Genomic DNA, 55,771 nt, shown 5'->3' with positions numbered 1-55,771 from the left:
TGGGCGCCGCAGGCCTGGCGGTCGGCCTGGCATTGCAGGGTTCGCTGTCCAATTTTGCCAGCGGCGTGCTGATCATCCTGTTCCGGCCCTTCAAGGTCGGCGACTTCGTCGAGGCGGGCGGGGTGGGCGGCACGGTCGACGAGATCGGCATCCTGGCCACCCTCATGCGCACGCCCGACAACAAGGGCCTGACCGTGCCCAATTCGCAGATCATGGGCGGGCACATCGTGAACTTCAATGCCTTCGACACCCGTCGCTGCGACATGACTTTCGGCATCGGCTACCAGGACGACATCGACCGGGCGAAGGTCATCATCGCCGACATCGTGGCCAAGGATCCGCGTTGCCTGGACGATCCGGCGCCGACGCTGGTGGTGGGCGCGCTCGGCGAGAGCAGCGTCGACATCCTGTGCCGGCCCTGGGTGAAGGCAGGCGACTACTGGGGCGTGTACTGGGACATGCAGGAGATGGTGAAGAAGCGCTTCGACGCCGAGGGCATCTCGATCCCGTTCCCGCAGCGCGACGTGCACCTGCACCAGGTGGCCCGGGCGGCCTGAGGGCCCGGACGTCGCCGAGCGGCGCCGGCATCCGTGTCCCGGTGCTGGTCAGCGCGGCAAGGCGATGCGAGGATATGGCAGCCGGCTGATGCGGTGGCGGCTCGTGGCCGCGCCGGCGCCCGCAAGACGCTTGCACGATCCAGGAGGCCGACCATGCACATGCCCATCGACGGCGACAGCCGCGCGAGCGAGGAGCTCTCCGCGCTGATGGAGTCCCTGCTCGCCGATCCGGACATCGAGGAGACGGTCACCCTGGGTTTCGTGCGCGACCGCCTGAGGCGTTCACTGGTGCACCGAGGCCTGAAGCCGGACCGCTCGCAGTTCGGCACCGAGCAGTCGCTGTACGCCGAGATCGAGGCCCTGGTCGAGGAGTTCGGCGAGGAGGCGCCCGCCGGCGACTTCACCGCGGTGAAGGCGAGCGAGGAGCTCTCGGCGGTCATCGAGGCGGCGCTCGACGAGCGCGAGGCCGACCTGTCGCTCACGCTGGGCGAGGTGCGCGACGCGATGGCCGACGGGCTCACCGCACGCCTGGTCGGAGAGGGCGTGATCGAGGACGACCAGGACGGCAGCCTGCTGGCCGAGGTCGACATGCTGATCGAGCGCTATGGCCAGGACGCGCTGGCCGAGGAACTGATGCGCTTCGAGTAGCGTCCGGAAGCCCGCATCGGGGGAGGCCGCATCCGGAGATTGCGCGGCCATCGGCGATCGCATACATTGCACGTGCCGTCGGTGAGGGCATCGGTGGCATGGGCCGTGCAAGGTCCTCGCAAGGGCGAGTCGCGGCCGACACAACGACATCGGGGAGACACGCAGATGGGGAAACGGACACCGTTCGCCTTGGCGGCGGCATGCATAGGCTCGGCCGTCCTTGCGCTCGCGGCAGCGCCCGCGGCGGCGCAGGACAAGACCGTCAGGTTCCAGATGGCGGCGGGTTTCGGCAGCACGCAGCCCCTGGCCGGCGAAGCGGGCCTCGATGTCACCAAGCGGATCGAACGCGCTTCCGGCGGCACCATCCGGATCAAGCACAACGAGCCGAATGCGCTCGTGCCGGTGCTGCAATCCTTCGATGCGGTTTCCCAGGGATCGGTCGACATGGTCTGGTCCACGGCCGGTTTCTGGTCGGGCAAGGACAGCGCCTTCAACTTCTTCGCCAGCCTCCCCTACGGGCCGAGCGCCGGCGAATACCTGGCCTGGCTCGACTACGGCGGCGGCAAGGAGCTGATGGCCGAGCTGTACGGAAAGTACGGCGTGCACGCGCTCACCTGCGGCATGGCCCCGCCCGAAGGCGCGGGCTGGTTCCGCAAGGAGATCAAGACGCTGGACGACCTGAAGGGCCTGAAGATGCGTTTCTTCGGCCTGGGCGCCAAGGCCATGGCCAAGCTGGGGGTCGCCACGCAGCTGATCGCGCCTGGCGAGATCTACCAGGCGCTGCAGCTGGGCACGATCGACGCGACCGAGTTCTCCACGCCGGTGCAGGACCTCAAGCTGGGCTTCCACCAGGTGGCCAAGTACTACTACCTGCCGGGTTGGCACCAGCAATCGACCGCGCTGGAGCTCCTCATCAACAAGAAGAAGTGGGACACGCTCAGCGACCAGCAGAAGGCGGTCATCGAGCTGGCCTGCGGCGAGACGATCCGGCAGTCGCTCGCCTACGGCGAAGCGGCACAGTTCGGCGCGCTCAAGGAGATCCAGGCCAAGGGGGTCACCCTGAAGACCTGGGGCCCCGAGTTCCTGGCGGCTTTCAAGGGCGCCTGGGAAGAGGTCGCCAAGGAAGAGGCGGCGTCGAACCCGATGTTCAAGAAGATCTGGGACTCCTACAGCGCCTTCCGCGCCAACTACGCGATCTGGCGCGACAGCGGCTACCTGAAGAACTGACCTGACGGCTCGGGCCCGGGCACCGCGCGCGGCGCCCGGGCCGACGGTTCCTATACCCGGATCTCCCTCCATGCAATCGCTCCTCGCGTACGCGCGTGGCGTCGAGGCGGCACTCGGCCGCATCGGCTACCTCGCGGGCTGGCTCTTCATCGCCGACGTGATCGTCATCTGCGTCGACGTCGTCACCCGGAAATTCGGTTTCCAGATCCCCGGACTCGGCTCGACCCGGCTGCAGGAACTGGAGTGGCACTTCCACGCGGTGCTCTTCTCGATGTGGCTCGGCCTGGGCTACCTGCGCAACGGCCATGTCCGGATCGACCTGGCCGTCGCGCGGATGAAGCCGCGCACCCGGGCCTGGATCGAACTGGTCTGCCTGTTCGTGTTCGCGATCCCGTACTGCCTGGTGCTGATCAACTACGGCGCCGATTTCGCCTGGAAGGCCTGGGTCGGCGGCGAAGGCTCCGAGTCCTCGACCGGCCTGCCTTGGCGGTGGATCCCCAAGGCCCTGCTCGAGATCGGCCTGATCCTGCTGCTGGCCGCGGTCACCGCGATGATCGCCCGGCTGGTGGTCTACCTGTTCGGGCCGTTGGAACTGAGCGAGCAGGCCCGGCCCTCGCACCTGGGGGGCTGAGCGATGGACTGGCTCATCGATCACCTCGGCCTGGTGATGTTCGTCGTGCTGGCCCTGCTGATGTTCACCGGTTTCCCGGTGGCCTTCGTGCTGGGCGGCGTGTCGCTCGTGTTCGGCGCGATCGGCTGGTACTTCGAGGTCTTCAACCCGCTGCAGTTCTACAACCTGCTCGTCCGGATCTGGGGCGGCGTGGCGGCCAGCCAGGTGCTGGTCGCGATTCCCATGTTCATCTTCATGGGCACGGTGCTCGAGCGCAGCGGCGTGGCCACCGAGTTGCTGAAGTGCCTGCAGGTCCTCACGCGGCGGATTCCCGGCGGCCTGGCGATGTCGGTCACGCTGATGGGCACGATCATGGCGGCCACCACCGGCATCGTGGGCGCCTCGGTGGTCATGCTCACGCTGATCGCGCTGCCGGCCATGCTGTCGCGCGGCTACCAGCCCGAGCTGGCGGTCGGCACGATCGCGTCCTCGGGCACGCTGGGCATCCTGATCCCGCCCTCGATCATGCTGGTGATCATGGGCGACCTGATGTCCGTGCCGGTGGGGTCGCTGTTCGCCGGCGCCTTGTTCCCCGGCCTGCTGCTTTCGGTGCTGTACCTCATCTGGATCGGCGTCATCTCCTTCCTGAAGCCCGAGATCGCACCGCCCATGCCCGCCGACGAAGGGCCGAGCGGCGCCGGCGCACTGGCGGCGATGATCGTGCGCAGCTTCTTCCCGCCGGTGCTGCTGGTTTCGCTGGTGCTCGGCTCGATCTTCCTCGGGTGGGCCACGCCGACCGAAGCGGCCGGCGTCGGCTGCGCCGGCGCCCTGGTGCTGGCCGCCTGGAACGGCGCGCTCTCGCGCAAATCGCTTCGGGACATCATCGAATCGTCGGCGCTCACGAACTCGATGGTCTTCTTCATCACGATGGGCGCCTCGGTCTTCGCCTACATGTTCCGCGCGCTGGGCGGCGACGACGTGGTGGCGGACGTGCTGGCCGCGATGGGCATCCAGACCGCGTGGGAGATCCTCATCTTCGTGATGGTGCTGGTCTTCCTGCTCGGCTTCTTCTTCGACTGGCTGGAGATCTGCCTGATCGTGCTGCCGGTGTTCGGCCCGATCCTGGCCAAGCTCGACTTCTCCGGTCATCTCGAGGGCGGCGCCAATGTCTTCCTGCCCTGGCTGCTGGTGGTCATCGCGGTCAACCTGCAGACTTCCTTCCTGACGCCACCCTTTGGCTTTGCACTCTTCTACATGAAAGGAACGGTGCCGCCTTCGGTCACCATGGGGCACATCTACCGCGGGATCGTCCCGTTCGTGCTGTTGCAGCTGGTCGCGCTGGCGCTTTGCATCGCGTTCCCGGAGCTGGTGCTCTGGCTGCCGCGGCAGGCGGGGCTGCTCGACTGACCGAAGGCGCCGGCACGTGGTCTGCGCGTGCCGGCTCGCTAGAAGTTGCGTCCGAACATCAGACTGCGAATTCGCTCGATCGCATGCGACGGCGCCAGCCCCTTCGGGCAGACCTCGGTGCAGTTCATGATCGTGCGGCAACGATAGAGCCGGAAGGGGCCTTCGAGGAAGTCGAGCCGCTCTTCACGCGCCTGGTCGCGGCTGTCCAGGATGAAGCGGCAGGCCTGCAGCAGGCCCGCCGGGCCGACGAACTTGTCCGGGTTCCACCAGTACGACGGGCAGGCGGTCGAGCAGCATGCGCACAGGATGCATTCGTAGAGACCGTCCAGCTCTGCGCGTTGTTCGGGCGACTGCAGGCGCTCTCGTTCGGGCATCGGCCGGTCGTCGATCACCCAGGGCCGGATCGACTGGTAGTGCGCGAAGAACTGCGTCAGGTCGACGATCAGGTCGCGGATCACCGGCTGGCCCGGCAGCGGCCGCAAGACCACCGGCTCTTTCAGTGCCCGCAGCTCGGTGATGCAGGCGAGCCGGTTGCGCCCGTTGATGTTCATGCCGTCGGAACCGCAGACACCCTCCCGGCAGGAACGGCGGAACGAGATCGAGTCGTCGATATCCTTGAGCCGGATCAACGCGTCGAGGACCATGTGGTCGGTGGGCCGAAGCTCGAGCTCGTAGTCCTGCATGCGCGGCCGCTCGTCGCGATCCGGGTCGTAGCGATAGATCGAGAAACGCATGGACAGCTCCGTTCGTGCGACAGCCCGGGGCGGGCCGCGCCTCAGGTCGCGATGGCGAGCAGGGCCCCCGCAAGGCGCAGCCCGGTGAGCAGCAGGACCGCTGCCACCAGCCCCAGCGCGATCGGGCGGGCGCCGGCCGGGCGGACGTAGTCGAGGATCACGTCCCGGGCCCCGACCCACGCGTGCAGGCACACGCTCGCGAAGGCCAGCAGGGCGCCGGCGGCCATCGGGGGTTCTCCCCAGAGGGCGACCCACGCGGCGTGGTTTCCGGGTGGCGCAGCCGCCATGCGCAGCGTGAGCACGATGCCGAAGACCAGCAGGTAGAGGGCCGAGACCCGCTGCAGGGTCCAGGCGCGCAGGCCGTCGAGCAGCGCGTGTGTCATCGGTTGCGCGCCTGTCACGCCGCCGCGATCGCCGCGAAGGCGACGATCGCAAGGCTCCCGGCCACGACCGCCCAGGCGCTGCGCCGAGCGTCGGCCAGCCGCCAGCCCAGGCCGGCATCCATCAGCATGTGCCGGATGCCCGCAAGGACGTGGTGAGCCAGCGCCCAGCCGAGCAGCACCATGCCCAGCCTGGCGGGGACGGAGCCGAGTCCGTTCCGCAGCGACTCGAAGCCTCCCGGCGTGGCGAGCGAGCGCTCGAACAGGATTGCGACGGCAGGCAGCGCGACGAGCAGGAGCACGCCGGATATCCGGTGCAGGAAGGACGAGATCGCGCCGATCGGCAGCGCGATCCGGAACAGGTTGAGGAAGACCGGCCGCCGGGTCATGACGCCTTGCCGCCAGGCCGATTCGGCCCGGGATGGCCCGCCGATGCGCACCACCCGGCGAGGCAATCCTCGCCGCAGAAGTGCCTGATGTAGTCGGCCCCTTCGGAGCTCAGGGCGCTGCTTGCCGGGATCGGGCTGTCGCAGTGGCTGCAACGCAGCGGCGTGTCGAGCGCATCTTCCGAAGGAGTCGGCCCGTGGCCGAGCTTGCAGTCCTTCATCGACCGCTCCCAACGTAGACCTAACAAGATGCACTATAGATACATCAATTGCACCGGGCAAGCCGGGCCGTCGACGCGTTCCCGATCGGCGCCGGCCGTGCCTCCGGTCGTCGGCGGGGCGCGCGAACCGTCATGCGGCACCGACGCGCCGCTCTCGCCACGCTCTCGCCACAGCAGGTACGGCCCGCTTGCGATCACGATCGCCGCGCCGATGACGACCACCTTGCCCGGCACGTCGCCGAACACCAGGAAGCCAGGCAGCGTCATGTAGAGGATCTGCTGGTACAGGAAGGGCGCCAGCGTGGAGGCCGGCGCGAAGCGGTGCGCGTGCGCGAGGCACAGGTGACCGGTGCCGCCGGCCAGCCCGGTCAGCGCAATCAGCAGCCATTGCTGCCAGTGCGCGGCCGGTGCCCAGGCGATCGCCCGGGCTCAGGTACCTGGCCGCGCGATCAGCGCCACGCCGACGCCGATCAGCGCGATGCCCAGCCAGCCGTTCAGCCCCAGCGTCTCGCCGAGCCAGAAGCGGGCGATCAGCGCGTTGATCACATAGCCGATCGACAGCATCGGATAGGCGATCGTGACCGGCACCCGGGTCAGCGCGGCGATCCACACGACCAGGCTCACGCCGTAGCAGGCGAAGCCGACCAGGAAGGGCCACTCGCTCATCACCCGCAGCGCGACCGGCCAGGCCTGGCCGAGCGAGAACTCGACCGGGCCGAGCCGGTTGGTGCCCGCCTTGAGCAGCGATTGGGCCAGCGCGTTCAGGACGACGCCGGTCAGGACCAGGGCGAAGCTCAGGGCATTCATGCGGGAGGCGCGGCCGGCGGCGGGTTGCAATGCCGGCGATGATAGCCGCCATCGCCCGACCGGCGCCGGTGTAGACTTCCGCCTCCATGAGCAAGCCCGCCCGCTCCGGCCTGCCGGCGATCGCCCTTGCGGCGCTCGGCGTCGTGTTCGCCGACATCGGCACCAGCCCGCTATACGCGTTCCGCGAGGCCTTCCGGTCCGGCTGGGGCATCCCGCTGACGCCCGGCAACGTCTATGCGGTGCTGTCGATGATCTTCTGGTCGGTGATGCTGATCGTCTCTTTCAAGTACGTGACGATCATGCTGCGCTTCGACAACCGCGGAGAGGGCGGCGTGCTGGCGCTGCTCTCCTGGTGCATGCACCGGCTGCGCTCGCGACCGCGCATGCTCTGGCTGGGGACCATCCTGGGCATCCTGGCCGTCTCGCTGTTCTACGGCGACGCGGTCATCACGCCGGCGATCTCGGTGCTGTCGGCGGTCGAGGGGCTCGCGGTGGCGCGGCCCGAACTGGCGCCCTTCGTGCTGCCGGTGGCGCTGGCGATCGTGGTGGGAGTCTTCCTGATCCAGCGCGGCGGCACCGACGCGATCGGCGCGCTGTTCGGGCCCCTGATGCTCGCCTGGTTCGCCACGCTGGCGGTCACCGGCGGCCTGAGCGTCGCAAAGACGCCCGAGGTGCTGTGGGCGCTCGACCCGCGCTACGCGCTCGGCTTCGTGTACGCCTACCCCGGCCTGGCCTTCGTGGCCGCCGGCGCGGTCTTCCTGTGCGTGACCGGCGTCGAGGCGCTGTATGCCGACATGGGCCGCTTTGGCCCGGCACCGGTGCGCCTGACATGGTTCGCCATCGTGCTGCCGGCGCTCACGCTCAACTACTTCGGGCAGGGTGCGCTGGTGCTGCGCAATCCCGGCGCGGTCCACAACCCCTTCTTCCTGCTGGTTCCGGAAGAGTTCGTGCTGCCGCTGACCGGCATCGCGATCGCTGCGGCGGTGATCGCATCGCTGGCAGTGATCTCCGGCGCCTTCTCGGCCACCCAGCAGGCCTCGCGGATGAACTTCCTGCCGAGGCTGCGGGTGTTCCAGAAGTCCCGTACCCAGAAGGGCCGGATCTACATCCCGGTGGTCAACTGGCTGATGCTGCTGCTGGTCGTGTTCCTGATGCTGGAGTTCGGCGACTCCGGCTCGCTGGCGGCGGCCTATGGCATCGCGGTGGCCGGCGACCTCCTGCTGGCCAGCGTGCTCATGCTGATCACGCTGCGGCGCGTGAAGGGATCGAAGGCCCTGCGCTGGCTGTGGCTGCCTTTCGCGGTCTTTGCGATCGTCGAGGCCGCCTTCTTTGCGGCCAACGCCACGAAGGTCGGCGGCGGCGGCTGGTTTCCGCTGGCGCTGGCGCTGGCTGCCTTCACCGTGCTCACCACCTGGCGGCGCGGCACCGAGATCGTGCGCGCCAAGAAGAGCGCCGGACCCCGCAACGCGGTCGACGGCCTCGCGATGGACCTGTCGGGGATCCAGCGCGTGCCGGGCGTGGCGGTCTTCTTCTCGTCGTCGTCCACGCGCTGCCCGAGCTCCTTCCTGCACAACCTGAAGCACAACAACGTGGTCCACGAGACCACGATCTTCCTGACGGTGGAGTTCGAGGACGTGCCTTCGGTTCCCGAGGCGGAGCGGGTGCAGATCATGCGGGGCCCCAACGGCATCATCCGCTTGAGCGCGCACCTGGGTTACCGCGAGGACCCGGACATCCAGGGCATCATGAGGCTCGCCGCCCGCAAGGGCCTGGTGTTCAAGGTCGACGAGACCTCGTTCTTCACCAGCAAGCCCACCGTGGTGTCGGTCAGCCAGCGCGGCCCGTTCGGCTGGCGACGCTCGCTGTTCGGCTGGATGCTCCAGAACAGCACCAGCGTCGCCAACTACTTCCGGCTGCCCGCCGACCGCGTGATCGAGCTCGGGACCCAGGTGGCCATCTGAGCGCCCGGGCGGGACAGGTTCAGGCGCTGGTGGCGTCCAGCGCCTGGCGAAGGTCCGCGATCAGGTCGTCCGGCGCCTCGATGCCGCAGGCCAGCCTGACCAGGTTGGGCTCCACGCCCGCCGCGCGCATCTGCGCGTCGTCCAGCGTGCCCGCCCACATCGCGGCCGCGTGAACCGCCAGCGACTCGACGCCGCCCAGGCTCACCGCATTGGTGAACAGCCGCAAGGCGGCCACGAAGCGCGCGGCGGGTTCGTAGCCGCCGCGGATCCTCACCGCCAGCACCCCGCCGAAGCCGCTCATCTGGCGACGGGCGAGCGCGTGCTGCGGGTGCGACTCGAGGCCGGGGTAGTGCACCGCCTCGACCGCCGGATGCGCCTCGAGGAAGCGCGCCGCCGCCATCGCGTTGTCGTTGGCGCGCGCCACTCTCAGGGGCAGCGTGCGCAGGCCGCGCAGCAGCAGCCAGGCGTCGAAGGCGCCCAGCGTGGCGCCGAGCACGATCGCGCTGTCCCAGATCTTCTCGACCAGCGCCGTCGGTCCGGCCACCGCGCCCGCGATCAGGTCGTGGTGGCCGCCCAGGTACTTGGTGGCGCTGTGCACCACCAGGTCGATGCCGTGCGCCAGCGGGCGCTGGTTGATCGGGCTGGCGAAGGTATTGTCGGCCACGCTGATCGCGCCCGCCGCCCGGGCCGCCTGCGCGACCGCGGCCAGGTCGGTGACGGCCATCGTGGGGTTCACCGGGGTCTCCACCATCACCAGCCGCGCGCCCTCGCCGATCGCGGCGAGCAGGCCGGCGGTGTCGGTCTGGTCGACCAGCCGGGTGCGAACCCCGAAGCGCGGCAACATCTCGGTGAAGAGCTTGGTGGTGCCCATGTAATGGCTGGTCTGGCCCACCGCGAGGTCGCCAGCCTTCAGCAGGCCCAGCGCCACCGCGCTGATCGCGCCCATGCCGCTGGCGGTCATCAGGCCGGCCTCGGCGCCCTCGAGCCCGGTGATCAGCCGCGCTGCGCGCTCGTGGGTCGGGTTGCCGTAACGGGTGTAGAAGCGCGGGTGCCGCGGGGTGCTCGCCATCTCGGCGAACTCGACGGCGTCGGCGGCGCTGTGCGTGACCGAGGGCAGGATCGGCGGCGCCAGCGAACTGTCGTCGCGAAGATCCCGGTCGCCGTGGATCAGAAGGGTGTCGGGGGCGGGGCGCATCGGGTCCATTTTCGGTCGGCTCGGGCGGCAGGGGCGGGCGGCAAGTAGAATCGGGGCTCATGAAACCGATCCATTGCACGATTCTAGCCGCCCGGCGGAGGCCGTCGTGAACGCGCCGCGCCTGCTGCGCGCGGCGGGCTGGACCGCGCTGGCCGCGGTGCTCGGTTTCGCCGTCGTCTGGGCCTTCATGGCCTACCTGAGTCCCGATCGCGTCCTCGATTTCGCGAGCATGCTGCAGATGTGCGGCATCCCGATCTCGCGCTGAGCGCGCTTCCCTTTTCCCTACATGGCAACACGCAGCAGCGATTACAGCGAAGCCTCCATTCGCGTCCTGAAGGGCCTGGAGCCGGTCCGCCAGCGCCCGGGCATGTACACCCGGACCGAGAACCCGCTGCACATCGTGCAGGAGGTGATCGACAACGCGGCCGACGAGGCGCTGGCAGGTTCGTGCCGGGAGATCGTGCTCACGCTGCACGCCGACGGCAGCATCTCCGTCGACGACGACGGCCGCGGCATTCCGGTCGGCGCGCATCCGGAAGAGAAGGTGCCGGTCGTGGAGATCGTCTTCACCCGGCTGCACGCCGGCGGCAAGTTCGACAAGGCCGGCGGCGGCGCCTACAGCTTCTCCGGCGGCCTGCACGGGGTCGGCGTCTCGGTCACCAATGCGCTGTCGAAGCGCCTGGAGGTCACCGTCTGGCGCGACGGCGGGGTGCACGAGATCGCCTTCGCGGGCGGCGAGGTGGCGCAGCCCCTGGCATCGCGGCAGGCGGTGCGCGGCGACAGGCGCAGCGGCACCCGGGTGCGCTGCTGGCCCGACCCGAAGTACTTCGACTCGGCGGCGATTCCGCAGGCCGAGCTGGTCCAGCTGCTGCGCTCCAAGGCGGTGCTGTTGCCCGGGGTCAAGGTCACGCTGGTCGAGGAGAAGGCCGGCCGCCAGCAGACCTGGCAGTACGCCGAGGGCCTGCGCGGCTATCTCGTCGAAGCCTTGCAGGCCGGCGTGGGCGCGGCGCCGCTGATCCCGCTCTTCGAGGGCCAGCAGTACATCGCGGCCGGCCACGAGACCTTCGCCGAGGGCGAGGGCGCGCAGTGGGTGGTGGCCTTCACCGAAGAGGGCGCGCCGGTGCGCGAGTCCTACGTGAACCTGATCCCGACGCCGGCCGGCGGCACCCACGAGGCCGGCCTGCGCGAAGGCCTGTTCAATGCGGTCAAGGGTTTCGTCGAGCTGCACGGCCTGCAGCCCAAGGGCGTGAAGCTGCTGCCCGAGGACGTCTTCGCGCGCGCCAGCTTCGTGCTGTCCACGCGGGTGCTCGATCCGCAGTTCCAGGGCCAGATCAAGGAGCGGCTGAACTCGCGCGACGCGGTCCGGCTGGTCGGCTCGCTGGCGAGAAGCCAGTTCGAGCTGTGGCTCAACGAGCACGTCGAGCACGGCCGCAAGCTCGCCGAGCTGGTGATCCGCCAGGCGCAGATCCGCAGCCGCGCGGCGCAGAAGGTCGAGAAGAAGAAGAGCTCGGGCGTGGCGGTGCTGCCCGGCAAGCTGACCGACTGCGAGTCCACCGACGTGTCGCGCAACGAGGTCTTCCTGGTCGAGGGCGACTCCGCCGGCGGCTCGGCCAAGATGGGTCGCGACAAGGAGTTCCAGGCCATCCTGCCGCTGCGCGGCAAGGTGCTGAACACCTGGGAGACCGAGCGCGACCGGCTGTTCGCCAACAACGAGATCCACGACATCGCGGTGGCGATCGGCGTCGATCCGCACGGGCCGGGCGATTCGCCCGACCTGTCGGGGCTGCGCTACGGCCGCATCTGCATCCTGTCGGACGCCGACGTCGACGGCTCGCACATCCAGGTGCTGCTGCTCACGCTGTTCTTCCGGCACTTCCCGAGGCTGATCGAGCGCGGCCACGTGTTCGTGGCGCGCCCGCCGCTGTACCGGGTCGACGTGCCGGCCGCCGGCAAGCGGCCGCTGCGCAAGCTCTACTGCCTCGACGACGGCGAGCTGCGGCACGTGGAGGACAAGCTGCGCAAGGACGGCGTGCGCGAAGGCAGCTGGTCGATCTCGCGCTTCAAGGGCCTGGGTGAGATGAACGCCGAGCAGCTCTGGGAGACCACGATGAATCCCGACACCCGCAGGCTGCTGCCGATCACGCTGGGCGAGCCGGGCGCCGAGGCGACCTCCGAGCGCTTCACGATGCTGATGGGCAAGGGCGAGGCGGCCGCGCGCCGGGCCTGGCTCGAGGAGCGCGGCAACGAGGCCGAGGTCGACATCTGATCACCACAAGAATTCCATGATCGAACAGGATCTTTTTGCCGACGCCCCGTCCGACGACGAGGCGCTGACGCTCGCCACCTACGCCGAGCGCGCCTACCTCGACTACGCGATCTCGGTGGTCAAGGGGCGCGCGCTGCCCGACGTCTGCGACGGCCAGAAGCCGGTGCAGCGGCGCATCCTGCACGCGATGAACGAGATGGGGCTGGGCCCGTCGGCCAAGCCGGTCAAGTCGGCGCGCGTCGTCGGCGACGTGCTGGGCCGCTTCCATCCGCACGGCGACGTGGCCGCCTACGAGGCCCTGGTCCGGATGGCGCAGGACTTCACGCTGCGCTACCCGCTGATCGACGGCCAGGGCAACTTCGGCTCGCGCGACGGCGACGGCGCCGCGGCGATGCGCTACACCGAGGCCCGGCTCACGCGCTTCGCCGAGCTGCTGCTCTCCGAGATCGACGAGGGCACGGTCGACTTCGTCCCGAACTACGACGGCTCGACGGACGAACCGCGTTTGCTGCCGGCCCGCCTGCCCTTCGTGCTGCTGAACGGTGCATCGGGCATCGCGGTGGGCATGGCCACCGAGATCCCGCCGCACAACCTGCGCGAGGTCGCCGCCGCCAGCGTGGCGGTGCTGAAGAACCCGGCCACGCCGCTCGACGAGTTGCTGGCGCTGATGCCGGGGCCGGACTTCCCTGGCGGCGGACAGATCATCACCGCCCCCGAGGACATCCGCGAGATCTACGCGGGCGGTCGCGGCTCGCTCAAGGCGCGGGCCCGACACCGCTTCGAAGACCTGGCCCGCGGCCAGTGGCAGCTGGTGGTCACCGAACTGCCGCACGGCGTGTCGTCCCAGAAGGTGCTCGAGGAGATCGAGGAACTCACCAACCCGAAGGTCAAGGCCGGCAAGAAGTCGCTCACCCCCGAGCAGCTGCAGGCCAAGCAGGCGATGCTGGCGGTGCTCGACTCGGTGCGCGACGAATCCGGCAAGGACGCTGCGGTGCGGCTCGTCTTCGAGCCGCGCAGCTCGCGCATCGACCAGGACGAGCTGCTGAACACGTTGCTGGCGCAGACCAGCCTCGAAGCCAGCGTGCCGATGAACCTGGTCATGATCGGCGCCGACGGCCGGCCGCGGCAGAAGACGCTGCCGCAGATCCTGGGCGAGTGGTGCGCCTTCCGCGTGGACACGGTGACCCGGCGCAGCCGGCACCGGCTGGCCAGGGTCGACGACCGGATCCATATCCTCGAGGGCCGGCAGCTGGTGCTGCTGAACATCGACGAGGTGATCCGCATCATTCGCGAGTCGGACGAACCCAAGCCGGCGCTGATCGCGGCGTTCGGGCTGAGCGACCGGCAGGCCGAGGACATCCTCGAGATCCGGCTGCGCCAGCTGGCACGGCTCGAGGCGATCAGGATCGAGAAGGAGCTGGCCGAGCTGCGCGAGGAGAAGGGCGGGCTCGAGGCCTTGCTCGCGAGCCCCGCCGCGATGAAGCGGCAGGTGATCCGCGAGATCGAGGCCGACGCCAGGCGCTACGGCGACGATCGCCGCACGCTGATCGAGGCGGCCGAGCGGGCCAGCGTGGAGATCCGCGTGGCCGAAGAGCCGGTCACCGTCATCGTGTCGGAAAAGGGCTGGGTGCGCGCGCGCCAGGGCCACGGCCACGACGGGTCACAGTTCGGCTTCAAGTCCGGCGACGCCTTCGACGGCGCCTTCGAGGTGTTGACCACCGACCAGCTCTTCGTGCTCGCCACGAACGGGCGCGTGCACTCGGTGCCGGTTTCGCAGCTGCCCTCGGCGCGCGGCGACGGTGCGCCGGTGACCTCGCTCATCGAGCTCGAATCCGGCAGCCGCGCGGCCTTCGTGTTCGCGGCCCCCGAGTCGGCCGGCGTGCTGTTCGCGACCCGCGGCGGCAACGGGTTCGCCTGCAAGGCCGCCGACCTGGTCGGCCGCACGAAGCAGGGCAAGAGCTTCCTGACGCTCGACGAGGGCGACGCGCCGCTGCGGCCCGCGGTGTTCTTCGACGGCATGGACACGGTGTTCTGCGTGTCCGAAGGCGGGCGCGGCCTGGCCTTTCCGCTGTCCGAGGCGCGGCAGCTGCGCAGCGGTGGCCGCGGCACGATCCTGATGGGGCTCGAGCCGAAGGAGTCGCTGCTGCAGGCGATCGTGTGCGGTGCGGCCGGCCTGGTCGTGCGCGGCGCGGGCCGCGGTGGCAAGTCCGTGGAGAAGCTGGTTGCCGGCGCCGCGCTGGCCGGCTATGCCGGCGCGCGCGCGCGCAAGGGCAAGCTGATCGAGCCGCGGGTCAAGCAGGCTTCGCTGGCCCTGCCGCGCACCGAATTCAAGACGTGAACGAGGACATACGAGAATGACCGAGCAAGCACCGGTGCTGTTCGAAGAATGCGAGACCGGCGGTGGCCGCCGGATCGGCTTCGCCAGGCTGAACCGTCCGAAGCAGCTGAACGCGCTCACGCTGGAGATGTGCCAGCTGATGCTGGACCGCTTCCGCGCCTGGGCCTCCGACGAAGGCATCGTGGCCGTGGTGCTGGAAGGCGAGGGGCCCAAGGGCTTCTGCGCGGGCGGCGATGTGGCCGGCGTGATCCGCGAGGTGCGCGCGGGCGGCCCGCAGCGCTTCGTCTACGGCGATGCCTTCTTCGACGTCGAGTACACGCTCGACTTGCTGATCCACACCTATCCCAAGCCCTTCCTGTCCTGGGCGCACGGCGTGTGCATGGGCGGCGGCGTCGGGCTGTCGGTCGGCGCGAGCCACCGGATCGTGTCCGAGGGCAGCAAGATCGCGATGCCCGAGATCCACATCGGCCTCTTCCCCGATGTGGGCGGCGGCTGGTTCCTGAATCGCCTGCCCGGCGGCGCCGGCGCCGTGATGGCGCTGACCGGCATGATCGTCAACGAGGCCGATGCGATCTTCGCCGGCCTGGCCGACGCCTTCGTGCCCCAGGAGGCGCGTGCCGGCTTCTGCGACGAGATGCTGGCGCTGCCCTGGACCGGCGAGCCGGCCGCCGATCGCGAGCGGCTGAGCCGCCTGTGCCTGTCGCATCACCGGCGCTGGAAGGCCGGCATGCCGGTGTCGAACCTGCAGCAGTATTTCGATGCGATCCGCTTCATCGCCATGCAGCCCACGGTGGCCGGCGTGCGCGATGCGCTGCTCGCAGCCGCTGCCGAGGACGAGTTCTTCCGCACCGCCGCCGACAACCTGGCCAACGGCTCGCCGACCGCGGCGCACGTCACCTTCGAGTACCTGCGGCGCACGCGCCAGATGTCGATCGCCGAAGTGCTGCGGCTGGACCTGGTGCTGGCGCGCAACTTCCAGCGCCACCACGACTTCCCGGAAGGCGTTCGCGCGCTGCTGATCGACAAGGACCGGTCGCCGAAGTGGTCGCCGGCGCGCTTCGAGGATGTCGACGCCGCGGATGTCGCGGCGCACTTCGCCGGCTGACGTCGCCGGGCGTCGCACCCGGGCGCGCGTCGGAGCGCCCGATCGCGTGCCCGGATCCGCCCCGATTCACCTGGTCGCGAGCAGCTTCGCGAGGTTCCCGGCCGCTGCGGCGCCGAACTGCCTGAACTGCTCGCGTGTCCGGGCGACGGTCGGGTGGTCGCGATACTTGCCTATCCCGCCGAGCGGGTTGAGTCGCGCCTCGCGCGCCCAGGCCGATACCGCCGGATGCGCGGCGCGCGCCTGCTCCGAGGCGAGCATCGCCAGGAAAGCCGAGGGGTAGTCGGCGTTCCTGTCCCAGTAATGGATGGGCCGGCACAGCCGGTTCTTCTCCTCGGTGCTCTCGACGCAGGCCTCGATCACCCCGAGCAGCGCGAACTGGTAGCAGGCGAAGCCCCAGAAGAGCGGCTGCACGGTGACCCGGTCGGCTTCGAAGACCGGCCGCAGGGGCGGACGCGCCAGTCCGCGCGCGGCGCAGTGCACGTGGATCGCCTCGCTGTCGGTGGGCACCGAGCCTTCGTCGAGCACGATCCGGTCGGGCTCGATCCGGCGTACCCGGCCCAGGCGCACCACGTCCTCGATCTGGCGCAGCAGGTCCACTTCCGCTTCGCTGACGATCGCGCCCCGGCACATCGACGGCGCCACGTTCGTGTCGACCCGCAGGAAGTAGCCCTCGGCTTCCAGCCGGGCGAACAGATCGTCGATCGACGTGGCCTGGGCCGCGGCCTGCAGCTGCATGCCGACGCTTGCGTGGAAATCGGGCAGGCCCTCGTGCGGCTGGTGGAAGCGGCGGCTCAGCCACCAGCTCTCCCTGGGCTTGATCCAGCGGATGGCCGACGCCGGCACCTCCTGTTCGAGCAGCCAGGTGCAGACATCGAGCGCGGTCTTGCCGGCGCCGATCACGACGAAGCGGCCAGGGCGTTCGGCGATGCGGGCGATGTCGCCCGCCGCCACGCAGCGGACGCCGTCGGCCACCTCGAAGGGGGGCGGGCTGGTGGCGGGGATGTCGCCTTCGAGATAGGTGGTGTCCACAAGCTTGCGCCGCACGCGCACCGAATGCGTGGCGCCGGTGAGCCGCGAGGCGAAGCGGTAGATGCCGGCCTCGCCGCCGAGGAACTCGCTGCAGGGGAAGTGGCGCACGCGTCCGCCAGGCAGGAAGTGCTGCGCCATCACCTCGGCGAAGTAGGCGCGCAGATCGTCGGCGCCGGCCCGCTCGTAGTAGCCGGCGTTCAGCCCCGATCGCTCGATCGTGTCGCGTCCCAGCGGCAGCGACTCGACGCCGTAGAACGCGGACGGCTGGTGCAGGCGCACGAAAGGGTAGGCATCGATCCAGTGCCCGCCGGGTGCGTGGCGCCGGTCGACGAGGGTGACGGTGGCGTCCGAGTGGGTGAGCAGCGAATCGGTGAAGGCCATGCCGGCGGCGCCGGTGCCCACCACCAGGTAGTCCGTTTCGATCGCGTGGTCCATGGGAATGGTCCTCGGGGTGCCGGCCGCGAGGCGCGACGCCGGTTTCGCCGGATTGGACCCGGTCCCGGGCCGTTTGGCACGCCGCGGCGCACAAGGACGGCGGACGCCTGCACCGCCTCTCAGCGTGCGGCCATGGAGAGCGCCTTCACCGGCGCGCGGCGGCCGGCCGCCACGATCGCGACGACCGTCGCGGCCACCGCCCAGGTCCAGGCGTCGACCCGCTCTCCGCCGATCCACGCGGCGAAGACCAGAGTCATGAAGAGCTGCAACAACTGGACCTGCGAGACCCGCGCCACGCCGCCGATCGCCATGCCGCCGTACCAGAAGAAGAAGCCGACGAACTGGCTGAAGACGGTGACCCAGAGGAATCCGGACCAGGCGGGGAGGCCTGCGCCCGCGAAGTCGGCACGCAGGCTCAGCCAAAGCGTGGGCAGGGCCAGCACCGGGGCGCTGAACACCAGCACCCAGGCGATCGTCTGCCATCCGCCGAGCTCGCGCGCGAGCCGGCCGCCCCAGGCATAGCCGGCCGCGCCGGTCACGACCGCGGCCAGCATCGCCAGGTCGCCGGCGCCGATCCGGCCGGCGCCCTCCCGCAGCGCAAAGGCGCAGACCAGCAGGCTGCCGGCGATCGCCGCGATCCAGAAGCCGCGGCTCGGCCGCTCGCCGGCCAGCCGGGTGGCGATCAGCGCGGTGGCCAGCGGCATCAGGCCTGTGATCACCGCCCCGTGCGAAGCATCGGTGTGCCGCATCGCGATCGAGGAGAAGAGGGGGAAGCCGAGCACCACGCCGCCGGCGGTTGCCGCCAGGGCCGGCCAGTGGCGCCGCGCGGGCCGCTTGGTGCGGCTGGCGAGCAGCGCGATCGCGGCCAGCAGCGCGGCGCCTTCGGCCCGCGCGAAGGCGAGCCAGACCGGATCGAGCGCGGCGACCGCCAGCCGGGTCATCGGCAGCGTCATCGCGAACATCGCCACGCCGACCAGGCCGAGCAGCATGCCGCGGGTTTCGTTCGAGTGCAGTGCCAGCGTGCTCATCGGACGGTGCGCCCGCTGCTCATCGGACCGCGCGCGCTCATGACAGGGCGAGCCAGCCGGCGGTCGCGACCAGCGACAAGCCCAGCAGCCCGTTGAACCAGGCGAGCCTGCGCCCGTCGGCCAGCCACTGACGCAGCGCCGCTCCAGCCCAGGCCCAGAGCACCAGCGCGACCATGCAGCAACCGACGAAGATCGCCACGATCAGCAGCCCGTTGAGCCAGCCGGGACGAGCCAGCCCCTGGTAGGCGCCGACGGTGGCGGTCATCAGCATCCAGGCCTTCGGGTTGGCGAACTGCAGCAGCGTGCTTTCGTACACCCGCGGCGGCCGGGCGCTGCGCCGGTCGGACAGACTGCGCGAACGGGCCAGCTGCATGCCCATCCAGGCCAGCCAGGCGATGCCGAACCACTTCAGCGCGGCGGCCAGCCAGGGTACGGCCAGCAGCAGCCCGTGCGCGCCGGCGAGCGCGGCCGCGAGCATCGCCGAGAAGCCGATGGCCACGCCCAGCATGTGCGGGCCCACGCTGCGCGGCCCGAAGTTGGCGGCGGTCGACAGGGCCAACGCGCAGTTGGGCCCCGGGGTCACCGAACCGACCCAGGCGAACCAGGTGAAGGCGGCGAGCAGCGGCAGGTCCACCTGCCAGTTGCCGGACAGGAACTGGAGCGATTGCATGCCGCGAGTGTAGACTCGTCCGCATATACGGTACCGGTACAGTTCGCCAAGTCGGATGCGGACTGTTCCGGTCGATTCGACAGCACGGCACCCCATGGAACGCATCCTCACCCCCGGCAGCGACCGCACGCTGGTCGAGCAGATCGTCGACTGGTACGCGGCGCGCATCGACGAGCGCCTGCTGCGCCCCGGCAGCCGGATGCCCTCGGTCAGGCAATTCGCCGCCGGGCACGGCGTGTCGCGTTTCACCGTGGTCGAGGCCTACGACCGGCTGATCGCGCGCGGCTACCTGGAGTCGCGGCGCGGGTCCGGGTTCTACGTGCGCGATCGCGGCGACGGCCTGGCGCCGCGCGCGGCCGACGCCTGGGCCGAGCCGGCGGGCGCGCGGATCGACATCGGCTGGCTGCTGCGCAACATGTTCCGCAAGCTGCCGGCGCAGAACATGCCGGGCGGCGGGGTGCTGCCGACCGACTGGCTGGACGCCGACATCGTGGCGTCGGGCCTGCGCGCGCTGGGCCGGCAGGGTGCGACGCCGCTGCTCGACTACGGCGACCCGCAGGGCTTCGGCCCGCTGCGCGAGCGCCTGCGCCAGAAGCTCGCGGAATTCGGCATCGGCGCCCGGGCCCAGCAGATCGTCACCACCAACGGCGTGTCGCAGGCGCTGGACCTGATCGCCCAGCATTTCCTGAAGCCCGGCGACACGGTGCTGGTCGACGAGCCCTCGTGGTTCCTGATGTTCGGCCGGATGTCGCTGCTGGGTGCGCGGATCATCGGCGTGCCGCGCGGCGCCGATGGCCCCGACCTCGACCGACTGCAGGAGCTTGCGCAGGCGCATCGCCCGAAGCTCTTCGTGACCGTGTCGGTGCTGCACAACCCGACCAGCACCGCGATCGCACCGGCGGTGGCCTACCGGCTGCTGCAACTCGCCGAGCGCTTCGACTTCACGATCGTCGAGGACGACGTCTACGGCGACCTGCATCCCGGGCCCGCGGTGCAACCCTGCCTGCGGCTGGCCGGGCTCGACCAGTTGCAGCGGGTGGTCTACCTGGGCGGCTTCTCCAAGACGCTGGCGGCCAGCCTGCGGGTCGGCTTCGTGGCCTGCGAGCCCGGCCTGGCCCGCGCGCTGACCGACCTCAAGATGCTGGTCGGGCTGACCTCGCCGGAGCTGGGCGAACGACTGGTGCACAGGGTGCTGTCCGAGGGGCAGTACCGTCGGCACCTCGATCGGCTGCGCGCCCGGCTCGCCGCGGCGTACGAGCCCGCGCTGCGGGCCGTCGAGCGGCTGGACATGCGGCCCTTCGCGACGCCCGGCATCGGCATGTTCGTCTGGGCGGATGCCGGCGTGGACACCACTTCGGTGGCCCAGGCGATGCACGAACGCGGCTACCTGATGGCGCCGGGCAGCCTGTTCATGCCCGGCCAGCGGCCCAGCACCTGGATGCGCTTCAACGTGGCCACCACCTGCAACCCGCGGATGCTGGCGGACCTGCAGGAGGTGCTGGGTCAGGTCCGGGCGCGGGCGGGTGTGGCCGGGGCTTGAAAACGCCGCGGGCGCCCCAATGATCCCGATTCCGACGCCGGGCGGCCGCATCGCCTCCGGCCAGATTCCGCAATCCAGACAACTCGAAGAGACTTCACCACGATGGGCGCGATGAAGGAAACCCTCGGCTTCCAGACCGAGGTTCGTCAGCTGCTGCAGCTGATGATCCACTCCCTGTACAGCAACCGCGAGATCTTCCTGCGCGAGCTGGTGTCCAATGCCTCGGACGCCTGCGACAAGCTGCGCTACGAGGCGCTCGACAAGCCCGAGCTCTACGAGGGGGACGGCGAGCTGCAGATCCGCGTCGACTTCGACCCGCAGGCGCGCACGCTCACGATCTCCGACAACGGCATCGGCCTGTCGCGCGACGAGGCGATCGAGCACCTGGGCACGATCGCCAAGTCCGGCACCCGCGAGTTCTTCGGCCGGCTTTCGGGCGACGAGGCCCGGGACGCCCAGCTGATCGGCCAGTTCGGGGTCGGTTTCTACTCGGCCTTCATCGTGGCCGATCGGGTCGCCGTGGTGTCGCGCCGGGCCGGCCTCCCCGCCGACCAGGCGGTGCGCTGGGAGTCCGACGGCAGCGGCGAGTTCTCGGTGGAAACCGTCGAGAAGCCGGGCCGCGGCACCGACGTGATCCTGCACCTGCGCGCCGACGAAGCCGGCGGCGACGGCGAGACCTTCGGCGAGCTGCTGTCGGGCTGGCGCCTGAAGAGCATCGTCACCAAGTACTCGGACCACATCTCGCTGCCCATTCGCATGCGCCGCGAGGAGTGGGACAAGGACAAGGGCGAGTACCGGCGGCTCGACGACTGGGAAACCGTCAACCAGGCCAGCGCGCTGTGGACGCGGTCCAGGTCGGAGATCACCGACGAGCAGTACAAGGCCTTCTGGTCGCACCTGTCGCACGACGGCACCGAGCCGCTGGCCTGGACCCACAACCGGGTGGAGGGCCGCGCCGAGTACACGCAGCTGCTCTACCTGCCGGCCAAGGCGCCCTTCGACCTCATGGACCGCCAGCGCCGCGCGGGCCTCAAGCTCTACGTGCGCCGCGTGTTCATCATGGACGACGCCGAGCAGCTGCTGCCGGCCTACCTGCGCTTCGTGCGCGGCGTGGTCGACTCGAACGACCTGCCGCTGAACGTGTCGCGCGAGATCCTGCAGGAAAGCCGTGACGTGAAGGCGATCCGCGAGGGCTGCGCGCGCCGGGTGCTGGGTATGCTGGAAGACCTGGCCGAGAACCAGCCGGAGAAATACGCCGGCTTCTGGAGCGAGTTCGGGCAGGTGCTCAAGGAGGGCATGGGCGAGGACTTCGGCAATCGCGAGCGCATCGCGAAGCTGCTGCGTTTCGCGAGCACGCAGTCCGAGGGCGACGCGCAGACCGTGTCGCTGGCCGACTACCTGGGCCGGATGAAGGAGGGCCAGGAGAAGATCTACTACCTGACGGCCGATTCGCTGCAGGCCGCGCGCAGCAGCCCGCACCTGGAGGTGTTCCGGAGCAAGGGCGTCGAGGTGCTGCTGCTGACCGACCGGGTCGACGAGTGGATGTTGAGCTTCCTCGACGCCCACGAAGGCAAGGAGCTGGTCTCGGTGGCGCGCGGCGGGCTCGAACTAGGCAAGCTCGAGGACGAGGAAGAGAAGAAGCAGGCGGAGCAGGTGGCGCAGGACCACCGCGAGCTCACCGAGAAGGTCAAGGCCGAGCTGGGCGACGCGGTGAAGGAGGTGAGGGTCACCAACCGCCTGACCGATTCGGCCTCCTGCCTGGTTTCGGACGAAGGCGACATCAGCGGCCACCTCGAGCGCCTGCTGAAGCAGGCCGGCCAGAAGGCGCCGCCGCGCAAGCCGATCCTGGAGCTCAATCCGCAGCACCCGATCGTGGCGCGACTCAAGGACCAGATCCGTCGCGGCGAGGACGGCCAGGCGGGCGACTGGTCGCGGCTGCTGCTCGACCAGGCGCAACTGGCCGAAGGCGGGCAGCTCGAGGATCCGGCCGGCTTCGTGCAGCGGCTGAACCGGATGCTGTTGTCGATCTCGCCGCCGGCCGCGTGAGCCCGAAGGTCGGCGCGCCGGCGCCCAGGGTCGGCTTCCCGCCGATCGTCGCGCCGGACGCGCGACTGCTGATCCTGGGCAGCTTCCCCAGCGAGGCTTCGCTGGCCGCCGGCCACTACTACGCGCATCCGCGCAACCTGTTCTGGCGCATCCTCGGCGAGCTGCTCGGCGAGCGGCTGGTCGAGATGCCCTTCGAGCAGCGCTACCGGATCGTGCGCGAGCGCGGCATCGCGATCTGGGACGTGCACTCGGCCTGCCGGCGCGAGGGCAGCCTGGACAGCGCGATCCGCGACTCGCGGCCCAACGACTTCGCGCGGCTGCGCCAGCTCGCGCCGGCGATCGAGCAGGTGGTCTTCAACGGCCGGCACGCGGCCCGGTTCGCGCAGGCCTTCCGCGAGCAGGGGTACGATGTGCGCGTGCTGCCTTCCACCAGTCCGGCCTATGCGGCAATGCCGGAAAGCGAGAAGCTCGCCGCCTGGCGCGAGGCGCTCGCGCCCTTCATCGTTTCGACCTGACCGCCTTGTCTCCTGCTTCCCTCCCGCGCAAGGCGCGGCCGCCCGTCCTTCCCGACCCGCCGATCACACTGTCCGAGGAAAACGGGATCCGCTACCTGCACTTCGGCTCCGAATGGGTGCAGGGCGCCATGTGGATCCGTCGGCCCTGGGACATCGCGATCGACTACGTGGCCCAGATGATGGGCTGGCTGCTCGTCCTCGATCCGCCTGCGCGGATCCTGCAGCTCGGCCTGGGCGCCGGCGCGCTGACCCGCTGGTGCTGGCGCCGGCTGCCCGACACCGGGATCGACGTGGTCGAGGCCTCGGCCGGCGTGATCCGGGTGGCGCGCGCGCAGTTCGCGCTGCCGGCCGACGACGCTCGGCTCGCCGTGCACCATGCCGACGCCGCGCGCTTCGTGGCCGGGGCGAGCGCCGGCCACGAAGCGCGCCGCTGGGGCGTGATCCAGGCCGACCTGTACGACGCGCAGGCGCGCGGACCCGTCTGCGACAGCCTGGCCTTCTATCGCGACTGCCGTGCCGCCCTGGACCCGGCCGGCGGGGTGCTGGTCGTGAACCTGTTCGGCGAGCACGCGTCGTACGCGAAGAACATCGCCCGGATCCGCCGCGCCTTCGAGGGCCGGGTGCTGGAAATGCCGCCGGTGCGGGCCGGCAACGTCGTGGTGCTGGCTTTTACCGGGCCGCCGCTCACGGTGTCGGCCGGCGCGCTGACGGCGCGGGCCGTCGCGGTCGAGCGACGCTGGCGCCTGCCGGCCACGGCCTGGGCCAGGGCGCTTCTGGACGGCGCAGGACGCCGTTCGTCCGGAGACGGAAACGACACGGCGCCTGCGCTGGTAGTGTGAGGCCATGAGCCTCGCCATCGCCGTTCCGGGCGCCGCCGATCCGGCCGCCGCCACTCCGGGCGCCGCCGACCCGGCGTCGCCCGATTCCCGCCAGGCCGCGATCGCCGCGCGGCCGGGCCGCCGCGTCGCGGTCGAGGACCTGTTGCCGGCACTCGTCGCCGACGGCTTGCTGTCGACCGAGGACGCCGACGAGGTCGGCCGCTACGCCGGCCTGTCGGGCGGCGAGCAGCACGCGCTGGTCGCGCTTTCCCGGCGCAAGTTGCGCGCGCCGGCTTCCGGCCGCACGCTGGACCTGGACACGCTGTGCGCCTGGTTCGCCGAGAAGGTCGGCCTGCCGCACGCGCGCATCGACCCGCTCAAGGTCGACCTGTCGCGCGTGGCCGACGTCATGTCCAGCCAGTATGCAACGCGCTTCAAGATCCTGCCGCTCGACGTGAGGAACGGCGAAGTCACGATCGCCACCGCCGAGCCGTGGATGACCGACTGGGTGGACGAGCTGCGGGGTCTGCTCAGGCGAGAGATCCGGCTGGTGGTCGCGAACCCGCTCGAGATCAACCGCTACATCGTCGAATTCTTCACGCTGGCGCGCACCGTGCGCGATGCGCAGCGCAAGGGCGGCGCGGCCGCGCAGAACAACTTCGAGCAGCTGGTCGAGCTGGGCCGTTCCGGGCGCAACCTCGACGCCAACGACCGCCACATCGTCACCATCGTCGACTGGCTCTGGCAGTACGCCTTCGACCAGCGCGCGAGCGACATCCACCTGGAGCCGCGCCGCGACCTCGGCGCGATCCGCTTCCGGATCGACGGCGTGCTGCACAACGTCTACCAGGTGCCGCCCTCGGTGCTGGCCGCGATGACGAGCCGGATCAAGCTCCTCGGCCGGATGGACGTGGTCGAGAAGCGTCGCCCGCAGGATGGTCGGATCAAGACCCGCAATGCCGACGGCCGCGAGATCGAGCTGCGGCTGGCCACGATGCCCACCGCCTTCGGCGAGAAGCTGGTCATGCGGATCTTCGACCCCGAGGTGCTGGTCCGCGACTTCACCGAGCTGGGCTTCTCCGACGACGAACGCCGCCGCTGGGACGCGATGACCGTCCGACCCAACGGCATCGTGCTGGTGACCGGTCCGACCGGCTCGGGCAAGACCACGACGCTCTACACGACGCTCAAGCAGCTGGCCACCGAGGACGTCAACGTCTGCACGGTGGAAGACCCGATCGAGATGGTCGAGCCCGCCTTCAACCAGATGCAGGTCCAGCAGGGCATCGACCTGGGCTTCGCCGAGGGCGTGCGCGCGCTGATGCGGCAGGATCCCGACATCATCATGGTGGGCGAGATCCGCGACCTGCAGACCGCCGAGATGGCCGTGCAGGCCGCGCTCACCGGCCACCTGGTGCTGTCCACGCTGCACACCAACGACGCGCCGTCGGCGATCACCCGGCTGCTCGACCTGGGCGTGCCGCCCTACCTGCTCAAGTCCACGCTGATCGGCGTGATGGCGCAGCGGCTGGTCCGCACGCTGTGCGAGCATTGCAAGAGCGAAGGCGAGCCGCTGCCCGAGGAAGACTGGTCGGGCCTGCTCAAGCCCTTCCGCGCGGCCCGGCCCGGCCGCGCCTGGCGGCCGGTGGGCTGCATGGAGTGCCGGATGACCGGCTACCGGGGCCGCACCGGCCTGTACGAGCTGCTCACCCTCGACGAAGGCCTGCGCGCACTGATCACCGAGCGGCCGGACCTCGACGCGATCCGCCGCCGGGCGATGCAGGGCGGGCTGCGGCCCCTGCGGCTGGCCGGCGCGCAGAAGATCGCGGCCGGCCTCACCACGCTCGACGAAGTGCTGAAGGCGGCGCCTCCGATGGAAGGGTGAGGGTGGCTGGCACCGGCGCGGCGCTCTGACCGGCGGTAGTAACATCGGTTCATGCCGAACCTCCAGTCTCGCGGCGCGTGCGCCGGTCCGATCTCGTCGATCCTCTCGCGCTTTCCGTCTGTGTGTGCCGCAGTGGCGCTGCTGGCCGGCCTGCTCGCGTCGGCGGCTTTCGCGACGGAGCTCCCGCGTCCGCGCAGCGTGCCCGGCGGCGTCGCCCTGATCGAACTCGGCGCGTCCGCCAGCACACCCGAGGCGAGCTTCGACGGGGTGCCGGTCATGGTGGCTGGAGACCCGTCGGGATGGACCGCGATCGTGGGCATTCCGCTGGCCGCCGATCCGGGCACGAAGCACCTGGTGGTCCGGCGCGACGGCAAGGCCGAGGCGCGGGTGTCCTTCGAGGTCGAGCAGGTGCGCTACGCCGAGCAGCGGCTGAAGGTGGCGCCGGGCAAGGTGGACCTGTCCAAGGCCGACCTGGCGCGCTACGAGCGCGAGCGCGTGCACCTGGCGGGCGTGATGGCCACCCGCTCCGACGTGCTGCCGGTCACGCTGCGGATGGTCCCGCCGACCGAGGGCAGGCGATCCAGCTCCTTCGGCCTGCGCCGCTTCTTCAACGACAAGCCGCGCAATCCGCACAGCGGGATGGACATCGCGGCGCCCGAGGGAACGCCGGTGGCGGCCGCCGTGGCGGGACGGGTCATCGACACCGGCGACTACTTCTTCAACGGCAAGACGGTCTGGATCGACCACGGCAGCGGCTTGCTGACCATGTACTGCCACCTGAGTTCGATCGAGGTGCGCACCGGCGACACGGTCGCGGCGGGCGACCGGATCGGCGCGGTGGGCGCCACCGGCCGCGTCACCGGCGCCCACCTGCACTGGTCGGTGAGCCTGAACCGCGCGATGGTGGATCCGGCGCTGTTCCTGGGGGAGGCGGACGGCAACTAGGCGCGGGCAAAGGCGCGGGCCCCGACCCGCGGGCACGGGCGGTGCTTGCCCACCGCTGCGCGGTGGGTGCCTGCGATGCTCGGACTGCTGGCCGCGCGGCGCAACTCGCTTCGCGCCCTGTTCGAGCGCAGCGCGCAGCGCGCGCGAAGCGAGTTGCGCCGCGCCAGCCCAAGGCGAGCAGCGCAGGGAAGCCGGCCCCCCGGGCCGGCCGCCACGGTCATCGCCGCTGCCGCGCCTCGCCGGCCGCGCCCGCGCAAGATCCCGAGTGGCCGCCGGTGGCCGCTGTGGTCAGCGCGACAACTCCCGCATTGCCCGCTCCAGCCCCTGCAGCGTCACCGGAAACATCCGCCCGCCCACCAGCTGCTGGATCACCGAGATGGACTGCCGGTACTGCCAGACGCCTTCGGGCTCGGGGTTGAGCCAGGCGTACTTCGGGAAGCGCTCGACCAGCCGGCGCAGCCAGATCGCGCCGGCTTCCTCGTTGTTGTACTCGACCGAGCCGCCCGGCTGCAGGATCTCGTAGGGGCTCATCGTGGCGTCGCCGACGAAGATCAGCCGGTAGTCGGCGTTGTACTTTCGCAGGATGTCCCAGGTCGAGAATCGCTCGGCATGGCGGCGCCGGTTGTTCTTCCAGACGAAGTCGTAGACGCAGTTGTGGAAGTAGTAGAACTCGAGGTGCTTGAACTCGGTCTTGGTGGCCGAGAAGAGCTCCTCGGTGCGCTTGATGTGGTCGTCCATCGTGCCGCCCACGTCGAGCAGCATCAGCACCTTGATCGTGTTGTGGCGCTCCGGCCGCATCTTGATGTCGAGGTAGCCGGCGTTGCGCGCGGTGTTCTCGATCGTGCCGTCGAGGTCCAGTTCGTCGGGCGCGCCCTGGCGCGCGAAGCGGCGCAGCCGGCGCAGCGCGACCTTGATGTTGCGGGTGCCCAGCTCGACCTGGTCGTCGTAGTCGCGGTAGGCGCGCTGCTCCCAGACCTTGACCGCGGTGCGGTTGCCCGCCGAGGGACCACCCACCCGGATGCCCTCGGGGTTGAAGCCGCCGTTGCCGAAGGGCGAGGTGCCGTTGGTGCCGATCCACTTGTTGCCGCCCTCGTGGCGGCCCTTCTGTTCCTCGAGCAGTTCCTTGAGGCGCTCCATCAGCTTGTCCAGGCCGCCCATGGCCTCGATCGCGGCCTTCTCTTCGGCGGTGAACTCGCGCTGCAGCTGGCGCTTGAGCCACTCGAGCGGCACGTTGACGTCGATGCCCTGGATGGCCTGCACGCCCTTGAAGTAGCTCGCGAAGGCCTTGTCGAACTTGTCGAAGTTGCGCTCGTCCTTGACCAGGGTGGCGCGCGAGAGCCAGTAGAAGTCGTCGACCGACTGCCCGATCACGTGCTCCTTGATGGCCTCGAGCAGCATCAGGTATTCCTTGATCGACACCGGCAGCCTGGCCTGCCGCATGTGGAGGAAGAAGTCGATCAGCATGGGACGTGCTCCTGGGATTCAGGCCTTGCCGGCCGCGGCCGCCTCGGCGCCGCGGCGCGGCCGCTCGAGCTGCCAGCGCAGGTTCTCGCGCACGGCGGGCCATTCCGGCGCCACGATGCTGTAGACGCAGGTGTCGCGGATGGTGCCGTTGGGCAGCCGTTGGTGATGGCGCAGCACGCCGTCGAGCCTGGCGCCCAGTCGCTCGATCGCGGCCCGGCTCTGGCGGTTCATGAAATGCGTGCGCAACTCCACCGCGATGCAGCCCAGCGTGTCGAAGGCATGGGCCAGCAGCATGGCCTTGCACTCGGTATTGATCGCGGTGCGCTGCATGCTGGCCGAGTACCAGGTGTGGCCGATCTCGAGCCGGCGGTTGGTCGCGTCGACGTTGAACATCCGGGTGGTGCCGACCACTCGACCGTCTGCCGCGCGTCGCACCACGAAGGGCATGGCGCCCGCCTGCTCGCGCTGGGCGAGCGCGGTGTCCAGCCAGGCGCCAATGGACTCCGGCCCGGGAGCCGCGGTGTACCAGAGCCGCCACAGCTCGCCGTCGGCCGCCGCGGCCAGCACGTCGTCGCGGTGCCCGCGCGCGAGCGGCTCCAGCTCGGCGTGGGTGCCGCGCAGCGTGACCGGTTCTATCCAGGTGCTCATCGGATCACCGGTTGTGCCGGGCCATGAACACCAGCCGCTCGAACAGGTGGACGTCCTGCTCGTTTTTCAGCAGCGCCCCGTGCAGCGGCGGGATCACCGCCTTGGAATCCTGCGATCGCAGCGCCTCGGGCGGGATGTCCTCGGCCACCAGCAGCTTGAGCCAGTCGAGCAGCTCGGAGGTGGACGGCTTCTTCTTCAGGCCGGGCAGCTCGCGGATCTGGAAGAAGGCCTCGAGCGCCTCCTTGAGCAGCGCCTTCTTCAGGCCCGGGAAGTGGACATCGACGATCGCCTGCATCGTTTCCTTGTCCGGAAACTTGATGTAGTGGAAGAAACACCGGCGCAGGAAGGCGTCGGGCAGCTCCTTCTCGTTGTTCGAGGTGATCATCACGACCGGGCGGTGCTTCGCCTTGATCGTCTGCCGGGTCTCGTAGCAGTGGAACTCCATCCGGTCGATTTCCCGCAGCAGGTCGTTCGGGAACTCGATGTCGGCCTTGTCGATCTCGTCGATCAGCAGCACGACCGGCTGGTCCGCGTCGAAGGCCTGCCACAGCACGCCCTTGACGATGTAGTTGTTGATGTCGCGCACCCGCTCGTCGCCGAGCTGCGAGTCGCGCAGGCGCGAGACCGCGTCGTACTCGTAGAGCCCCTGCTGCGCCTTGGTGGTGGACTTGATGTGCCACTGCAGCAGCGGCATGCCGAGGGCGGCGGCCACTTCTTCGGCGAGCATCGTCTTGCCGGTGCCGGGCTCGCCCTTGATCAGCAGCGGGCGCTGCAGTCGGATCGCGGCGTTCACCGCCAGCTTCAGGTCGTCGGTGGCGACGTAGGAATCGGTGCCTTCGAAGCGCATGGTCGAGGAGAGTGCGGTGGGAAAGCAATCGAGTATAAGGCCGGATGACGCCGGCCGATCCGGCGCGTTGGACGCGCCTGCCCCGAGTCCGCTAGAATCCGCCGTTGATCCAGCGCAAGCTTTCAAGCGTTAAAAACCCGATCCACGCTCAATTCCCATGTCCAACAAACTGCTGATTGCCGCCGGTCTGCTCGCGGCAGCCGCCCCGTTCGCCGCGTCGGCGCAGGGCAATGCCGAGGCCGCTCGCGACAAGGTCTCGATGTGCATCGGTTGCCACGAGATCCCCGGCTACAAGACCGCCTTCCCGTCGGTCTACCGGGTGCCGATGATCGCGGGCCAGTCGGCCAAGTACATCGAGGCGGCGCTGCTCGCCTACCGCAAGGGCGAGCGCAGCCATCCCTCGATGCGTGCGATCGCGGGCAGCCTGAGCGATCAGGACATCGCCGACCTGGCGGCCTACTACGGCTCGAAATGAAGGCGACGGGACTCGAGACCATGACCAAGCTTTCCAAACTGAAACTCGCCGCTGCCCTGTCCGTCGCCGGATTCGCCGTCCTCGCCTCGCCGGCCGTGGCCGGCGACATCGCCAAGGGCAAGGAAAAGGCCGACCAGGTCTGCGCCGCCTGTCACGGCAAGGACGGCAACACGCCGATCGACCCGTCGTATCCGAAGCTCGCCGGCCAGTTCCGCGACTACCTGGAAACCGCCCTCACCGACTACCAGGCAGAGCGCCGCACCAACGCGATCATGGTGGGGCAGGCCAAGGCACTGTCGCGCGACGACATCCGGAACCTGGCTGCGTACTACGCGAGCCTGCCGACCCAGCTTTCGGTCCGGCGCTGAAACCGGAGCCCGGCTGCGGGGCTGTGCGACGCAGCCGCCGCATGAAGCCCGGCTCCCACTTCCTGGCGGCAACCAGAAGACTCAGCGGGTGCCGCGCTGTCGAGGGCAGTGCGGCGTCGGCGTTGTGCTGGCCGGAGTACTCGGCCGCCAGCGCCTCGACCCGGGCAAGCAGTTGACGCCGTCCGGCATCCGACAGCCTCACGTTCACCACCCGCACACTTTCGCCTGGGCCGTCGAAGCGCCAGTCGAGGAAGTCCTGCGCCTGCGATCGGAAGTAGCGCAGGATCGGCCCGTCGGGTAGCCACCTGAATGTGCGCGCCACCAAGAGCCGGAACCGGTTGTTCGGCATCAGCCTCAGAAAGCCCATGCGGTCCAGTCTGAGCAGGCAGCGCACGCAGTCTGCCGGCTCGATCCGGTAGAGCGCGACGATCTCGTCGAAATCCATCAGGTTCAGCGCGCAGACCGCGGTGGCGAACAGCTGATCGTCGCCGACGATCTCGGCTTCCTGTTCCCACTCGAGCTGCGCGACCAGCGGCTCGGCACGCGCCAGGCCGCGAGCGAGTGCGGGGAAATCCAGCCCGATGGCCGCACAGATGGCGTCAAGCCGCTCGAGGTCGAAGTTGCGGCGGGCGAACATGCGCTTGACCGTGGCGGTGGACAGGTGGAGCCTGGCTGCCAGGTTCGCGTAGCTGATTCGCTGGGCGCGCAACTCGCGCTTCAGGCAATCGGTGAGCAGGATGCTTGGGTCCATGGCCGCAGGATCGCCGGCGATGCCGGCGCCCGCAATCGGACCTCACGCCTAGGCCACCTGGACGATGGGATGCGCGCCGGCCCCTCGAGCCCGGGGGCCGATTCCAGACCCTGGGACGCTGTGTTGCTGCGGCGCGGAATCTTGACTTTTCGCTGCCGATTGAAATACTATGGGGGGTATACAGAAAGCGCAGGGTGCCGACATCGGTCGCCCGGCTGGAACAGCCAGGAAACCCAGATGAACGATCCGATCCGCAAGCCTTCCGCAGCGAACGCGATTGCCGCCGCAACGTGCCGCCGGCCGGCGGTCGCTGCCGCGCTGGCCCTGTTGCTGGGCGTCGCGTTCTGGATGGTCGGGTCCGGCGGTCTGGCCGGCGTTCGCAGCGCCGAGGCGCGCGCCGCCGCAGAGTCCCTGGCGCAGGCGCCCCGGGTGCCGGTCGCCACGGTGGGCAGGGACCGTTTCGCCCAGGCCGAGAGCTGGGACGGCACGCTCCAGGCGGTGCGCGAGGCCACGATCGGCGCCCAGGCGCAGGGTCGCATCGTCAAGCTGCACGTGCAGGCCGGTGACAAGGTGAAGGCCGGACAGACGCTGGCCGAGATCGATGCCCGCGAGGCCGCGCTGGCCTTGTCGCGCGACCAGGCCCAGCTGGGCGAGTCGCAGGCCACGCTGGCCGAGGCGCGCGCCGCCCACGCACGCAGCCGGGAGCTGTTCGAGAAGGGTTTCATCAGCAAGGCGGCGCTGGACCAGGCGGCGGCCGCCCTCAAGGTGGCCGAGGCGCGCCAGCGGCAGGCGCAGGCCGGCATCGGCCTGTCGAGCGTGGCCACCGACCACACGGTGGTGCGCGCGCCCTGGGATGGCGTGGTGACCGCGGTGCCGGTGCAGGTCGGCGACCTGGCCACGCCTGGGCGGCCCCTGTTCGAGCTGCATGCACCCGACAAGCTGCGGGCGGTGGCCTTCCTGCCCAACAGCCGGGTCGCCGACGTCGCCGCGGCGTCGCGCGCCTGGGTCCGCCTTGACGCGACCGGCCAGGTCGGGCAGGTGGAGAGTGCGCAGATCGTCGCCATCCCGTCGGCGGACCCGGGGTCGGGCACCACCGAGATCAGGATCGAGCTTCCAGGCGGCGCGGCGTCCGGCGCGGACTGGGTGCCCGGGCGTCACGTGCGCGTCGCTTTCGAGCTGAAGAGCGCCCAGCAGGCACTGGTGGTTCCGGCAACCAGCCTGCTGTTCCGGGGGGAACTGGTCGGGGTATACGTGGTCACGGATTCGGGGTTCGTGCTGCGCGCGGTGCGCGTCGGCCAGCGCTCCGGGGAGTCCGTCGAGATCCTCTCCGGCCTGCGAGAAGGCGAGCGGATCGCCCTCGACCCGGTGCGCGCCGGCCTGAAGGGCGCAATGTCCGAAGCCCGCTGAGCGGGAGGCCGACATGGGCGAACCGGTGGTCCACGAAGCTCGCGAGCCGAAAGCGGTCGGTCTGCAATCGACCGGCCACGCGGCGGCCGACCGCGAGAAGGCGACGGCCGACGGGCAGGCGACCCGGCTCGGCGTTTCCGGCCGCCTGGCCGGCTTCTTCCAGAATCACGCGCTGACCCCGCTGATCGCGATCGTGCTGATGCTCATCGGCATCTTCGCGGTGCTGGTCACGCCGCGCGAGGAAGAGCCGCAGATCGACGTGACGATGGCCACCGTCAGCATTCCGTTCCCGGGCGCCTCGGCGCGCGACGTGGAGCGGCTGGTGGCCACGCCCGCCGAACGGGTTCTGTCGCGGATCGCCGGCATCGAGCACGTCTACTCGGTGTCGCGCCCCGACGGCGCGTTGGTCACCATCCAGTACGAGGTGGGCGTGCCGCGCACCGAGGCGCTGGTGCGCCTGTTCGACACGCTCGAGGCGCACTCCGACTGGCTGCCGCAGGGGCTGGGCGTCGGCGAGCCCCTGGTTCGCCCGATGGGCATCGACGACGTGCCGATCTGGAGCGTGACCCTCTGGACGGAAGACGCCCGTCCCGCGGACGAGCTGGCGCGCGTCGCCCGCTCGGTCGAGCAGGAGCTCAAGCGGGTGCCCGGCACCCGCGACGTGATGCTGCACGGCGCGCCCGAGCGCGCGGTGCGGGTGTTGCTCGACGCGGGCCGGATGCGCAGCGCGGGCATCGCGGTCGAGCGCCTGGCGGCTCGCCTGCAGGGCGTGAACGTGTCGATGCCGGCGGGGACGTTGCTGCACGATGGCGGTGCCATCCAGGTCCAGACCGGCGACTTCCTGCGCTCGGCCGACGACGTCTCCTCGCTGGTCGTTGGCGCGCGCGACGGCCGTCCGGTCTACCTGCGCGACGTGGCCACGGTCGAGGCCGGGCCGGCGCCGGCCTCGCGCTATGTCTGGCACATGCCGTCCGAAGGCAGCGTGCACCCGGCGGTCACGATCGCGGTCACCAAGAAGCCGGGCGAGAACGCGGTCGACGTCGCCAGGGGGCTGGAGGCGCGCTTCGCGGCGCTGGTCGACGCGGTGGTGCCTTCCGACGTCGCGCACACGGTCACCCGCAACTACGGCGAGACCGCCGCGCAGAAGGCGTCGCAGCTGATGCGCAAGCTGGCCTTCGCGACCGCTTCGGTCATCCTGCTGGTGGGGCTGGCGCTCGGCTTGCGCGAGGCGGTGATCGTGGGCGCCGCCGTGATCCTGACGCTCACCGCCACGCTGTTCGCGTCCTGGGCCTGGGGCTTCACGCTGAACCGGGTGTCGCTGTTCGCGCTGATCTTCTCGATCGGCATCCTGGTCGACGACGCCATCGTGGTGGTGGAGAACATCCATCGCCACCGCGCGCTCGAGCCGGGCGCGCCGCTGTCGAAGATCATCCCGATCGCGGTCGACGAGGTCGGCGGCCCCACCATCCTGGCCACGCTGACCGTGATCGCGGCGCTGTTGCCGATGGCCTTCGTGAGCGGCCTCATGGGCCCCTACATGAGCCCCATCCCGATCAACGCGTCGATGGGCATGATGCTGTCGCTGGCGATCGCCTTCATCGTGACGCCCTGGCTGTCGCTCAAGCTGATGAAGTCGGGCGGGGCGGCGCATCACGGCAAGGTGGCCACGATGCTCGAGCGCGGATTCGGCGGCCTGCTGGCGCGCTTCGTGACCCGTCCCGGCGCGGCGGCCGGACGGCTGCTGCTGGGCCTGCTGGTGATCGTCGGCCTGGTCGGCGCGGTGGCGCTGGTGCCCTTGCAGGCGGTGATCCTGAAGATGCTGCCCTTCGACAACAAGTCGGAGTTCCAGGTGGTGGTCGACATGCCGGCCGGCACCTCGGTGGAGACCACCAGCGCGGTGCTGGTCGAGCTGGCGCAGAAACTCGCCGGCGCGCCCGAGGTGACGCACGTGCAGGGCTATGCCGGCACGGCCTCGCCGATCACCTTCAACGGCCTGGTGCGCCAGTACGACATGCGCTCGCTGGCCGAGCAGGGCGACCTGCAGATCACGTTGGTCGGCAAGGAGGCGCGCACGGAGCAGAGCCACGCGATTGCCACTCGCCTGCTGCCGGAACTGGAGAAGATCGCGGCGCCCCATCGCGCGCGGATCAAGCTGGTCGAGGTGCCGCCCGGGCCGCCGGTCATGTCGCCGATCGTGGCCGAGGTCTACGGCCCCGACGACGCAGGCCGCGCCGAGCTGGCGCGCCGGATCGAGTCGGCCTTCCGGGAAGTGCCGGGCATCGTCGCGATCGACACCTCGCTCGAGCAGCCCGCGCCCAAGCTGCAGTTGGTGGTCAAGCGCAGCCGCGCGGCCACGCTGGGCATCGCCGATTCCAGCGTGGCGCTGGCGGCGCGCGCGGCGCTCTCCGGCCACGACGCCACCTGGATGCGCGCGCCCGACGCGATCGATCCGATGCCGGTGCGGCTGCAGCTGCCCGAGACCTCGCGCGGCGCGCTGGCTTCGGTGCTGGCGATGCCGGTGGCCGCGGCCGACGGCCGAATGGTGCCGCTCTCCGAGCTGGTCGATGTGGTCGAGACCGGCCGCGAGATGCCGATCATGCACAAGGATCTGGTGCCGGTCACCTACGTGTTCGGCGACATGGCGGCGGTGGCCGGCAACCGGATCGACAGCCCGCTCTACGGCATGTTCGCCTTGCGCGGCAAGCTCGCGGAGGCCGCTCTGCCGGGCACCGGCGAGCTGGGCGAACACTTCTTCGCACAGCCGCAGGACACGCTGCGCGGCTATTCACTGAAGTGGGACGGCGAGTGGCAGATCACCTGGGAGACCTTCCGCGACATGGGCCTGGCCTATGGCGTGGGCCTGGTCCTGATCTACCTGCTGGTGGTGGCGCAGTTCCGCTCTTACCTGACGCCGCTGATCATCATGGCGCCGATCCCGCTGACCATCATCGGCGTGATGCCGGGCCACGCGCTGCTCGGCGCGCAGTTCACCGCGACCTCGATGATCGGGATGATCGCGTTGGCCGGCATCATCGTGCGCAACTCGATCCTGCTGGTCGACTTCATCCAGCTCGAGACCGCGCGTGGCGTGCCCTTCGCCGATGCGGTCGTGCGCTCGGCCGCGGTGCGCGCGCAACCGATCCTGCTGACCGCGCTGGCCGCGATGCTCGGCGCCTTCTTCATTCTCGACGACCCGATCTTCAGCGGCCTCGCGGTCTCGCTGATCTTCGGGATCCTGGTCTCGACGCTGCTCACGCTCGTCGTGATTCCGGTCCTTTACTACATCGTCTGGCGCAAGCCGGCATCCAGGGCGGCCTGAGAAGGCCCATTCGAAAGGAGCATGAAAATGTCCGAAGTCCAACGTCCGATGATGACCACCGAGCGCTTCATCCGCATCTTCGCCGGCGCGATGGTCCTGCTCTCGCTGGGTCTGGGCGTGCGGGGCAGCCCGGTCTTCGTCAGCCCGAACTTCCTCTGGCTGACCGCCTTCGTCGGTCTGAACCTGTTCCAGAGCGGCTTCACCCGTCTGTGTCCGCTCGAGACCCTGCTGCGCCGTGTCTTCAAGATGCCCAGCGGCGAGGGTGGCGCGGCCTGCAGCCGTTGAGAATCGGGCCGCGGCCTGCGCAACCGCAGCCTGCTGCAACCCGAACCGGTGGCCGCGATCGCTCCGGTCGCGGGCGCCTGACAGGAGTCTGGCAATGCCCGAAGTCGATACCTCCCAGGCCGAAGCGGGCCGGGCGCCCGAGGGCGCGCTGGCGCACGGCGAGGGACGCAAGGATGTCCTGCGCCGCCTGCGTCGCGTCGAAGGACAGCTGCGCGGCGTGATGCGAATGATCGAGGAGGGCGAAGGCTGCATGCCGGTCGCCCAGCAGCTGAGCGCGGCCCGCAAGGCGCTCGACGCAGCGTTCTTCCGGATGACCGTCTGCTATCTGGAGCAGGAGCTCGCCGATGGCGAAGGCCTGGACGACGAGACGGCCGAGAAGCTGCGCATCGTGGGCACGCTGCTGGGCAAGTACGGCTGAGAGAATGCGGGACCCGATCCAGATCGTATGGAGCCCCGCATGACCGACATCCCGCAGGCCGCCACGCCGGCCTTTGCCACCACCGACCTGTGTGACGACAACGAGCCGCTGCTGGCCACCGGCGAATTGCGCGTCCTTCCGCCGGCGTTCCGCGCCTGGGGCCGGCACGCGCGCTTCGCCGGCCCGGTGGCCACCGTGCGCTGCGACGACGACAACTCGATGGTGCGCAAGGCCCTCGAGACGCCCGGCCAGGGCCGCGTGCTGGTCGTCGACGGCGGCGGCAGCCTGCGCTGCGCGCTGCTGGGGGGCAACCTGGCGGTGCTGGCCGAGAAGAATGGCTGGGCCGGCGTGCTGGTCGACGGCTGCGTGCGTGACACCGCCGAGATCGACGCCTGCCGGCTCGGCGTGCGGGCGCTGGCCGCGCATCCGCGGCGCAGCGACCGCCGCGGCAGCGGCGAGCGCGAGGTGTCCGTGGAGATCTGCGGCGTGAAGATCGCCCCCGGCGACTGGTGCTATGCGGATGCGGACGGCGTGGTGATCGCCGACCGGGCGCTGCACCCAGTCTGAGCCGGTGGCGACGCGCGTTCAGCGCACGGTCCGGACCCGCAGCACCTCGAGCCGAGCGTCGATCACGCCGGCCTGCATCATTTCCAGCTGCTCCGCCGCGGCCTGAGACACATCGCCGATCCGGCCCCGGGTCGAGGGGCCGCGGTCGTTCACGCGAACGATCACGCTCTTGCCGTTCTCGATATTGGTGACCCGCACCCGGGTGCCGAAGGGCAGGGTGCGGTGAGCCATCGTCATCGCCTCGGGGTCGAAGCGCTCGCCGCTGGCCGTGCGCCGGCCGGCGAACTTGCGGCCGTAGTAGGCGATCCGCCCGGTCTGGATGACCCGCTCGGGCGTGCGGTCCGCGTCGCCGCGTCCGGGCTCCGGGCGGGAGCCGGGGGCCGTTTCCGAAGAGCCTTCCGAGGCCGGCCGCGCGACCAGCGACTCCAGCGGGGCGGTCAGGAAGGGCGGGCCGCCGGGCGCGCCGGGCCTCGGCTGGGCATGGGCCGGCTGCGCGGCGACGGCGACCAGCAGGCCGCAGGCGGCGGCCAGCCGGGCCGCGAATTGAAGCGTCGTCGGGATTCGGTCGATCATGTTCCGTTCTTCGATCGGCGTCAGCGCCTCGGGGAAGCATCCTAACCTGCCGGACCGGCGGGTGCGCCTCGCGTCAGCGGGGCGGTCGATCAGAAGCGGATCGCGACCTTTCCGAAGTGCCGGCCCGAGCGCAGGTGCTCGAGCGCGGACAGCAGTTCCTCGAAGGCGAACTCGCGGTCGACCACCGGCTTCAGGCGGTGCTGCGCCATGGCCCGCGACATCGCCTCGAAATCGTCGGTGTTGCCCACGGTGATGCCCTGCATCCGGATGTGCCGGGTGACGACCTGGCCGAGCGGCGCGGCCAGCGTGCCGCCGGAAAGCACGCCGATCAGGCTGATCGTGCCGCCGGTGCGCACCGCGCGCAGCGACTGCGCGAGGGTGTGCTGGCCGCCCAGCTCGATCACGTGGTCCACGCCTTCGCCGCCCGCGATCTCGCGGGCGCGGCGGCCCCATTCGGGCACCTCGGTGTAGTTGATCCCTTCGTCGGCGCCCAGTTGGCGGGCGCGCGCCAGCTTGGCGTCGGCGGACGAGGTGACGATCACGCGCGCGCCGTGCATCCTGGCGATCTGGATCGCGAAGAGCGCCACGCCGCCGGTGCCCTGCACCAGCACGGTGTCGCCCGCGCGGATGCGGCCCTCGGTCACCAGCGCGCGCCAGGCGGTCAGCGCCGCGGTGGGCAGCGTGGCCGCCTCGACGTCGCTCAGGTGCGCAGGCGGCGCGGCGGCGGCGGTCTCGTCGACCACCATGTACTCGGCCATCGTGCCGTCGACCTCGCTGCCCAGCGCCTGCTCGAACTTCCGGTTGTCGGGCGCGCCCGAGGCCCAGGTCTGGAAGTACATCGGGCAGGCGCGGTCGCCGACCCGGAAGCGGGTCACCTCCGGCCCGACCGACTCGACGACGCCCGCGCCGTCGCACAGCATGATCAGCGGCAGCGGCTTCATCCGCTGGCCGTAGCCCCGCAGCGGCACCAGCAGATCGCGGTAGTTGACCGCCGCGGCGCGCATCGCGATCCGGATCTGGCCGCGACCGGGCACCGGATCGGGCCGCGCGGACAGCTTCACGCTGTCCATCGACCAGTTGCCTTCGACCTGAAAGACCTTCATCGGGCGATCTCCTCGATGTGCTCGGTGCCGGCGGCGCGGGAACGCGGTGTCCGCGACGCCCGTTCGTTCGGTCAAAGCAGGCCGTCGAAGGCAATGCAGTCGACTTCGTCGCCCACTGCCACCGACTCCTGCCCATGGTGCAGGACCACGATGCAGTTCGCCTCGGACATCGACCGCAGCACGCCCGAGCCCTGGCTGCCGATGCTGCGCACCGACATCGCGCCGCCGGCCTCGCGGAACAGGCGGGCGCGCTGGTACTCGGTGCGGCCCGGACGCTTGCGGAAGGCGGTCTGGGAGCGGGCGCGCACGAAGGGCAGCGCTTCGTGCTCGGCGCCCATCATCCGCAGCAGCGCCTCGCGGGCGAAGAAGTAGAAGGTGATCATGACCGCCACCGGATTGCCGGGCAGTCCGAAATAGGCGGCGCTGCCGATCTTGCCGAAGGCCATCGGGCGGCCCGGCCGCATCGCGATCGTCCAGAACGCAATGTCGCCGAGCTTGTTCATCACCTGCCTGGTGAAGTCGGCCTCGCCGACCGACACGCCGCCCGAGGACACGATCGCGTCGGCCGATTCGGCGGCGATCCGTACCGCGCGCTCGAGCGACTCGGGGTCGTCGCGCACCACGCCCATGTCGATCACCTCGACGCCGAGCCGGGTCAGCATGCCCCAGATCGTGTAGCGGTTGCTGTCGTAGACCTCGCCCGGCGCCAGGGGTTCGCCGACCGAGCGCAACTCGTCGCCGGTGGAGAAGAAGGCCACGCGCAGCCTGCGTCGCACCGGCACCTCGGCGAAACCCAGCGAGGCCATCAGGCCCAGGTCGGCCGGCGCGATTCGCTTGCCTGCGCGCAGCGCGGGCTTGCCGCAGGCAAGGTCTTCCCCGCGCAGCCGGCGGTTCTGGCCTGCCTGCTGGCCGGCCGGAATCTCGACCTGGTCGCCCTCGACCCTGACCACTTCCTGGATCACGACCGTGTCGAAGCCGTCGGGGATCACCGCGCCGGTCATCACCCGTACCGCCTCGCCGGGACCCGCGCGCCCGGTGAAAGGCGCGCCGGCGAGCGCGGTGCCGGCCACGCGCAGGCGGGTCGGTGCGTCGGCCGCAAGATCCGCGGCGCGCACCGCGTAGCCGTCCATGGCCGAGTTGTCGTGCGAGGGCACGTCGATCGGCGAGACCAGGTCTTCGGCGAGGATGCGGTCGAGCGCGGAGCGGATCGCCACCCGCTCGACCGCTTCGACCGGCGCCACCACCCGCTCGACGATCTCGCGCACCCTGGAGACCGGCAGCGCCCGCGGGTCGTAGTCGGACAGGCAGCTGATGGCCTCGGCCAGCGACATGCCGTGGTCGGGAAGGGTGCGCGATTCGGTCGTCATGGCGGCGTTCAGTCTCGGGCGGGCGGCGATTCGTTCTGCCGCAGTTCTTCCTGCGTGTTGATGTTCCGGAAGGAGGCTTCGTCGGGGAAGTCGACCTCCACCACGCGCAGGGGCGCGTACCAGGCGTCGATCTTTCGGCGGCCGCTCGCCAGGAAGGCCTCGAGGTTCGCCAGCAGCGAGCATTCCGCCAGCGCGAAGACCGGATGCGCCTGGCCGTCCCGGGTGCGGGCGACCGCCAGCTGGGCGGGGCCCCCGGGTGCGCCCTGCAGCGCATGCCAGAGCCGCGCGACCAGGTCTTCCGGCAGGAAAGGGGAGTCGCAGGGCGCGGTCACGATCCAGGGCGTGGCCGCGGCCCGCATGCCGGCGTGCAGGCCGGCCAGCGGTCCCGCGTAGCCCTCGATGGCATCGGGGATCACCGGGTGACCGAAGGCCGCGTAGCGATCGGCATTGCGGTTGGCGTTGATCAGCAGCGCGCCCACCTGCGGCGCCAGCCGGCCGATGACGTGGGCGATCATCGGCCGTCCGCCCAGCAGGGCCAGCCCCTTGTCGACGCCGGCGCCGTCGGCGCTCATCCGGCGGCCCAGGCCGCCGGCCAGCACCAGTCCGGTCACGAGCGCCCGGGTCTCGTCGGGCAGGCGGGTCATGCGAAGTCGGTGACCGGCAGGCGCAGGAAGCGCTCGCGGCCGGTGAACAGCAGGTAGTGCCTGCCCTGGCAGCGGCCGATCATCGTGATGCCGATCCGGCGCGCGATGTCCCAGCCCATCTGCGTGAGGCCCGAGCGCGACAGCAGGAAGGGAATCCCCATCTGTGCGCACTTGATGACCATCTCGGAGGTGAGCCGCCCGGTGGTGTAGAAGATCTTGTCGTCGCCGGCCACGCCCTCGAGCCACATCCAGCCGGCGATCGCATCGACCGCGTTGTGGCGGCCCACGTCTTCCACGAAGCGGAGGATCTCGCCGCGGTCGTCGCCGGCGTTCGAGCACAGCGCGCAGCCGTGCACCGCGCCGGCCACCTTGTAGATGGACTCGTGCCTGCGCACTCGCTCCATGACGGTGTAGAGCGTCTCCTCGGTCAGCTGGCGGCCGGCCGGCAGGCTGATCCGATCCAGTTCGTCCATCAGGTCGCCGAACACCGTGCCCTGGCCGCAGCCGGTGGTCACCGTGCGGCGGCCCAACCGTTCGTTCAGGGGCTCGCTGCGTTCGGCGTCGTCCCAGATCGCGATGCCGCGCTCGGCCAGCGAGCGCGAGGTGATCGCCACCGAATCGGTCTCCCAGTCGACCTGCACCGAGGCGATCTCGTCGATGCCGGCGAGGATCCGCTGGTTGCGCAGGTAGCCGAGGGCGAGGTGGGCCGGCGCCGCGCCCAGCGTCATCAGCGTGACCAGTTCGCGCTTGTCGAGATAGAGCGTGAGCGGATGCTCGCCGGCGATCGCGGTGGGCACGGTCTCGCCGCGCTCGTTGACCGCGTCGACGTCGAAGGTGGTCGGCCGGGGCTCGTCGACGAGCGTGGGGCGAAGGTGCTGCGCCGGGGCGGGCGGCATCGGGCTCAGCCTCCGATGTAGGACATTTCGATCTTGCGAAGGCCGGCGGTGGCGGCCGAGCGGATCTCGGAATAGCGGTCGTCGCGGGCCCGCCAGATGGTGCCGATCGCCGCCTCGAGGCTGCGGTCGTCGGCGCCGCCGCGCAGCAGCGCGCGCAGGTCGTGGCCGGAGTCGGCGAAGAGGCAGGTGTAGACCCGGCCTTCGGTGGACAGCCGCGCCCGCGTGCAGTCGCCGCAGAAGGGCTGGGTGACCGAGGAGATCACGCCGATCTCGCCCGCGCCGTCGGCGTAGCGCCAGCGCTCGGCGACCTCGCCAGGGTAGTTCGGGTCGATCTGTTCGAGCGGGAAGGCCTCGTGGATCCGGCGCACCACCTCGGCGCTGGGCAGCACGTCGTCCATCTGCCAGCCGTTGGAGGCGCCGACGTCCATGAACTCGATGAAGCGCACGATGTGGCCGCTGCCCCGGAAATGCCGCGCCATCGGCACGATCTCGTGGTCGTTGACCCCCTTGCGCACCACCATGTTGATCTTCAGGGGCCGCAGGCCCGCGGCGTCGGCCGCCTCGATGCCGGCCAGCACGTCGGCCACCGGGAAATCGACGTCGTTCATCTGGCGAAAGACCGTGTCGTCCATGGCATCGAGGCTTACCGTGACCCGGCGCAGCCCCGCCTCGCGCAGTGCGCGCGCCTTGCGGCCCAGCAGGGATCCGTTGGTGGTCAGCGTGAGGTCCAGCGGCTCGCCGGCGGCGGTGCGCATGGCCGCCAGCCGCTCGACCAGGCGCTCGACGTTCTTGCGCAGCAGCGGCTCTCCGCCGGTCAGCCGGACCTTCTCGACTCCGTGCGCGACGAAGGCGCGGACCACCCGCTCGATTTCCTCGAAGGTGAGCAGCGAGGACTGCGGCAGGAAGGCGTAGTCGCGGTCGAAGACCGACTTGGGCATGCAGTAGGTGCAGCGGAAGTTGCAGCGGTCGGTGACCGAGATGCGCAGATCGTGCAGCCGACGGCCCCGCCGGTCGGCCAGCAGACCGGTGGCGGGCGGCGCGTCGGCCGGCGCCTCGGGCACCCGGGCCTGGTAACGCAGGTCGGCAATGGGGATGATGCGTTCGGTCATGACGTTGCGGTTGCTATCCTTGCATGTTAACAAGCCGCCCGCATCGACACGGAGAACACATTGAGCGAGCACGACTATCGCCTGCCGCGGGACACCGAGCCGGCTGGGGACGCGGTGCCCCTGCACTGGGTCGATGCGATCCCGGTCAGGGCGCGCTTCGTCGCGGAATCGGTCGGCGGGCGCTGGGCCATCACCCAGTGGCGGCTGGCCGCAGTGGAACCGGCCGAACCGGAGGCCCCCGACACGCTGCCGCTCGAGATCTTCGTGGACGAGGCCGACGGCTACTACCTGAACCTGAGCAGCGGCGAACCGTCGATCATGGTCCGCTGGCGCCTGCCCGAGGACATCTCGGGCGTGATCGGCGAGGCAGGGGAGCCGGTCGCGATCGCAGTCACGCTGAGCTACGACGAGGCGGGCCGCTGGATGGACGGCGGCGAGCGGGTCGACCGGGTGCCGATGCCGGCCAAGATGGCCGAGTGGCTGGCCGAGTACGTGAAGCTGCACTGGAAACCCGAGGACAAGCCACGCAAGCGCCGCGGGCCCAAGGCTTCCTTCATGCGGCGCGACGAATTCGCGCAGCTGGTCGAGCGCGAGCGGCAGCGCTTCTCGCCCGGCCCGGGCGGCGAGGGGTCCGGCAATGGCTGAAGGCTTCCTTTCGCGCTGGGCGCGCCTGAAGCGCGAGCGCGACTCGGCTGAAGGCGAGCCGCCGGCAGCGGTGCCGGACGGCGTGCCGGCCGACCCCTGGCCGGCGACGGCGGAAGCCGATGTCGACGAACGTCCGGACAAGGCGGCGCAAGGCCCCTCGGTCGCTGCAGTCCAGGCGGGCGAGGACCGGGGCGACACGCCGCCGCGAGAATTGCCGTCGATCGACTCGTTGACGCCCGAATCGGATTTCACGCCCTTCCTGCGGCGCGATGTCGCGTCGGCGACCCGCAACGCAGCGCTCAAGAAGCTCTTCGCCGATCCCGCCTTCAACGTGATGGACGGGCTCGACGTCTACATCGAGGACTACAGCCAGACGACGCCGATTCCCGAAGGTCTGCTGCGCCGCCTGGCGCAGAGCCGGGCGGTCGGCCTGTTCGACGAAGCGGTCGAGGAGCCTCGAGTCGGCGAGCCGCCCCGCGTCGCGTCGACTGCCGCGTTGGGGGCGCCGGGTGCGCCTCCCGAAGGCGCGGCGCCCGTGCAAGTCGGGGCCGGCGCTGGCGAGGCGGGCGTCGGGGCGCAGGCGACCCCCATTGCCACGGATCCCCAGGGCGAGGTGGCGGGCCCGCAGACCGAGGTGGCGAAGCCGCAAGGCAATCGGTCGCCGGAATAGAGGTGCTGCCAGTACGGCTGTCGGCAGAAGGCCCGGGGGTGAGACAGGGTTTGCCTGCCTTTCGAAGGAGCCCATCTGGCAAGGCTGCCAGTATTGCTGATAGGATCATGTGAAAGCCTGAGCACAGGCCGCGCGCCTCGCATTCCGCAAGCCGGATCGGGGCCAGGATCCGATCGATTAGAACTACAGCAGAGCCCGCGAAATTGGAGACTAAGGTCCTTGCCTGCAGCTGCAACCGGACGGTTGCGCTGGATGGTGCCCTGGAGGCCTTGCCCGCGCGTCCCCCGATGCGCGTGGATCGCGTGGACTCCCTGTGCCGCCGCGACCTTTCCCGCTTCCTCGACGCGGTGGAGGGCACCGACGACGTGCTCGTCACCTGCACCCAGGAAGCCCCTGTCTTTCGCGAGCTCGCCGAAGGCAGGCGGTCGGTCGCACCGCTTCGCTTCGTCAACATCCGCGAACTGGCGGGCTGGGGCGAGCAGGGCGAGCGCGCGGGCCCGAAGATCTCCGCGCTGGTCGCCATGGCGGCGGCCGCCACGCAGGATGCGGTGCCCACCGTCAGCTATCGCTCGGCGGGCAGGGTGCTGATCGTCGGCGATGCCGGCGCTGCGCTCGACTGGGCGGAGCGGCTCAGTGGAACCCTGTCGGTCTCGGTGCTGGTCACCGGCCGCGCCTGGGCGCCCCTGCCGGCAAGCCGCGAGTTCCCGGTCGCTTCCGGCGACGAGGTCGAGATCGAGGGCTGGCTCGGCGCCTTCCAGGCGCGCTGGAAGCAGCGCAACCCGATCGACCTCGAGGCCTGCGTGCGCTGCGGTGCCTGCCAGGCCGCCTGTCCGGAAGGCGCGATCGGCGAGGGCCTGCAGGTCGACCTCGAGCGCTGCAAGTCGCATCGCCAGTGCGTGAGCGCCTGCGGGGAGATCGGCGCGATCGACTTCTCGCGACTCGATACGACGCGTGGCGGCAGCTACGACCTGATCCTCGACCTGCGCCGCGAGCCCGCGTTCCGCGCCCACGAGTTGCCCCAGGGCTACCTGCACCCGGGCAGCGACCCGGCCGAGCAGATGCAGGCCGCGCTGAAGCTATCGACCCTGGTCGGCGAGTTCGAGAAGCCCAGGTACTTCCGCTACGAGGCACGGATCTGCGCGCACGGCCGCAACGGCAAGACCGGTTGCACGGCCTGCATCGACGTCTGCTCCACCGGCGCCATCACGTCGCAGGGCGACACGATTCGCGTCGAACCCTTCCTGTGCATGGGTTGCGGCGGCTGTACCGCGGTGTGCCCGTCCGGCGCGATTTCCTACGCGTTCCCGTCGGCGTCCTCGCTCGGCGCGCGAATCCGGACCGGCCTCGCTGCGTTCCGCGCCGAAGGCGGCCGCGACCCGCATCTGGTCTTCCACGACGATGGCGCCGGCCGCGTGCTGCTCGAGTCGCTCGCACGCGCGCGCCCCGGCGATGCCGCGCGCGGGCCGGCCGCGAGGCGGCCGGTCGCGCCCGGCCTGCCGGCCGACCTGATCCCGGTGCCGGTCCATCACCCCGGTTCCGTGGGGCTCGATCTCGCGCTGGGGGCGGTGGCCTGGGGCGCCGCGTCGGTCACCGTGCTGTTCACGCCGGACACCGACGAAGGCTATTTCGAGGCGCTGACCCGGCAGTTCGAGACCGGCCGCGTGCTGCTCGCCGCCCTAGGCCTGCAGGGCCCGCGCCTGCGCGCGCTGCGCACCGACGATCGGCTGGCGCTGCACGCAGCCTTCCGTGCCACCGCGGGCCTGCCGGCGGTCGACGTCCCCGCCAGTTTCGCGCTGCCCGACGAAAAGCGGCGGGCGATCGAGTTCGCGGTGCAGCATCTGGTCGAACGCGCCCGTGCGGGCAAGCGCGAGGTCCCGCGCGAGACGCCCCTGCCGGCGGGCGCGGCGTTCGGCACCTTGCAGGTCAGTCAGGACAGTTGTACCTTATGCCTTGCCTGCGTGGGCGCGTGTCCGGAGTCGGCGCTGCAGGACGGCGGCGAACTCCCGCAGCTCCGGTTCATCGAGCGGAACTGCGTCCAGTGCGGGTTGTGCGCGACCACTTGCCCCGAGCAGGCGATCACGCTCGAATCGCGGTATCTGTTCGACGAGGAGGCGCGGTCGGCCCGGGTCCTGAACGAAGCGCAACCTTTCCACTGCGTGTCCTGTGGCAAGGCGTTCGGCACCCGGCAGATGATCGAGAACATGACTGCCCGGCTCACCACACATTCGATGTTCGGCGGAGAGAAGGCCTTGCGCCGGCTCCAGATGTGCGCCGATTGCCGGGTCGCCGACATGTTTTCCACCAATGACGAGGCCACGATCTTCGACTTCACCGGGCCCGGAGGCAGGGGATGAGCGAGCCACGCGCCTTGCCAATGGCCGCGGCGCTCGCCGACGAGGACCAGGCGCGCCGCGACTGGTACCTGCTGCTCGGCCGGCTGTTCGCGGCGCCGCCCGACGCCGCCACGCTCGCCGCGGTCGCGGCTGCGGCGCCGGCGGGCCATCCCGGTTCCGAGGCGCCCCCCTTCCTGCAGGCGGTGGCCGGGCTCGCGGAGGCCTGCGCCCAGGCCGAGCCCGCGGCGGTCGCCGAGGAATACGACGCCGCATTCATCGGGGTCGGCAAGTCCGAGATCTTCCTGTACGCCTCCTGGTACCTGAGCGGCTTCCTGCACGATCGCCCGCTGGTGGCGGTTCGCGAGCGGCTCGCCGAACTGGGGCTGGCCGGCCGCGCAGACATCGGCCAGACCGAAGACCATTTCGCCGCGCTCTGCGAGACCATGGCGATCCTGATCGGCTCCGCCGATCCCCGGCTGTCCTCGCTGGAAACCCAGCGCGATTTCTTTTCCCGGTTCCTTGCCCCGTGTTTCGAGCCGCTGTGCGATGCGATCGAGCACTCGGGTCTCACCGATTTCTACAAGCATGTGGCGCGACTCGCGAGGGTGTTCCTCTCGATCGAGCGCCAGGCCTTCGACTTCGAATGAAGGAGTGACGCGATGAAAGCGAAAAAGCCTGTTTCCGGACGGCGGGGTTTCCTGATGGGCGCGGGCGCGGCCGGCGCAGCCGGCGCGGCGGTGCTCGCCAGCAAGGGCTCGCTGCCCGCGGGCGAACAGGCGCCGCAGCCGCAAAAGCATGCGAAGGGCGGTGGCGGCTATCACGTCACCGACCACATCCGGCATTACTACCGCACCACCTTGGTCTGAGCACAGGAGGCCCACCATGCAACTGCAGCGCAAATCGGCCGGTTCGCCGGCAGCGGGCGGTCTCGCCGCGAGTCTCGCCCGCGGCGTCGGGGCGGCCTTCGGTGCGACGATGGATCGTCGCAGCTTCCTGAAGCGTTCGGGCGTCGGTGCCGGCGCGGGTGTCGCCGTGGCCGGCATGTCGGCCGGCATGATCCGCCCCGCCCAGGCCCAGCAGGCGGCCGGCGGCACGAAGTCCGAGGTCCGCCGCACCGTGTGCACCCACTGTTCGGTGGGTTGCGCGATCGATGCCGTGGTCGAGAACGGCGTCTGGGTTCGCCAGGAGCCGGTGTTCGATTCGCCGATCAACCTGGGTGCGCACTGCGCCAAGGGCGCGTCGATCCGCGAGCATGGTCACGGCGAGTACCGCCTCAAGGCCCCGATGAAGCTGGTCGACGGAAAGTACCAGCGGATCAGCTGGCAGCAGGCGCTCGACGAGATCACCGACAGGCTCAAGCAGATCAAGAAGGAATCGGGTCCCGACGCGACCTTCTGGATCGGATCGTCCAAGCACGGCAACGAGCAGTCGTACCTGATGCGCAAGTTCGTGTCGTTCTTCGGCACGAACAACATGGACCACCAGGCGCGGATCTGCCACTCCACCACGGTGGCGGGTGTCGCGAACACCTGGGGCTACGGCGCGATGACGAACTCGTACAACGACATGCAGAACACGAAATGCGCGTTGTACATCGGTTCGAATGCGGCCGAGGCCCACCCGGTGTCGATGCTGCACATGCTCAGCGCCAAGGAGCACGGCGCGAAGATGATCGTCGCCGACCCTCGCTTCACCCGCACTGCGGCCAAGGCGGACCATTACATCCGGTTCCGCTCCGGCACCGACGTGCCGGTGCTGTTCGGCATCCTGTACCACATCTTCAAGAACGGCTGGGAAGACCAGAAGTACATCAACGACCGCGTCTACGGGATGGACAAGGTCCGCGAGGACGTCCTCGCCAAGTGGACGCCGGACAAGGTCGAGGAGGCCACCGGCTGCCCCGAGGAGGTCATCTACAAGGCCGCCGAGATGATGGCCAAGAACCGGCCGTCCACACTGGTCTGGTGCATGGGCCAGACCCAGCACTCGATCGGCAACGCCATGGTGCGCGCTTCCTGCATCCTGCAGCTCGCGCTGGGCAATGTCGGCGTGCCCGGGGGCGGCGCGAACATCTTCCGTGGCCACGACAACGTGCAGGGCGCGACTGACATCGGCCCCAACCCCGACTCGCTGCCCGGCTACTACGGTGTCGCCGAGGGTTCCTGGAAGCACTTCGCGGCCGTCTGGGGCGTGGACTACGACTGGATCAAGAGCCAGTTCGCCGAAGGCATGATGACCAAGTCCGGCACGACGGTGTCGCGGTGGATCGACGGCGTGCTCGAGCCCAAGGAGGCGCTCGACCAGCCGAGCAACCTGCGCGCCGTCATCTACTGGGGCCATGCGCCGAACTCGCAGTCGCGCGGCGTCGAGATGAAACGCGCGATGGACAAGCTGGACCTGCTGGTCGTCGTCGATCCGTATCCGTCGGCGACCGCTGCCATGGCCGCCATGCCGGGCGACCCGAAGGACCGCAACCCCAACCGCGCGGTCTACCTGCTGCCGGCGGCCACGCAGTTCGAGACCTCGGGCTCCGCGACCGCGTCGAACCGGTCACTGCAGTGGCGCGAAAAGGTCATCGAGCCGCTGTTCGAGTCCATGCCCGATCACACGATCATGCAGGCAATGGCCGAGCGCCTGGGCTTTGGCGAGCAGCTGTCGAAGAACTACAAGCTGATCAAGCAGAGCAAGCACGGGATCGAGTGGAACGAGCCCGAGATCGAATCGATCCTGCGCGAGGTCAACCGCAGCATCTGGACCATCGGCTACACCGGCCAGTCGCCGGAGCGGCTCAAGCTCCACATGAAGCACATGAACACCTTCGACGTGAAGACCCTTCGCGCGAACGGCGGGCCGTGCGACGGCGACTACTTCGGGCTGCCCTGGCCCTGCTGGGGCACTCCCGAACTCAAGCACCCGGGGTCGCCGAACCTGTACCAGACCGACCGCCACGTGATGGACGGCGGCGGCAATTTCCGCGCGAACTTCGGCGTGGAGCGCGAAGGCGTCTCCCTGCTGGCGGCCGACGGCTCGCACTCCAAGGGCGCGGAGATCCAGACCGGCTACCCCGAGTTCGACCACGCGCTGCTCAAGAAGCTGGGCTGGTGGGACGAGCTGACCGACGCCGAGAAGAAGGCGGCCGAAGGCAAGAACTGGAAGACCGATTCTTCGGGCGGCATCATCCGAGTCGTCATGAAGAATCACGGGTGCTATCCCTTCGGCAACGCCAGGGCCCGGGCCGTGGTCTGGAACTTCCCCGACCCGATCCCGCAGCACCGCGAGCCGATCTACGGCACGCGCCCCGATCTGGTGGCCAAGTATCCGACGCACGACGACAAGACCAAGTTCTGGCGCATGCCCACGCTGTACAAGTCGCTGCAGCAGAAGAACGTCGAGAACAAGCTGCATGAGAAGTTCCCGCTGATCCTGTCGTCGGGGCGACTGGTCGAGTACGAAGGCGGCGGCGACGAGACGCGGTCGAACCCCTGGCTCGCCGAACTGCAGCAGGATTCCTTCGTGGAGATCAACCCGAGGGCGGCGAACGACCGTGGCATCCGCAATGGCGAGTACGTCTGGCTGAGCACGCCGACCGGCGCGCGACTGAAGGTCAAGGCGCTGGTCACCGAGCGTGTGGGCCCGGACACCTGCTGGATGCCCTTCCATTTCGCCGGCTGGTGGCAGGGCCGCGACCTGAAGGAGTTCTATCCGGAGGGCGCCTCGCCGGTCGTGCGCGGCGAAGCGGTGAACACCGCGACGACCTACGGCTACGACTCGGTCACGATGATGCAGGAGACCAAGACGACGATCTGCCAGGTCGAGAAGTTCACCGCCTGACCCGCATCGCGCGATAGAAAGGAACAAGGGGAATAAAGATGGCCCGAATGAAGTTTCTTTGCGACGCCGAACGCTGCATCGAGTGCAACGGCTGCGTCACCGCCTGCAAGCAGGAGCACGAGGTGCCCTGGGGCGTGAACCGCCGGCGCGTGGTCACGATCAACGACGGCGTGCCTGGCGAGCGCTCGATCTCGGTCGCGTGCATGCACTGCTCCGACGCACCGTGCATGGCGGTGTGCCCGGTCGACTGCTTCTACCGCACCGACGAGGGGGTGGTGCTGCACGACAAGGACCTGTGCATCGGCTGCGGCTACTGCTTCTACGCCTGCCCGTTCGGCGCGCCGCAGTTCCCGCAGGCCGGCGCCTTCGGCATGCGCGGCAAGATGGACAAGTGCACCTTCTGTGCCGGCGGCCCCGACAAGGACGGCTCCGAGGCCGAGTTCAAGAAGTACGGCCGCAACCGTCTCGCCGAAGGCAAGCTCCCGGCCTGCGCCGAGATGTGCTCGACCAAGGCCCTGCTGGGCGGCGATGGCGACATCGTCGCCAACATCTACCGGCAGCGTGTCCTGACGCGCGGCAAGGGCGCCGAAGTCTGGGGCTGGGGCACCGCCTACGGTCCCGGCCAGCAGCAGGGCGCGCCGGCCCGGCAAGGGAGCTGAGCCATGAAGCGATCCATTTTCGTTTCCGTGACCGCGCTGGCCCTTGCCGCCGGCCTGGCGGCCTGCGGCGAGAAGCCTCAGGACGCCGCCGCCGCCAAGGTACCCGGCACGACGGTCAAGCACGACACAAAGCCCTGGAGCGGTGATGCGGTCGCCTATCAGGCGGGCAACTTCACTCGCGGCGACAAGGCGAGCTGGGAGTCCGCGCTCCAGGCGCGGATGCAGGGGCAGAACGAGAACGTTCGCATCGGAGGAGGGGCTGCCAGATGAACAAGGCGATCCGCGCGCTCGCGCTGGGACTCGGCCTGCTGGCCGCCACCGCGTCGGCTCAGCAGCAGCCGCCGGCAGGCGCGGCGGCGGGTCCGCAAGGCGCGAACATCTTCGAGGTCACCCGCGACGACCAGGCGGCGCGGCAGAAGATCCAGCCGCTGAACAACGCGCCGGTCTGGCGGGCGGTGAATTCCGGTGAAACCCACTACACCACCCTCCCGGCCAACGAAGGCGGGGTGCTGATCGATCCGGGCGGCGAGCCTTGGCGCGAGTTGCGCAACGGGCCCATGACCCAGGGCGGCGGCTGGTTCCTGGTGGGCGTGCTGGCGCTGATCGCGGCCTTCTACCTGCTGCGCGGCACGATCCGCCTGAGCGAGCCCGAATCCGGCCGCAGGATCGAACGCTTCACCGTGGTCGAGCGGGCGATCCACTGGACCAACGCCGCCTGCTTCGTCACGCTGGCCATCACCGGGCTGGTCCTGCTGTTCGGCAAGCACGTGCTCCTGCCGCTGTTCGGGCCGGTGCCGTTCTCGTGGCTCGCGATCATGTCGAAGACCTCGCACAACTTCGTGGGTCCGCTGTTCGCAGCCACGACCATCGCGATGTTCCTGATGTTCGTGAAGGACAACATCCCGAAGGCCTATGACCTGCAGTGGTTCGCCAAGGCGGGCGGCCTGTTCACGAAGGGCGGCCATGTCCCCAGTCATCGCTTCAATGCAGGCGAGAAGATGATCTTCTGGGGCGGCGTCGTGCTGCTGGGGATCGTGGTCGGCGCCACCGGCTTCATCCTCGACTTCCCGAACTTCGGGCAGACCCGCTCGCTGATGCAGGACGCATGGTGGATCCACGTCGGCGCCGCGATGCTGTTCATGGCCATGATCGCCGGCCACATCTACATCGGCACGATCGGCATGCAGGGCGCGCTCGACGCGATGAAGACCGGCTATGTCGACGAGACCTGGGCCAAGGAGCACCACGAGTACTGGTACGACGACATCAAGGCCGGTCGCATCCCGGCGGTGCGCTCCGAGGGCTCCGCCTTGCCGCCGGCGGCGGTCGCCCAACCCAGGCAGGGCTGATTCCCGAGGCCGGCCGGGAACACGAGGCCGCTGGCGAGTCCCGCGCAGGTCGACACGAAAAAGGGGCCGCTCCTTTACCGGAGCGGCCCCTTCGTCTTTGGTGCGCCCGGCCAGGGCGCACTCCGGCACCGAGCGCTCAGCCCGCCTGCTGGCCTTCGTCGTTCGGCTTGTCCGCAGGGGACGCCGCCGTCTCGACCTGTTGCAGCGGCTCGTTGGCGATCACCGTGCGCGGCTTGCGCTTGCGCGCCGGCCGCGGCGGCGGGACGAACTCGGGTTCGACGGCCGGGGCTGGCGCCGTGGTTTCGACCCACTGCAGGCCGGCGCTCTCCACGATCGCCTCGAGTCGCTGCTTCGGGACGACTTCGGCCGGCGCCGGAGTGGGCTCGACCGCGAGCGGGGCGTCCACGCGGGGGGCTTCCGCGCGCGCTGCCTCGACTGTCGGTGCGGCGCCGCCGAAGGGCAGGCTCGACTGAAGCACGACCGGCCCCGCCGGCTCGTCGGCGGCGCGGAGCGCCTGCACCTCGGCTTGTGCCGGCTCGGCGGCGGCTACGGCGACGGGGGCCGGCGCAGTCGGTTCGGCCGTGGCACGCTCGACTGGAGCAGCGGGTGCGGCGGAAGCGGGCGCGCCGGGTTCGACGACCGGCGGCCTGGTTGTGACCGGCTCGATCGCGACCGGCTCGACGGCGGCCGCAGGCTCGGCGACGGGCGCCTCGACGGCAGCACCTTCTTCACCCGTGTCGACCGCGGCCTCGGCCTGAGCGCCCTCGGCGCGGCGTCCGCCGCGACGGCGACGCGGGCGACGACGGCGCTCCTCGCCAGCTGCCTCATCGGCCTCCGGGGCTTCGATGTCTGCGCCTTCCTCGGCGCCGCCGGACGCTGTGGCCAGGGATGCCTGCTCGAGGGGCTCGACGACCGGGCGCCCGACCTGCATGTCCTCGGCAACGGCGGCCGCACCGGCGACGCCTGCCGCGGCGGCGGCCAGACGATCGGTCTCGGCAGCGGGCACCTCACCGGCGACCTCTCCTTCGGGGCGCGCAAGGTCGCGACCTCGGCCACGACGACGCTCGCCTCGTTCCGGGCGGTCGGCACGATCACCGCGCTCCGGGCGATCGCCACGCTCCGGTCGCTCGGCGCGTTCGGGACGCTCGACACGTTCGCCACGTTCGGCACGATCGGGACGCTCGACACGTTCGCCACGTTCCGGACGTTCGGCACGTTCGCCACGTTCCGGGCGCTCGCCACGCTCCGCACGCTCGCCGCGTGTCCCGCGGTCGAGATCCTCACGGCCTTCCCGGTCCTCGCGGCGGCCGCCTCGACGACGGCCTTCGCCCTCGCCGCCGTTCGGCAATGCCGGACGCGGGCCGCGAGCCTCACGCCCTTCACGGCCTTCCCGCCCTTCACCGCCTTCACGGCCTTCGCGCCGACCGCGACCGCCGCGGCCTTCACGGCCCTCTCGAGTCCGTCGACCCTCGGCGCCGCCCGCGGCAGGGGCCGCGGCCGGGCGGGTGGCCGGGGTCGCCTCGGCCTCGTTGGCCGGCTTCTTGCGGAACCAGCCGAGGATCTTGCCGAGCAGGCCGTCGTCGCCGAGCATGGGTTGTGCGGCGGCGACGGGGCGCACCGCCGGAGCCGGCGTCGCGGCCGGCGCGCTGGCCGGGGCGGCCGCGGGAGCCGGGGGAGGCAGTTCGGGCCGGATGCCCTTGACCGCCGCTTCCTGGCGCGGCTTGGCTGCTTCCAGCTTGCGATCGAGGTAGGTTTCCTCTTCCTCGGGCGCCTCGGCCAGCGCGTAGCTGGCCTTGTAGTTGGCCAGCCGGTCGTCGTCGTGGCGCAGGCGCTCGGTCCGGTAGTGAGGCGTCTCGAGGTGCTTGTTCGGGATCAGGACGATCTCGACCTTGAGCCGCGCTTCGAGCTTGTTCAGTTCGCTGCGCTTCTCGTTGAGCAGGTAGGTGGCCACGTCGACCGGCACCTGGGCGTAGACCGCCGCGGTGCTCTCCTTCATCGCGTCTTCCTGGATCACGCGCAGCACGTGCAGCGCGGAGGACTCGATGTCGCGGATCACGCCGGTGCCGTTGCAGCGCGGACAGGTGATGTGCGAGCCCTCGACCAGCGCCGGGCGCAGCCGCTGGCGCGACAGCTCCATCAGGCCGAAGCGGGAGATCTTGCCGGTCTGCACCCGCGCGCGGTCGTAGTGCAGGGCGTCTTTCAGCCGCTGCTCGACCTCGCGCTGGTTCTTGGCGCTCTCCATGTCGATGAAGTCGATGACGATCAGGCCGCCCAGGTCGCGCAGGCGCATCTGGCGAGCGACCTCGTCGGCGGCCTCGAGGTTGGTGCGCAGCGCCGTTTCCTCGATGTCGGAGCCACGGGTGGCGCGCGCCGAGTTGACGTCGATCGCGACCAGCGCCTCGGTGTGGTCGATGACCACTGCGCCGCCCGAGGGCAGCGGGACCAGGCGCGAATGCGCGGTCTCGATCTGGTGCTCGATCTGGAAGCGCGAGAACAGCGGCGTGTCGTCGCGGTAGCGCTTGACCCGGCTGACCATGTCCGGCATCACGTGGACCATGAACTGCCGGGCCTGTTCGTAGATGTCGTCGGTGTCGATCAGGACCTCGCCGATGTCGGGCGAGAAGTAGTCGCGGATCGCGCGGATGACCAGGCTGGATTCCTGGTAGATCAGGAAGGGACCCGGCGCGGAGCCTGCCGCCTGCTCGATCGCGGTCCACAGTTGCAGCAGGTAGTTCAGGTCCCACTGCAGTTCCTCGGCAGTGCGACCGATGCCCGCGGTGCGGGCGATCAGGCTCATGCCGGAGGGGTGCTGCAGCTTGTCCATGGTCTCGCGCAGCTCTTGCCGGTCCTCGCCCTCGACGCGGCGCGAAACGCCGCCGCCGCGCGGATTGTTCGGCATCAGGACCAGGTAGCGCCCGGCCAGCGAGATGTAGGTGGTCAGCGCGGCGCCCTTGTTGCCGCGCTCTTCCTTGTCGACCTGGACGATGACCTCCATGCCTTCGGAGATCGCGTCCTGGATGCGCGCCTTCGACGCGTCGACGCCGGCCTTGAAGAAGGCCTTCGATATCTCCTTGAACGGCAGGAAGCCGTGGCGTTCTTCGCCGTAGTTGACGAAGCAGGCCTCGAGACTGGGCTCGACGCGGGTGATGACCCCCTTGTAGATGTTGCTCTTGCGGGACTCGCGGCCCGCGGACTCGATGTCGATGTCGATCAGCTTCTGGCCGTCGACGATGGCCACGCGCAGCTCTTCCGAGTGCGTGGCATTGAACAGCATTCGCTTCATGCAAATG

The 55,771-nt window shown here is 70.1% G+C and carries 53 protein-coding genes (1 of these 53 cut by a window edge); 32 read left to right on the top strand and 21 right to left on the bottom strand.

Annotated features, from left to right (window positions below):
- From FHP08_RS07340 to FHP08_RS07320, 5 genes are all read left to right on the top strand, one after another.
- On the top strand, positions 1-557 hold the 3' portion of the coding sequence (locus FHP08_RS07340; protein ID WP_147703743.1) for a mechanosensitive ion channel family protein. Its footprint begins 265 nt before the window's first position; only the last 557 of its 822 coding nucleotides appear in the window; the start codon falls outside the window, past its left edge; it ends in the stop codon at positions 555-557.
- A 153-nt stretch (positions 558-710) separates the two neighbouring features.
- Entirely contained in the window at positions 711-1,205 is a 495-nt protein-coding gene (locus FHP08_RS07335) for a hypothetical protein (protein ID WP_147703741.1), read from the top strand.
- Between the two features lie 165 nt (positions 1,206-1,370).
- Entirely contained in the window at positions 1,371-2,432 is a 1,062-nt protein-coding gene (locus FHP08_RS07330; protein ID WP_147703740.1) for a TRAP transporter substrate-binding protein, read from the top strand.
- A gap of 70 nt (positions 2,433-2,502) precedes the next feature.
- Positions 2,503-3,063: a TRAP transporter small permease subunit gene (locus FHP08_RS07325; RefSeq protein ID WP_147703738.1), complete on the top strand. Its 561-nt coding sequence runs from the start codon at positions 2,503-2,505 to the stop codon at positions 3,061-3,063.
- 3 nt (positions 3,064-3,066) lie between these two features.
- A complete protein-coding gene (locus FHP08_RS07320; RefSeq protein WP_147703736.1) occupies positions 3,067-4,449 on the top strand; it encodes a TRAP transporter large permease in 1,383 nt (460 codons plus the stop codon).
- A gap of 38 nt (positions 4,450-4,487) precedes the next feature.
- Here the strand turns inward: FHP08_RS07320 and FHP08_RS07315 are convergent, their stop codons facing one another.
- The 6 genes from FHP08_RS07315 to FHP08_RS07290 form a co-directional block, all read right to left on the bottom strand.
- A complete protein-coding gene (locus tag FHP08_RS07315) occupies positions 4,488-5,183 on the bottom strand; it encodes a succinate dehydrogenase iron-sulfur subunit (protein ID WP_147703734.1) in 696 nt (231 codons plus the stop codon).
- A gap of 41 nt (positions 5,184-5,224) precedes the next feature.
- Entirely contained in the window at positions 5,225-5,566 is a 342-nt protein-coding gene (gene sdhD / locus FHP08_RS07310; protein WP_147703733.1) for a succinate dehydrogenase, hydrophobic membrane anchor protein, read from the bottom strand.
- A 14-nt stretch (positions 5,567-5,580) separates the two neighbouring features.
- Positions 5,581-5,952, bottom strand: coding sequence for a succinate dehydrogenase, cytochrome b556 subunit (sdhC, locus tag FHP08_RS07305; RefSeq protein WP_147703731.1), 372 nt, complete (start codon positions 5,950-5,952; stop codon positions 5,581-5,583).
- Positions 5,949-6,170: a DUF3330 domain-containing protein gene (locus FHP08_RS18810; protein WP_147703729.1), complete on the bottom strand. Its 222-nt coding sequence runs from the start codon at positions 6,168-6,170 to the stop codon at positions 5,949-5,951. The genes sdhC and FHP08_RS18810 overlap by 4 nt, the downstream gene beginning before the upstream one ends.
- Positions 6,171-6,203: 33 nt before the next feature.
- Entirely contained in the window at positions 6,204-6,437 is a 234-nt protein-coding gene (locus FHP08_RS07295) for a hypothetical protein (protein ID WP_147703727.1), read from the bottom strand.
- A 162-nt stretch (positions 6,438-6,599) separates the two neighbouring features.
- Positions 6,600-6,977, bottom strand: a complete 378-nt coding sequence (locus tag FHP08_RS07290) for an SMR family transporter (RefSeq protein WP_147703725.1) — start codon at positions 6,975-6,977, stop codon at positions 6,600-6,602.
- An 86-nt stretch (positions 6,978-7,063) separates the two neighbouring features.
- On the opposite strand from FHP08_RS07290, the gene FHP08_RS07285 reads away from it, so the two are divergent.
- Entirely contained in the window at positions 7,064-8,938 is a 1,875-nt protein-coding gene (locus FHP08_RS07285) for a potassium transporter Kup (RefSeq protein ID WP_147703723.1), read from the top strand.
- A 19-nt stretch (positions 8,939-8,957) separates the two neighbouring features.
- Here the strand turns inward: FHP08_RS07285 and FHP08_RS07280 are convergent, their stop codons facing one another.
- Positions 8,958-10,142, bottom strand: coding sequence for a trans-sulfuration enzyme family protein (locus FHP08_RS07280; protein WP_147703721.1), 1,185 nt, complete (start codon positions 10,140-10,142; stop codon positions 8,958-8,960).
- A 97-nt stretch (positions 10,143-10,239) separates the two neighbouring features.
- Between FHP08_RS07280 and FHP08_RS18420 the strand changes: the two genes are divergently transcribed.
- The 4 genes from FHP08_RS18420 to FHP08_RS07265 are packed head-to-tail and all read left to right on the top strand — an operon-like array spanning position 10,240 to position 15,842.
- A complete protein-coding gene (locus FHP08_RS18420) occupies positions 10,240-10,398 on the top strand; it encodes a hypothetical protein (RefSeq protein WP_187272203.1) in 159 nt (52 codons plus the stop codon).
- Positions 10,399-10,419: 21 nt separating this feature from the next.
- Complete coding sequence (locus tag FHP08_RS07275; RefSeq protein WP_147703719.1) at positions 10,420-12,399, top strand: DNA topoisomerase IV subunit B; 1,980 nt, start codon at positions 10,420-10,422, stop codon at positions 12,397-12,399.
- A 16-nt stretch (positions 12,400-12,415) separates the two neighbouring features.
- Positions 12,416-14,737 carry a DNA topoisomerase IV subunit A gene (gene parC, locus FHP08_RS07270; protein ID WP_147703717.1) on the top strand — a complete coding sequence of 774 codons (2,322 nt, stop codon included), beginning with the start codon at positions 12,416-12,418 and terminating at the stop codon, positions 14,735-14,737.
- A 16-nt stretch (positions 14,738-14,753) separates the two neighbouring features.
- The gene (locus FHP08_RS07265) at positions 14,754-15,842 is read left to right on the top strand and encodes an enoyl-CoA hydratase/isomerase family protein (RefSeq protein WP_147703715.1); all 1,089 of its coding nucleotides are present in this window, start codon (positions 14,754-14,756) and stop codon (positions 15,840-15,842) included.
- Between the two features lie 66 nt (positions 15,843-15,908).
- Here the strand turns inward: FHP08_RS07265 and FHP08_RS07260 are convergent, their stop codons facing one another.
- From FHP08_RS07260 to FHP08_RS07250, 3 genes are all read right to left on the bottom strand, one after another.
- Positions 15,909-17,306 (bottom strand): NAD(P)-binding protein, encoded by a 1,398-nt coding sequence (locus tag FHP08_RS07260; RefSeq protein WP_147703713.1) that lies wholly within the window; start codon positions 17,304-17,306, stop codon positions 15,909-15,911.
- 119 nt (positions 17,307-17,425) lie between these two features.
- Positions 17,426-18,319: a DMT family transporter gene (locus tag FHP08_RS07255; RefSeq protein WP_187272211.1), complete on the bottom strand. Its 894-nt coding sequence runs from the start codon at positions 18,317-18,319 to the stop codon at positions 17,426-17,428.
- A 52-nt stretch (positions 18,320-18,371) separates the two neighbouring features.
- The gene (locus tag FHP08_RS07250; RefSeq protein ID WP_187272202.1) at positions 18,372-19,004 is read right to left on the bottom strand and encodes a LysE family translocator; all 633 of its coding nucleotides are present in this window, start codon (positions 19,002-19,004) and stop codon (positions 18,372-18,374) included.
- Between the two features lie 94 nt (positions 19,005-19,098).
- Here FHP08_RS07250 and FHP08_RS07245 point away from each other — a divergent pair, with 94 nt between their 5' ends.
- The 6 genes from FHP08_RS07245 to FHP08_RS07220 all read left to right on the top strand — a co-directional run bounded on the left by FHP08_RS07245 (position 19,099) and on the right by FHP08_RS07220 (position 26,753).
- The gene (locus FHP08_RS07245) at positions 19,099-20,544 is read left to right on the top strand and encodes an aminotransferase-like domain-containing protein (protein WP_225879059.1); all 1,446 of its coding nucleotides are present in this window, start codon (positions 19,099-19,101) and stop codon (positions 20,542-20,544) included.
- A 102-nt stretch (positions 20,545-20,646) separates the two neighbouring features.
- Complete coding sequence (gene htpG / locus FHP08_RS07240; protein WP_147703708.1) at positions 20,647-22,590, top strand: molecular chaperone HtpG; 1,944 nt, start codon at positions 20,647-20,649, stop codon at positions 22,588-22,590.
- Positions 22,587-23,105 carry a DNA-deoxyinosine glycosylase gene (locus FHP08_RS07235; RefSeq protein WP_147703706.1) on the top strand — a complete coding sequence of 173 codons (519 nt, stop codon included), beginning with the start codon at positions 22,587-22,589 and terminating at the stop codon, positions 23,103-23,105. The genes htpG and FHP08_RS07235 overlap by 4 nt, the downstream gene beginning before the upstream one ends.
- Before the next feature lie 5 nt (positions 23,106-23,110).
- Positions 23,111-23,944 (top strand): class I SAM-dependent methyltransferase, encoded by an 834-nt coding sequence (locus FHP08_RS07230; protein WP_147703705.1) that lies wholly within the window; start codon positions 23,111-23,113, stop codon positions 23,942-23,944.
- Between the two features lie 4 nt (positions 23,945-23,948).
- Positions 23,949-25,808 carry a GspE/PulE family protein gene (locus FHP08_RS07225; RefSeq protein ID WP_147703703.1) on the top strand — a complete coding sequence of 620 codons (1,860 nt, stop codon included), beginning with the start codon at positions 23,949-23,951 and terminating at the stop codon, positions 25,806-25,808.
- Positions 25,809-25,859: 51 nt separating this feature from the next.
- Positions 25,860-26,753 carry a peptidoglycan DD-metalloendopeptidase family protein gene (locus FHP08_RS07220; RefSeq protein WP_147703701.1) on the top strand — a complete coding sequence of 298 codons (894 nt, stop codon included), beginning with the start codon at positions 25,860-25,862 and terminating at the stop codon, positions 26,751-26,753.
- Between the two features lie 288 nt (positions 26,754-27,041).
- Here FHP08_RS07220 and FHP08_RS07215 read toward each other — a convergent pair whose 3' ends face one another.
- From FHP08_RS07215 to FHP08_RS07205, 3 genes are read right to left on the bottom strand one after another with little or no spacing between them, the layout of a single operon-like run.
- On the bottom strand, positions 27,042-28,217 hold the full coding sequence (locus tag FHP08_RS07215) for a vWA domain-containing protein (RefSeq protein WP_147703699.1): 1,176 nt from the start codon (positions 28,215-28,217) through the stop codon (positions 27,042-27,044).
- Positions 28,218-28,235: 18 nt separating this feature from the next.
- Complete coding sequence (locus tag FHP08_RS07210; RefSeq protein ID WP_147703698.1) at positions 28,236-28,865, bottom strand: GNAT family N-acetyltransferase; 630 nt, start codon at positions 28,863-28,865, stop codon at positions 28,236-28,238.
- A 4-nt stretch (positions 28,866-28,869) separates the two neighbouring features.
- A complete protein-coding gene (locus tag FHP08_RS07205) occupies positions 28,870-29,712 on the bottom strand; it encodes an AAA family ATPase (protein ID WP_147703696.1) in 843 nt (280 codons plus the stop codon).
- A gap of 157 nt (positions 29,713-29,869) precedes the next feature.
- Here FHP08_RS07205 and FHP08_RS07200 point away from each other — a divergent pair, with 157 nt between their 5' ends.
- Complete coding sequence (locus FHP08_RS07200; protein WP_147703694.1) at positions 29,870-30,187, top strand: c-type cytochrome; 318 nt, start codon at positions 29,870-29,872, stop codon at positions 30,185-30,187.
- 20 nt (positions 30,188-30,207) lie between these two features.
- A complete protein-coding gene (locus tag FHP08_RS07195) occupies positions 30,208-30,555 on the top strand; it encodes a c-type cytochrome (protein WP_147703692.1) in 348 nt (115 codons plus the stop codon).
- On the opposite strand, the gene FHP08_RS07190 is transcribed toward FHP08_RS07195, so the two are convergent.
- Positions 30,458-31,306, bottom strand: a complete 849-nt coding sequence (locus FHP08_RS07190; protein ID WP_147703691.1) for a helix-turn-helix domain-containing protein — start codon at positions 31,304-31,306, stop codon at positions 30,458-30,460. The genes FHP08_RS07195 and FHP08_RS07190 overlap by 98 nt on opposite strands.
- Before the next feature lie 237 nt (positions 31,307-31,543).
- Here FHP08_RS07190 and FHP08_RS07185 point away from each other — a divergent pair, with 237 nt between their 5' ends.
- The 5 genes from FHP08_RS07185 to rraA all read left to right on the top strand — a co-directional run bounded on the left by FHP08_RS07185 (position 31,544) and on the right by rraA (position 37,302).
- Positions 31,544-32,713 carry an efflux RND transporter periplasmic adaptor subunit gene (locus tag FHP08_RS07185; RefSeq protein WP_187272201.1) on the top strand — a complete coding sequence of 390 codons (1,170 nt, stop codon included), beginning with the start codon at positions 31,544-31,546 and terminating at the stop codon, positions 32,711-32,713.
- A gap of 13 nt (positions 32,714-32,726) precedes the next feature.
- Positions 32,727-36,032 (top strand): efflux RND transporter permease subunit, encoded by a 3,306-nt coding sequence (locus FHP08_RS07180; protein ID WP_147703687.1) that lies wholly within the window; start codon positions 32,727-32,729, stop codon positions 36,030-36,032.
- Between the two features lie 27 nt (positions 36,033-36,059).
- Positions 36,060-36,317 (top strand): YgaP family membrane protein, encoded by a 258-nt coding sequence (locus FHP08_RS07175; RefSeq protein WP_407703994.1) that lies wholly within the window; start codon positions 36,060-36,062, stop codon positions 36,315-36,317.
- 94 nt (positions 36,318-36,411) lie between these two features.
- Complete coding sequence (locus FHP08_RS07170; protein ID WP_147703685.1) at positions 36,412-36,735, top strand: metal-sensing transcriptional repressor; 324 nt, start codon at positions 36,412-36,414, stop codon at positions 36,733-36,735.
- 39 nt (positions 36,736-36,774) lie between these two features.
- Positions 36,775-37,302, top strand: a complete 528-nt coding sequence (rraA, locus tag FHP08_RS07165; protein WP_147703684.1) for a ribonuclease E activity regulator RraA — start codon at positions 36,775-36,777, stop codon at positions 37,300-37,302.
- An 18-nt stretch (positions 37,303-37,320) separates the two neighbouring features.
- Here rraA and FHP08_RS07160 read toward each other — a convergent pair whose 3' ends face one another.
- The 6 genes from FHP08_RS07160 to moaA form a co-directional block, all read right to left on the bottom strand.
- Positions 37,321-37,875 carry a septal ring lytic transglycosylase RlpA family protein gene (locus FHP08_RS07160; RefSeq protein WP_147703682.1) on the bottom strand — a complete coding sequence of 185 codons (555 nt, stop codon included), beginning with the start codon at positions 37,873-37,875 and terminating at the stop codon, positions 37,321-37,323.
- A gap of 89 nt (positions 37,876-37,964) precedes the next feature.
- The gene (locus tag FHP08_RS07155) at positions 37,965-38,978 is read right to left on the bottom strand and encodes a zinc-dependent alcohol dehydrogenase family protein (RefSeq protein WP_147703680.1); all 1,014 of its coding nucleotides are present in this window, start codon (positions 38,976-38,978) and stop codon (positions 37,965-37,967) included.
- 71 nt (positions 38,979-39,049) lie between these two features.
- Positions 39,050-40,345, bottom strand: coding sequence for a molybdopterin molybdotransferase MoeA (gene moeA / locus FHP08_RS07150; RefSeq protein ID WP_147703678.1), 1,296 nt, complete (start codon positions 40,343-40,345; stop codon positions 39,050-39,052).
- Positions 40,346-40,353: 8 nt separating this feature from the next.
- A complete protein-coding gene (gene mobA, locus FHP08_RS07145) occupies positions 40,354-40,989 on the bottom strand; it encodes a molybdenum cofactor guanylyltransferase MobA (protein WP_147703676.1) in 636 nt (211 codons plus the stop codon).
- Complete coding sequence (locus FHP08_RS07140) at positions 40,986-41,885, bottom strand: formate dehydrogenase accessory sulfurtransferase FdhD (protein ID WP_147703674.1); 900 nt, start codon at positions 41,883-41,885, stop codon at positions 40,986-40,988. The genes mobA and FHP08_RS07140 overlap by 4 nt, the downstream gene beginning before the upstream one ends.
- 5 nt (positions 41,886-41,890) lie before the next feature.
- Positions 41,891-42,994 (bottom strand): GTP 3',8-cyclase MoaA, encoded by a 1,104-nt coding sequence (moaA, locus tag FHP08_RS07135; RefSeq protein ID WP_147703672.1) that lies wholly within the window; start codon positions 42,992-42,994, stop codon positions 41,891-41,893.
- A gap of 60 nt (positions 42,995-43,054) precedes the next feature.
- Here moaA and FHP08_RS07130 point away from each other — a divergent pair, with 60 nt between their 5' ends.
- From FHP08_RS07130 to FHP08_RS07090, 9 genes are all read left to right on the top strand, one after another.
- A complete protein-coding gene (locus FHP08_RS07130; RefSeq protein ID WP_187272200.1) occupies positions 43,055-43,639 on the top strand; it encodes a DUF3305 domain-containing protein in 585 nt (194 codons plus the stop codon).
- Positions 43,632-44,309 (top strand): DUF3306 domain-containing protein, encoded by a 678-nt coding sequence (locus FHP08_RS07125; protein WP_147703668.1) that lies wholly within the window; start codon positions 43,632-43,634, stop codon positions 44,307-44,309. The genes FHP08_RS07130 and FHP08_RS07125 overlap by 8 nt, the downstream gene beginning before the upstream one ends.
- A 269-nt stretch (positions 44,310-44,578) precedes the next feature.
- A complete protein-coding gene (locus FHP08_RS07120; protein WP_225879058.1) occupies positions 44,579-46,663 on the top strand; it encodes a 4Fe-4S binding protein in 2,085 nt (694 codons plus the stop codon).
- Positions 46,660-47,289 (top strand): TorD/DmsD family molecular chaperone, encoded by a 630-nt coding sequence (locus FHP08_RS07115; protein WP_147703666.1) that lies wholly within the window; start codon positions 46,660-46,662, stop codon positions 47,287-47,289. The genes FHP08_RS07120 and FHP08_RS07115 overlap by 4 nt, the downstream gene beginning before the upstream one ends.
- 12 nt (positions 47,290-47,301) lie before the next feature.
- Complete coding sequence (locus FHP08_RS07110) at positions 47,302-47,508, top strand: formate dehydrogenase (RefSeq protein WP_147703664.1); 207 nt, start codon at positions 47,302-47,304, stop codon at positions 47,506-47,508.
- A gap of 16 nt (positions 47,509-47,524) precedes the next feature.
- Positions 47,525-50,473, top strand: coding sequence for a formate dehydrogenase subunit alpha (locus tag FHP08_RS07105; RefSeq protein WP_147703662.1), 2,949 nt, complete (start codon positions 47,525-47,527; stop codon positions 50,471-50,473).
- Positions 50,474-50,511: 38 nt separating this feature from the next.
- Complete coding sequence (fdh3B, locus tag FHP08_RS07100; protein WP_147703660.1) at positions 50,512-51,132, top strand: formate dehydrogenase FDH3 subunit beta; 621 nt, start codon at positions 50,512-50,514, stop codon at positions 51,130-51,132.
- 3 nt (positions 51,133-51,135) lie between these two features.
- The gene (locus FHP08_RS07095; RefSeq protein WP_147703658.1) at positions 51,136-51,402 is read left to right on the top strand and encodes a hypothetical protein; all 267 of its coding nucleotides are present in this window, start codon (positions 51,136-51,138) and stop codon (positions 51,400-51,402) included.
- Complete coding sequence (locus tag FHP08_RS07090) at positions 51,399-52,481, top strand: formate dehydrogenase subunit gamma (RefSeq protein ID WP_147703656.1); 1,083 nt, start codon at positions 51,399-51,401, stop codon at positions 52,479-52,481. Before FHP08_RS07095 ends, FHP08_RS07090 begins: the two co-directional genes overlap by 4 nt.
- Before the next feature lie 136 nt (positions 52,482-52,617).
- On the opposite strand, the gene FHP08_RS07085 is transcribed toward FHP08_RS07090, so the two are convergent.
- On the bottom strand, positions 52,618-55,764 hold the full coding sequence (locus tag FHP08_RS07085) for an Rne/Rng family ribonuclease (RefSeq protein WP_147703654.1): 3,147 nt from the start codon (positions 55,762-55,764) through the stop codon (positions 52,618-52,620).
- Positions 55,765-55,771 lie beyond the last annotated feature (7 nt).

Origin of the sequence: Zeimonas arvi (assembly GCF_008039575.1) — a bacterium.
GTDB classification, from domain to species: Bacteria; Pseudomonadota; Gammaproteobacteria; order Burkholderiales; family Burkholderiaceae_E; genus Zeimonas; species Zeimonas arvi.
Note: the sequence above shows the minus strand (reverse complement) of the source record. Positions and strands in the feature narration are given on the sequence as shown.

Excerpts from the sequence above, each read along its gene's own strand:
- FHP08_RS07220 (WP_147703701.1), top strand. The coding sequence starts at position 25,860 with ATGCCGAACCTCCAGTCTCGCGGCGCGTGCGCCGGTCCGATCTCGTCG.
- FHP08_RS07245 (WP_225879059.1), top strand. The coding sequence starts at position 19,099 with ATGGAACGCATCCTCACCCCCGGCAGCGACCGCACGCTGGTCGAGCAG.
- FHP08_RS07155 (WP_147703680.1), bottom strand. The coding sequence starts at position 38,978 with ATGAAGGTCTTTCAGGTCGAAGGCAACTGGTCGATGGACAGCGTGAAG.
- FHP08_RS07215 (WP_147703699.1), bottom strand. The coding sequence starts at position 28,217 with ATGCTGATCGACTTCTTCCTCCACATGCGGCAGGCCAGGCTGCCGGTG.
- FHP08_RS07260 (WP_147703713.1), bottom strand. The coding sequence starts at position 17,306 with ATGGACCACGCGATCGAAACGGACTACCTGGTGGTGGGCACCGGCGCC.
- FHP08_RS07330 (WP_147703740.1), top strand. The coding sequence starts at position 1,371 with ATGGGGAAACGGACACCGTTCGCCTTGGCGGCGGCATGCATAGGCTCG.
- FHP08_RS07140 (WP_147703674.1), bottom strand. The coding sequence starts at position 41,885 with ATGCCGCCCGCCCCGGCGCAGCACCTTCGCCCCACGCTCGTCGACGAG.
- FHP08_RS07275 (WP_147703719.1), top strand. The coding sequence starts at position 10,420 with ATGGCAACACGCAGCAGCGATTACAGCGAAGCCTCCATTCGCGTCCTG.
- sdhC (WP_147703731.1), bottom strand. The coding sequence starts at position 5,952 with ATGACCCGGCGGCCGGTCTTCCTCAACCTGTTCCGGATCGCGCTGCCG.
- moeA (WP_147703678.1), bottom strand. The coding sequence starts at position 40,345 with ATGACGACCGAATCGCGCACCCTTCCCGACCACGGCATGTCGCTGGCC.
- FHP08_RS07320 (WP_147703736.1), top strand. The coding sequence starts at position 3,067 with ATGGACTGGCTCATCGATCACCTCGGCCTGGTGATGTTCGTCGTGCTG.
- FHP08_RS07265 (WP_147703715.1), top strand. The coding sequence starts at position 14,754 with ATGACCGAGCAAGCACCGGTGCTGTTCGAAGAATGCGAGACCGGCGGT.
- FHP08_RS07210 (WP_147703698.1), bottom strand. The coding sequence starts at position 28,865 with ATGAGCACCTGGATAGAACCGGTCACGCTGCGCGGCACCCACGCCGAG.
- FHP08_RS07250 (WP_187272202.1), bottom strand. The coding sequence starts at position 19,004 with ATGCAATCGCTCCAGTTCCTGTCCGGCAACTGGCAGGTGGACCTGCCG.
- FHP08_RS07295 (WP_147703727.1), bottom strand. The coding sequence starts at position 6,437 with ATGACGCTGCCTGGCTTCCTGGTGTTCGGCGACGTGCCGGGCAAGGTG.
- FHP08_RS07170 (WP_147703685.1), top strand. The coding sequence starts at position 36,412 with ATGCCCGAAGTCGATACCTCCCAGGCCGAAGCGGGCCGGGCGCCCGAG.
- parC (WP_147703717.1), top strand. The coding sequence starts at position 12,416 with ATGATCGAACAGGATCTTTTTGCCGACGCCCCGTCCGACGACGAGGCG.
- htpG (WP_147703708.1), top strand. The coding sequence starts at position 20,647 with ATGGGCGCGATGAAGGAAACCCTCGGCTTCCAGACCGAGGTTCGTCAG.
- FHP08_RS07225 (WP_147703703.1), top strand. The coding sequence starts at position 23,949 with ATGAGCCTCGCCATCGCCGTTCCGGGCGCCGCCGATCCGGCCGCCGCC.
- FHP08_RS07090 (WP_147703656.1), top strand. The coding sequence starts at position 51,399 with ATGAACAAGGCGATCCGCGCGCTCGCGCTGGGACTCGGCCTGCTGGCC.
- mobA (WP_147703676.1), bottom strand. The coding sequence starts at position 40,989 with ATGACCCGCCTGCCCGACGAGACCCGGGCGCTCGTGACCGGACTGGTG.
- FHP08_RS07200 (WP_147703694.1), top strand. The coding sequence starts at position 29,870 with ATGTCCAACAAACTGCTGATTGCCGCCGGTCTGCTCGCGGCAGCCGCC.
- FHP08_RS07290 (WP_147703725.1), bottom strand. The coding sequence starts at position 6,977 with ATGAATGCCCTGAGCTTCGCCCTGGTCCTGACCGGCGTCGTCCTGAAC.
- moaA (WP_147703672.1), bottom strand. The coding sequence starts at position 42,994 with ATGACCGAACGCATCATCCCCATTGCCGACCTGCGTTACCAGGCCCGG.
- FHP08_RS07160 (WP_147703682.1), bottom strand. The coding sequence starts at position 37,875 with ATGATCGACCGAATCCCGACGACGCTTCAATTCGCGGCCCGGCTGGCC.
- FHP08_RS07190 (WP_147703691.1), bottom strand. The coding sequence starts at position 31,306 with ATGGACCCAAGCATCCTGCTCACCGATTGCCTGAAGCGCGAGTTGCGC.
- FHP08_RS07280 (WP_147703721.1), bottom strand. The coding sequence starts at position 10,142 with ATGGACCCGATGCGCCCCGCCCCCGACACCCTTCTGATCCACGGCGAC.
- sdhD (WP_147703733.1), bottom strand. The coding sequence starts at position 5,566 with ATGACACACGCGCTGCTCGACGGCCTGCGCGCCTGGACCCTGCAGCGG.
- FHP08_RS07105 (WP_147703662.1), top strand. The coding sequence starts at position 47,525 with ATGCAACTGCAGCGCAAATCGGCCGGTTCGCCGGCAGCGGGCGGTCTC.
- FHP08_RS07085 (WP_147703654.1), bottom strand. The coding sequence starts at position 55,764 with ATGAAGCGAATGCTGTTCAATGCCACGCACTCGGAAGAGCTGCGCGTG.
- FHP08_RS07325 (WP_147703738.1), top strand. The coding sequence starts at position 2,503 with ATGCAATCGCTCCTCGCGTACGCGCGTGGCGTCGAGGCGGCACTCGGC.
- FHP08_RS07285 (WP_147703723.1), top strand. The coding sequence starts at position 7,064 with ATGAGCAAGCCCGCCCGCTCCGGCCTGCCGGCGATCGCCCTTGCGGCG.
- FHP08_RS07110 (WP_147703664.1), top strand. The coding sequence starts at position 47,302 with ATGAAAGCGAAAAAGCCTGTTTCCGGACGGCGGGGTTTCCTGATGGGC.
- FHP08_RS07185 (WP_187272201.1), top strand. The coding sequence starts at position 31,544 with ATGAACGATCCGATCCGCAAGCCTTCCGCAGCGAACGCGATTGCCGCC.
- FHP08_RS18810 (WP_147703729.1), bottom strand. The coding sequence starts at position 6,170 with ATGAAGGACTGCAAGCTCGGCCACGGGCCGACTCCTTCGGAAGATGCG.
- FHP08_RS07205 (WP_147703696.1), bottom strand. The coding sequence starts at position 29,712 with ATGCGCTTCGAAGGCACCGATTCCTACGTCGCCACCGACGACCTGAAG.
- FHP08_RS07335 (WP_147703741.1), top strand. The coding sequence starts at position 711 with ATGCACATGCCCATCGACGGCGACAGCCGCGCGAGCGAGGAGCTCTCC.
- FHP08_RS07195 (WP_147703692.1), top strand. The coding sequence starts at position 30,208 with ATGACCAAGCTTTCCAAACTGAAACTCGCCGCTGCCCTGTCCGTCGCC.
- FHP08_RS07115 (WP_147703666.1), top strand. The coding sequence starts at position 46,660 with ATGAGCGAGCCACGCGCCTTGCCAATGGCCGCGGCGCTCGCCGACGAG.
- FHP08_RS07175 (WP_407703994.1), top strand. The coding sequence starts at position 36,060 with ATGTCCGAAGTCCAACGTCCGATGATGACCACCGAGCGCTTCATCCGC.
- rraA (WP_147703684.1), top strand. The coding sequence starts at position 36,775 with ATGACCGACATCCCGCAGGCCGCCACGCCGGCCTTTGCCACCACCGAC.
- FHP08_RS07180 (WP_147703687.1), top strand. The coding sequence starts at position 32,727 with ATGGGCGAACCGGTGGTCCACGAAGCTCGCGAGCCGAAAGCGGTCGGT.
- FHP08_RS07095 (WP_147703658.1), top strand. The coding sequence starts at position 51,136 with ATGAAGCGATCCATTTTCGTTTCCGTGACCGCGCTGGCCCTTGCCGCC.
- FHP08_RS07125 (WP_147703668.1), top strand. The coding sequence starts at position 43,632 with ATGGCTGAAGGCTTCCTTTCGCGCTGGGCGCGCCTGAAGCGCGAGCGC.
- fdh3B (WP_147703660.1), top strand. The coding sequence starts at position 50,512 with ATGGCCCGAATGAAGTTTCTTTGCGACGCCGAACGCTGCATCGAGTGC.
- FHP08_RS07315 (WP_147703734.1), bottom strand. The coding sequence starts at position 5,183 with ATGCGTTTCTCGATCTATCGCTACGACCCGGATCGCGACGAGCGGCCG.